The sequence below is a fragment of the Pantoea sp. USHLN298 genome, from assembly GCF_037149395.1.
Lineage (GTDB): Bacteria > Pseudomonadota > Gammaproteobacteria > Enterobacterales > Enterobacteriaceae > Pantoea > Pantoea astica.
Window position 1 is genome coordinate 115344 of sequence record NZ_JBBCRO010000006.1, and the last position, 57671, is coordinate 173014.

Below are 57671 nucleotides of genomic sequence, written 5' to 3' on the forward strand. Positions count from 1 at the left end.
GGCATTAAGGCCGACCACACCATTACCACTGACATCCTGCTCATTTTTTCCCACATCCGAGGTGCGGCTGTTCCTGGCGTTAACACTGTAATCCAGTATGCCGCCTGGGATGCCTTCATCCCAGCGTGACGGGGGATCCCAGTTGTCAGCGATATATTCGATATAGGCTTGCGGGATCGAAATATCGAGCGCATTGTCCGCCAGATTACCCGTTGCCTGGGCACCCGGCAGCGAAGAAATATCTAAGCAGGTATTGTTATTCAGCCAGACGAGCTGCCCTTTCATTTTATCTTTGAGGCCAATCTGGTTAGCAATCTCTGGCGTAATACAGGGTTCACTGCCTTTAGGATCGTTGGCCGGAACCTGAAAAACCACATCAATTTCATTAAATTCGTGGCGATTGACCCGCAGCATCATATGGTACTTACCCGGCATCACATATCCGGCACGGGCAAAATGGCTCAGGTCAATGTGTTCGCGATCTTTTACATCCAGTACGTCTGTATTGAACTGTATATCCTGATTACCTGCGGCTCTTGCGTAAGAACTCGTTCCCAGAGCCAATATTATACTGATAACCAGTGGCCGTATTTTACTTGTTATTATTGGCAGGGGTAAATTTTTATGAGATCCCTTCATCAGTAATAATCCATTCTGAAGCGTATAGTGCTCTGGAAGTTGCCAGCCCGAACTGTATTCTGGTCTGCCATTAAACGTAAGTTATAATTTATTGTCATACTGCCAGGTGTAATACTATTCTCAGGCATAGCCTGTCCTGGCACGGCAATATTTCCGGCTTTATCAGAAATCTGCAGACCTACGCCATTGGCCTCACCACTCGTACTGAACAGGTCTCCATTAGTCGTATTTCCATCGAATGCAATGGAAAACTTTGACCAGTCATTTTTGTTTTTAAGTGAGGATTCCAGTGAGCAATTACTGAGTTTGATGGTAAAGGGTTGCGCAGGTCCGACACCTTCATTGACTATGGTGCTCACAGGTAAAACATCCAGATCGATACTTTGGTCCAGACTTTCAGCCGAAATGGCACAGGGCGTATCTATTATCATTCCCTGCATTTGTACTTTACCATGTCCCTGCCCGGCGGCATTCGCTACCGAAAACTGGCTCAGTACCGCAAGGGAAAATAGAGAGATTAAAAAAATTCTCATATTAATCGTCACCCGGTGCTTATTAAATTCATAATGCGTGAAGCATTGAATAAATAAACAGGCGGCGAACCGCCTGTTTATTAAATACAGACTATTATTCGTAAGCTAAAGTGAAGTTAGCTACGCTGGTGAATTCACCAGGAACAATTGGGGTAGCGGTGTTATCAGCTGCACCCTGCAGGTAAGCAGAGTAACGCAGTTCAGCTTCAGTCGTGCCGGTAGTTAAGTTGTAAGGGGTGCTCGCAGTACCCAGCTTAATGACGCTGCTGTTGTCATCAGTAATAGCGATACCTGCGCCTGCAGCTGAACCAGCCAGAGCCAGCAGTGAAGAAGTGGTATCAAAAGTAGCGCCTTTACCGGTGAAGGTAGCGGTTACAGTTTTCTGGGTAGTGATCGTACAATCTTCCAGTTTGATGTTGAAAGCTTTAGGTGAAGATTTGCCGCCTTTAGCCAGCACTGAACTTGAAACCTGACCCAGGTCAACAGTCTGCTCAACAGTATCAGCAGTGATTGAGCAAGGTGCGTCAATGATTTCGCCTTTGAATTGCACAGTACCGTGACCCTGATCCGCTGCAAATACGCTGCCGCTTGCCAGAACCATACCCATAATCATTGCCAGTTGAATCTTTTTCATTTATATCATCCTTAAATTAAATTTATTTACTTATGCGTACACTTCGCGTTGTTACATAAAAAAACCGACCCATTTTTTATGAGCCATGTTTGTTTATATTCGGTGCAGGAGTAAGGCTTCGTATATGTATCTATACATTTCTTTACCCGCTTGCTGACGGAGGCATTTATACCTTTACAAAAAAGAGAATGAAATAACAATCTTAGTGAGAATCATCCAAATCAATGCTATTCAGGCTAACCACTCCATTGTCAAATGAGACTTGAAAGGCCTAAAAACCCGTATTTTCATTGAGGTAAGTTGTTAATTAAAATTTAAATGATGATTAGTTTCTTTTAGGAGGTTTCGCGCGATGAAGAACGCTTTATTCAGGGAGAAAGCGGCGTTAATGAGAGGAGTATTCCCGAAACGCAGGTTACAGGGGGAAATTAACGGCCGACCGATGCACCATTAATGTTCAGCATAACAAGGAAAGTGGCATAGCGAGATCGCTTCCGTGCTCTTTTATACATAAAAAGAGGTAGAAGATAAAACCTCAAAGACAGGAGTTTGTGTCAATCAGCTAAAAGTCAGAGACAGACTCCCTCTGGTCAGACCGAGGGTTCAGCACCAGTCATCCGTCTCTGCTATCCGGAAAAGGACGCTCGGGTTTCTGAACGAAGTGTAAGGCCGCACCAAAGAGATCAGGAAGCTGAGCGCCAGCCTATGCGCTGACGAAACGGTCGTTAATAATCAGACGAGGTTTCCGTACGGTTGAGGTGACGCAGTTTCAGCCGGGCTGATAACGCATTCAGAGATAGCAGTTCAGGATGAAAAGGTAATCACCGCGTTTCATTGCACTTTATTGGCAGCTGAGTGCGAGCTATTTCAGGAATAACAGGATGCGCGCTACAGCCAGACGTGCAGGTCAGCTCGTCTTAACAGGGCGAAGTCCGTTGATTAGCGGCGTAGCAACATAGCATGCGGCAATCTGAGTTGAGGCCAGGCAACATCGCCTTTTACGCTCAGAGACGGAAAGGATTCTGCCTTCAGTGCGCATCAGGGGTTAACGGCCAGAGAGGATGTTCAGCAGTAAGAGAGAATCAGGCTGGCCATGATGTCATGCGGCCAGGCCTGTAATGATGAGGTTGATGGCGCCTGGGTTATGCTCGCGCTCTACGCTTCCATTGTTTTTTACAGTTCATGCTTCCTATAACCCACATTCAGGCTCGCAAGCGATCGTGCTATCCGGCGCTGTTTAAGCCAAAAATCGTGTCATTATCACCGTAAAAATAATTTATCGTCTTGTAAAAATCGAGGCTATTTTTGCAATGCCACTTCGACATTATCTTTCTTTTCAGATAGCTGACGTTTTTCTCTGTGCACTGGAAATAGCAGGCGATTTTTTTATTCGAAATGCCATTGTAGACCAGGTAACAATAGCGTCTCTCCTTCGCCGTCAGGAAAAGTGCATCGTTTGATCCTGGCCGATTTGCGCCTGCATCAGAAAACACGACTTCGCTAAGCAGCGACGAGAATGCAAACAAACTGATATTGCTGGGGACCAGCCTGATATGCTCCATACCGGCAAAGATATGAATAACGTCCTTGAGATGTGCAGGAACGATAGCAATACTGTGTTTTTTTTTGGTTTTATAGCTGGCATCTATATGCATAAGCTCAATCAGACTGACACGTCGGACTGAGAATAGTCCCTTTTTACCTGTAAAATTCCTTGTAAGTTCATTTAATCCAAGCATTAACATCTCGTTATTACCGAGAATAAAGATCTCATTCTTCATCTAATTCATCCTATGAATTGTTTATTATTATTTGATGTGACACGACTTCAAGGAAATTATTCCTGAGTTTTCACTCGCAATTTATCCTATGTTTTTTGCCATTTTTTATCATGATCTAAAAGTGCTGTCCCATTATTAACATTAATTACCAATCTGGAGTATTTATTATTTAATTTCGAATATCTTATTTTTTCATGATGATATTATTCGCTTTAATTTCTTTCTGTATTAATGAATTAGGTTAACCGGCCCTCTAAAGCAGCACCATTTCAGATAAGCCTTTTTTATAACACTCAATCTAAAATCAGGATAAAATCATCAGACCATTCATTAACGCTAAAGCAATTATCTCTTTTTCTGATTCGCATAGAATTAAATTGTAATTATTTTTGTATAGGTTTCATTTAGCGCATAAAGTCAGCGATTGATCGCGCGTCATTACCATTAAGCGCGGTGTATAAGCGAACGCAAAAAGTGCAGGGTCCAGTTTAACTGCCTGTTAAAAAAGCATAACTTTGCGGATTTTAATTGGAGCTAATGAGAAAAAGACTAGTGCTGTAAAATAGTGTATCGGAGTGTGTCAGGATAATGAATTCGAACGGGTGAGATAAAAGCAGTGGCTGGAAGAGTGACAGCTGTCAGACTTTTGGCGCAGGATAAAAAAACTGCACCCTACTCAGCGGAGTTCCGCCTTTGGGGTGCAGTCTGTCAGGTATTATGCGTGATGGTTATTTGCTGCCCGGACGCAGCGCCGGGAACAGAATCACGTCACGGATGGTGTGGCTGTTGGTAAACAGCATTACCATACGGTCGATACCGATACCGAGACCGGCGGTAGGTGGCAGACCATGTTCCAGCGCGGTGACATAATCTTCGTCGTAGAACATCGCTTCGTCATCACCGGCATCTTTGGCATTGACCTGCTGCAGGAAACGCTCCGCCTGATCTTCCGCATCATTCAGCTCCGAGAAGCCGTTACCGATTTCACGGCCGCCGATGAAGAACTCAAAGCGATCGGTGATCTCCGGGTTCTGGTCGTTGCGGCGCGCCAGCGGCGACACTTCAGCCGGATATTCGGTAATGAAGGTCGGCTGAATCAGATGGGCTTCGGCGGTCTCTTCAAAGATCTCTGTGACCACACGGCCCAGGCCCCAGCTCTTCTCGACTTTAATGTGCAGCGATTCAGCAATCGCTACCGCTTTATCAAAGTCTTCCAGATCGGCCAGATCGGTTTCCGGACGGTATTTTTTGATCGCTTCGCGCATCGTCAGTTTTTCAAATGGCTTGCCGAAATCGAACTGATGCTCGCCATACGGCACCACGGTGGTGCCCAGCACATCCTGCGCCAGGGTACGGAACAGGCTCTCGGTCAGCTCAATCAGATCTTTGTAATCCGCGTACGCCATATAGAGTTCCATCATAGTGAACTCTGGGTTATGACGTGGCGAGATGCCTTCGTTACGGAAGTTACGGTTGATCTCGAATACCCGATCAAAGCCACCGACCACCAGACGCTTCAGATAGAGCTCAGGCGCAATACGCAGGTACATATCGATGTCCAGCGCATTGTGATGGGTGATGAACGGACGCGCAGAGGCACCGCCCGGGATCACCTGCATCATCGGGGTTTCCACTTCCATAAAGTCGCGGCTGACCATGAACTGACGGATACCGGCCATGATTTGCGAGCGAATTTTGAAGGTCTTACGTGATTCGTCGTTGGCGATCAGATCAAGGTAGCGCTGGCGATAACGGGTTTCCTGATCGGCCAGGCCGTGGAATTTATCCGGCAACGGGCGCAGGGCTTTGGTCAGCAGACGCAGCTCAGAACAGTGAATCGACAGTTCGCCGGTTTTGGTCCTGAACAGCTTGCCGCGCGCGCCGAGGATATCGCCGAGGTCCCATTTTTTGAACTGCTCGTTGTAGATCCCTTCAGCCAGATCGTCACGCGAAACATAGAGCTGAATGCGTCCGCCGACATCCTGCAGGGTCACGAATGATGCTTTACCCATGATACGGCGCGTCATCATGCGTCCGGCCACGCTCACTTCGATGCCCAGCTCTTCCAGTTCTTCGTTGCTCTTCTCGCCATAGCTTTCCAGCAGCTGGTTCGAGAGCGTATCGCGACGGAAATCGTTAGGAAACGCCACGCCATTGGCACGCAGCGCGCTCAGCTTTTCGCGACGCGTTTTCAGTTCGTTGTTTAACTCAAGTGCGGCGTCAGCGCTCTGCGGTTGTTGTTCAGACATGTCGGTTCCTTATAACCCTGCTTTTAAACTAGCTTCAATGAATCGATCCAGATCGCCGTCCAGCACCGCCTGGGTGTTGCGCGTTTCCACACCGGTACGCAGATCTTTGATGCGCGAATCGTCGAGCACGTAAGAACGGATCTGGCTGCCCCAGCCGATGTCAGACTTGTTGTCTTCCAGCGCCTGTTTCTCAGCATTTTTCTTTTGCATCTCAAGCTCGTACAGCTTCGCCTTCATCTGCTTCATCGCCTGATCTTTGTTCTTGTGCTGAGAACGGTCGTTCTGACACTGAGTCACGGTGCCGGTTGGAATGTGGGTAATACGTACCGCGGATTCCGTCCGGTTAACGTGCTGACCACCTGCACCGGAGGCGCGATAGACGTCGATGCGCAGATCGGCGGGGTTGATGTCGATATCAATATCGTCATCCACTTCCGGATAGATAAAGGCTGAGCTGAATGAGGTGTGACGACGACCGCCTGAGTCGAACGGGCTCTTACGCACCAGGCGATGCACGCCAGTTTCGGTACGTAACCAGCCAAAGGCGTAGTCGCCCGATACGCGAATGGTCACAGATTTAATGCCCGCCACTTCGCCTTCAGACTCTTCAATAATTTCAGTTTTGAAACCGCGGGATTCAGCCCAGCGCAGATACATACGCATCAGCATGCTGGCCCAGTCCTGCGCTTCGGTGCCGCCAGAGCCCGCCTGCAGATCGATATAGCAGTCAGCGCTGTCGTATTCACCGGAGAACATACGGCGAAATTCAAGTTCTCCCAGCTTGCTTTCAAGGCCATCCAGCTCAGCCACCGCTTCGTTGAACGTCTCTTCGTCGTCGGCCTCGACGGCCAGCTCCAGCAGACCCTGGACATCTTCCAGCCCTTGCGTCATCTGGTCGAGCGTGTCAACAATCGCTTCAAGCGAGGAGCGCTCTTTGCCCAGTGCCTGGGCGCGTTCCGGCTCATTCCACACGTCTGGCTGTTCCAGCTCGGCGTTTACTTCTTCGAGGCGTTCTTTCTTGGCATCGTAGTCAAAGATACCCCCGAAGAACGTCGCTGCGCTCACTGAGGTCCTGAATACGGTTTTTGACCGGGTTGATTTCAAACATGGCTTTAGCGTCTTTTTTGCGTTCGATGGAGAGGAAAATTAACGGATAAGTTTACCCGAAACTGACGACAGTTTGTAGCGCTGATGCGGTGGCGGCGCGGCGGGGATTAACGGTATGGCGTACCGTGCATCGGTGGAGGGAAAGCAGGAACGGCGACACGATGCCAGGCAGGTGTCGCGCCTCTTCACCCGCAGACGAGGCGCGACTGTCGGTTAAGGTCAGTTAACCGGCCAGAGATGATCGATGATCAGCTGCACCGAGCGGTTGCCGCGATATTCGTTGATATCCAGCTTGTAGGCCAGTTCAACCTGACGCACGCTGGTGTCGGGCCAGAGAGTGGTATCCACATTAAAGGCGATGCCATCGATCAGCGGGCCGCCGCCCAGCGGCTCCACCATCACTTTCAGATGGCGTTCACCCACCAGCCGCTGCTGCAATAGCTTAAATTTGCCATCGAAAGCGGGCTCCGGGAACGCCTGGCCCCAGGGACCTGCTTCACGCAGCATCTCGGCGGTCTGCAGGGAAAATTCCTGCGGCTGCAGCGCGCCATCGGACCAGATAATGCCCTGCAGGGATTCGCCATCCAGCCATTCGCCGACCAGTTCGGCAAAGCGCTGGCGGAACTCCTCATAGCGTTCCGTTTCCAGCGACAAGCCCGCCGCCATCGCATGACCGCCAAACTTCAGCATCAGGCCCGGATTGAGGGTATCAAGCCGTTCCAGCGCATCGCGCAGATGCAGACCGGCAATCGAGCGGCCGGACCCTTTCAGCGTCCCGTCACCGGCGGGCGCAAAAGCGATGACCGGACGGTGAAAGCGCTCTTTCAGGCGTGAAGCCAGAATCCCGACCACGCCCTGATGCCACTCCGGATGATAAAACGCCAGCCCCAGCGGCAGGTCGCTCTGCTCACGCTCCAGCGCCTGACACAGTGCCAGCGCTTCGCTCTGCATCCCCTGCTCGATCTCTTTGCGCGTCTGATTCAGCGCATCCAGTTCGCTGGCTAACATCCGCGCCTGGCTGAGATCGTCAGTCATCAGTAACGCCACCCCGACCGACATGTCATCCAGTCGCCCGGCGGCATTAAGCCGTGGGCCAAGCGCAAAGCCCAGATCGCTGGCCGCCAGCTGACGCGCATCGCGGTTGGCGATCTCCAGCAGCGCACGAATGCCGGGACGGCATTTACCGGCGCGAATCCGGCTCAGTCCCTGCCACACCAGAATGCGGTTATTGACGTCGAGCGGCACCACATCAGCCACCGTGCCCAGCGCCACCAGATCCAGCAGCTCCGCCAGATTAGGTTCGCTGCGGGTTGCGCCGAACCAGCCCAGGGTGCGCAGATGCGCACGCAGCGCCAGCATCAGATAAAACGCGACGCCGACGCCTGCCAGTGCGCGCGAGGGGAAGTTGCAGTCGGCGAGGTTGGGATTAACGATCGCTTCGGCGGCCGGCAAGGTTTCTCCCGGCAGGTGGTGATCGGTGATCAGCACCGGAATACCGTGCTGGTGCGCGCATTCAACCCCGGCATGGGACGAAATCCCGTTATCCACCGTCAGGATCATCGCCGCACCGCGCGCGCGCGCCTGCTCAACCACTTCCGGGCTAAGCCCATACCCATCTTCGAAGCGGTTCGGCACCAGATACTGCACGTTGCTGCCGCCCATGCTGCGCAGCGCCATCACCGTCAGCGCGGTGCTGGTCGCGCCATCGGCATCAAAATCGCCAACCACCATAATGCGGCGACCATCGAGCAGCGCCTGATGCAGCAACGTCACTGCGCTATCAATGCCGCTCAGCGCCTGGAACGGCAGCAGATTTTTCGCGCCGCGCTCCAGCTCCGCCGCGTCCCGTACCCCGCGTTGCAGATAAAGACGTTTCAGCAACGGCGGCAGGGTCGCCGGCAGCGCATCCTCAACCGTCACTTCACGACGACGCAGTTCCACTTCGTTTTTTACCACCGATTAACCACCACGCTTTTGATTATCCAGTACCTGCTTCAGCTCCTGCGGACCCTGATAGCCCGGGATCATCATGCCGCTGTCGGTCAGGATGGCTGGCGTGCCCTGAATGCCAAACAGCACTCCGAGCTTGTAGTGCTGTTCAATATTGATTTTGCAGCTGTCTGGCGCGGCCATCTTCGGCGCATCGCCCTTCATCGCCTCATCAAAGGCTTTGTTACGATCGGCGCTGCACCAGATCGCTTTCATCGCAGTTTCAATCTGGCCATGCAGCCCTTCACGCGGGAACGCCAGATAGCGTACGGTGATCCCCAGCGCATTGTAGTCTGCCATCTGCTCATGCAGCTTGCGGCAGTAGCCACAGGTAATGTCGGTAAACACCGTCACCACATGCTGCTCTTTTGGTGCTTTGTAGACGATCATCTCCGGCACCAGCGCCTCGACTTTTTTGTCGAGCAGCTGATTGGTCACGTTGACCGGCTGTGCGCCGCTGACGTCATACAGCGGTCCCTGAATCATATGTTTGCCATCATCGGTTACGTAGAGCACGCCGCTCTCCGACAGCACGGTTTTGAAGCCCGGCAGCGGTGACGGGGAAATCTCAGTCTGATTTAAGCCGAGCTTTTTTAATGATTGCTGAATGGCGCTGTCATCGGCCTGTGCCAGACCGGAAAAGGCGCTGGCTAACAGCGCCAGCATGGCAAAATGCTTGTTCATCTCTTTCCTTATTTCCGCAGATCAGGCCCGCGGATGATGTTGTTGATGCAACTGACGCAGGCGCTCGGTGGCGACATGCGTATAAATTTGGGTGGTGGAGAGATCGCTGTGTCCCAGCAACATCTGTACGACACGCAGATCGGCACCGTGGTTCAGCAGATGGGTAGCAAACGCATGGCGCATCACATGCGGCGACAATTTTTCACTGTCGATACCGGCCAGCGTGGCGTAATGCTTGATGCGGTGCCAGAAGGTCTGCCGCGTCATCTGCTGCGCCCGATTGCTTGGAAACATCACATCCAGCGTCTGTCCGTTGAGTAACCACGGCCGTCCATGCTCCAGATAGTGCTCCAGCCAGTAAACCGCTTCTTCACCTAACGGCACCAGTCGCTCTTTATCGCCTTTACCGATGACCCGCACCACGCCCTGCCGCAGGCTGATATCACTCAGCGTCAGGCCCACCAGCTCAGAAACGCGCAAACCGGTGGCGTAGAGTAACTCCAGCATCGCTTTGTCGCGCAGCTCAAGCGGGATGTCGATGTTCGGTGCCTGCAGCAGCCGCTCCACCTGCGCCTCGCTGAGATCCTTCGGCAGTCGCTGCGGCAGTTTCGGTGCCGATAACAGCGCGCTGGGATCGTCAGACCGGAGCTTCTCGCGGTAAAGATATTGAAACAGGCGGCGCATAGCGCTGAGCAGCCGGGCGGAACTGGTCGCCTTGTAGCCACCTTCCAGCCGCTCGGCCAGAAACTGCTGCAGATCCAGCGGCATCACGCTGAGCAGCGTCAGATTATGATGCGCCAGCCAGCTGGTCAGCGTCTGGAGATCCTGGCGATAAGAGGAGAGCGTATTCTGCGCCAGATTGCGCTCAATCCAGAGCGCATCGAGAAACTGTTCAGTCAGTTCGCTGTCTTGCACGTTATCCCCGCCGTTCGCTGTAAAATCATGCTCATTATGCCTGATTCAGCGGCGCTTCTGGTACAATTGCGCCAAAGTCAGTCTTTACAGAGTGTTATCTGCATGAAAATCGGTCTTTTTTACGGTTCCAGTACCTGTTACACCGAAATCGTAGCGGAGAAAATTCGCGATTTTATTGGCGAAGAGCTCGTCACCCTGCACAACGTGAAAGATGACGATCCGCGCCTGATGGAGCAGTACGATCTGCTGATCCTGGGGATTCCGACCTGGGATTTCGGCGAGTTACAGGAAGACTGGGAGGCGATCTGGTCGCAACTGTCGACCCTGAATCTGCGCAACAAGATTGTGGCGCTGTACGGCATGGGCGACCAGATTGGCTACGGTGAATGGTTCCTGGATGCGCTGGGTATGCTGCATGAGCTGTTGCAGCCGATGGGCGTGCGCTTTGTCGGTTACTGGCCGCTGGCAGGATATGAGTTCACCAGCCCGAAACCGCTCACTGCCGACGGCCAGCAGTTTGTCGGTCTGGCGCTCGACGATGTGAACCAGTTTGAGGTCACCGACGAACGCGTCGAACAGTGGTGTGAGCAGATATTAACCGAGACCGCCGAACTGCTGTAATCGCTAAACGGCCCTATCCGGTGAGCGGCTTTAGCGGGTAAAGCCGCTTCAGCGCTCATTCGCTCTGCGCCTCGCTGAAACAGCGGGCGCGCAACGCCCGCCATTCACCCGGCGGCATCATGTCCTGCATCAGCCATAAGCGCAGGGTTCTGCCCCGCTCGCTTTTCGCCACCCATAACACGCCAAACGGCAGCCAGCGCAGCGGCTGAGTCGGCCGCCAGCGTTCGCCCTGCCAGCACCAGATTTGCGCACTCTCGCGCTGAAGCGAACCGCGCCGCTGACGGAGCCGTTGATGATGGCATCCGCCTTCAGCCAGCACTAATCCCGCTATCGTCAGCTTAATCAACCCTCCGCTGACGGGCAGCAGCAGCACGCCGGAGAGCGCCACCACCAGCCACACGCCCAGCAGGATAGGCGCCAGGCGGGACGGCTGCAGATTACATTGCCACCGGGCCGCGTTCACGGTTGCGCTGCTGAATCAGGTTAACCATCCGCTTCAGCTCAGGATCGCTGGGCTCGCCGTGGTTCATCAGCCAGTTAAACAGGTCGGGATCGTCGCTCCTGAGCAGCGCGATAAACACCTGCTTATCGGTGTCGTTCAGGCTGTCATATTCATATTTAAAGAACGGCATAATAGCCACATCCAGCTCCAGCATGCCGCGGCGGCAGGCCCACTGAATCCGTGATTTATCATTGATATCCATGCGTCAGTTTCCACAGTTCACAACATGGCGGCTAGTGTAACCTGGATTGTCGCAGGCTGCAGGCGAAGCGCAGCCTGCTGTGCGATCTGCCGCACATCAGGCCGCCTATTTTCAGGGTTATCACGCGATTTGTGCGCCGTGTTCAGTAAACAGGTTGCATTGCCAGTCGGCTCTTTTAACATTGAGGATATTGTTTCGGATGAACCTTCTTAATCAGGATATCTCCATGCCAACCTTTACTTTACCGCCGCGCCAGCCTGTTGCCTCGTCCCGTCTGCCGTTAACGCTGATGTCACTGGATGCCTGGGCGCTGGTTTCCGTCTTCGGCCCCGACAGCACCGCCTACCTGCAGGGTCAGCTGACGCTGGACGTGGCCGCGCTGGATGCCGCTCACCATCTGCCCGCCGCTCACTGTGATGCCAAAGGCAAGATGTGGAGCAACCTGCGCCTGTTCCATCGCGGCGAAGGTTATGCCTATCTGGTGCGTCGTGAACTGCGCGACACTCAGCTGAGCGAATTAAAGAAATATGCGGTGTTCTCGAAAGTGACGCTGGCGGCCGATGATGAGGCCGTGTTGCTGGGCGTGGCCGGTTTCCAGGCGCGCGCCGCGCTGGCCAACCTGTTTGAACAGTTGCCCGACAGCGAAACCCCGGTGGTGCAGCAGGGAGAAACCACGCTGCTGTGGTTTGCGCATCCGGCAGAGCGTTTCCTGATCGTGACCTCGCTGGCCCAGGCGGAATCGCTGCAGCAGAAACTGGCGGATGATGCCGAGTTCAATGACAGCCAGCAGTGGCTGGCGCTGGAGATTGAAGCCGGCATTCCGGTGATTGATCCCGCCACCAGCGTGCAGTTTATTCCCCAGGCTACCAACCTGCAGGCGCTGGACGCCATCAGCTTTAAAAAAGGCTGCTACACCGGTCAGGAGATGGTGGCGCGGGCCAAATACCGTGGCGCGAACAAACGCGCACTCTACTGGCTGGCGGGACAGGCCAGCCATCTGCCGGCAGCCAATGCGGCGCTGGAACTCCGGATGGGTGAGCGCTGGCGACGTACCGGCAGCGTGCTGACGGCGGTGCAGCTGGATGACGGTGTCAGCTGGGTACAGGTGGTGATGAATAACGATCTGGAGCCGGAGAGCGTGCTGCGGGTTGAGGGTGATGAAGGCGGTCATCTGACCATTCAGACGCTGCCCTACTCGCTGCAGGAAGAGTAACGGCTCAGGCACGTCGCCGCAGAGGCTGCGTGCCTGCGCGGCGGCTATTCCGCTTTCTGCGTCATGTTCAGCAGGGTGCGGATGTTCTGCGCCGTGGTGGCAATGATGTCGATAGCGCCGGTGCGTAACGCGCCCAGAATCGCCATCGCTTTGGTGTTCTCCGAGGCGATGGCAATCACGCACGGGATCTTGCGCAGTTCATCAATGCTCAGACCAATCACCCGATCGTTCATCACGGTATCAACGTGCTGCCCCTGCGAATTAAAAAAGTCGTAGCCCGCGATATCACCGATGACGCCCTGATTCAGGCTGGCGTCGATGATTTCGTGCGGCGTAAACCAGCCTAACTTAACCATGTAGCTGTTTTCATTCATGTCGCCGATGCCGACCAGCGCGAAGTCAGCTTTGCGCGCCCGATCCAGCGTCTCTTTAATGGTGCCGTTCTGCATAAACGCCGCTTTCAGCGAGCGATCTTCGACATAGGCCGGAGCGTAGAGTGTTTCGCTGATGCCACCAAACTTCTTCGCCAGCCGACGGCTGATGTGATCAGCGTTAATCGCATCACCGGGACGGTGAGTGCCGCCGATACCGCTGATGAAGTGACAATTACGCGTCGGCACCTGGCCCGGATGATCGGCCACCGCCGCCACGTTGCGCCCTTGCCCGACGGCCACCACCGAGTTTTCTTTTAGCGATTGCTCCAGCCAGGAGGAGACCAGCGCCGCCACCTGACGCCGCTGCTCATCATTGTCCTGCAGATCGAGCGCGATCAGCGCACGCTGTAAGCGGGGAAAGCGGTCAAGCAATTGCTGCTCAAGCCGGGTACTGAATACCGGATGGTAACGCACGTTGATTTCAACAATGCCCTCTTCCCTGGCACGCTTCAGCAGCCGTCCGACTTTGATGCGTGAAATGCCAAACTTACGCGCAATCTCTTCCTGGGTAATTTCGTCCTGATAATAGGCGACTGCGATTTCGGTCAGCAGTTCAGCGTCCTGAGAAGGCGTGTGTTTTTCCATGCGTTATCTGTCTCGCAGTGAGTTACCTGACTAAGCACAGGCGTTTCAGGAGGGAATTTATACCATTGAACCGGCTCACCTCGCCAGGCATTGAGGCGGCGAGCCGGTAGTGGTGTCACAGATTAGCGATGAATGGCGTCGATTTTCAGCATCCGGGCAATCACGATATCCAGCTCTTTCTGATCGAAAATCTGCTTCCAGTCAGGCTTCACAATCTTCTCGCGTCCATATTCCATGGCGATCATGCAGGCATCAGAGAACGGGTTAGTGGCGCGGAACGCTACCGCCAGCGCAATCTGAATATGCCCGTAGAGCATCGCTTTTGCGGCCTCTTCCGGAACGCCACTGTGCTTCACCGTTTCATCGAGCGCTTCTTTCATAAAGGCACCCACCATGCAGGCGACGGTCTCAACCAGCGTCGGCTCAAGATAGGCCAGCTGGGTCACCGTCACCCAGTGTACCTGCTCCACCGGGCCATACATCACGCTGATCACCTTGCTGAGTTCGGCGCGCTGCGCCTCGCTGCCCGCTTCATAAGCCGCGGCAACGTGCTGAATCGCGGCAATGCCGCCAAAGGCGTCGGCGTGCTCCTCTTTGGTGTAACGCTCAAGGAACACCGATGGATGACAGGGATGCGCCACCGCATACTCAATATCGTCACGCTGGAAGATCAGATTGGCATAGGCGGCGGCCGGATCGAGCGTTAACAGCACCGCGCCAGCCTTCATCTGCGGCACCACCGCTTCAGAGACCTTACCCAGCACAATATCCGGCACCGCCAGGATCACCACGTCGCTTAACGGCACCACCGAGGCGGCATCCGACAGTTCACGGCCCTGTTGAGTGACCTGCTGCTGCGCCGCGGGTGAATTTTCACAGTAAAAGACCTGGTAATCACTTTTCTGGAAGTTGGCTGAAATGCGCATGCCCATCTTGCCGCCGGCGCCAATCACAGTAAGGGTTTTCAGTTGATTCATTATTATTACTCCCGATTTTGTTTACTACGTAAAAATTCCACGCTGCGCGCCGTCCACTCAGCTTCACGCTGACAGGTGGTGGCAGCGTCTTCCTGCCACGGCAGCCAGTGTTCAATAATCTGGTTAATGCCGCGTTCGGCCGGACGCACGCTGGCGATCATCTGGTCATAATCGAGCAAGCCTTCACCCATCGGGCAGCCGGCATAGGTAAAGCCGACCCAGCCATCACGCCGGGTAAAGGCGAAATCTTTGATATGCAGATTGCCGACCCGCGTCGCGGTCTGCGCAATGACCTGCTCAGGTAACTCCAGCCCGGCGACGCAGTTGGCCGGATCGAGACAGACACCCAGCCACGGCGACGGAAAGCGGTTAATCACGGACATCAGATCCGCCGTTTTGACCTGCTCGTAGGTCTCAAGACAGAGCCGGACCTGCTGCTCCGCATAGTCCGGCAGCACGTCGGCGATCAGCTGCGCCGCCTGGTCCAGTGAGGGGCGATGGCTGGCGGTGTAAAACATCGAGCGCACGACATGCGCATCGAGCTGTTGCGCCATCTGCAGATAGCGTTGCAGATGAGCCGTCTCCAGCCCACGAGTGCCGAGTTCCAGCGTAATGCCCAGCGCATCTGCCTGCTGCCGCAACCGTTGCAGGTCGGCATCTGACCAGCTCTCAATTGCCGGATAATCGCAAATCTGGAACAGCGACAGATCGAGTGCGGCGGTCTGCTCCAGCATCTGTTCCAGCGTCAGCGGCTGCGGAACCCGCTCTGACATGCGCCAGAAAAAGGCGTAGGTGCTGAGTCCGATCTGGCTCATGAGTGACACTCCTCCGCCAGCGCGCTGGCCTCGTCAATAATCTGCTCCAGCGCGGCAGGATCGTGGGCAAAGCGGCCGAGGAACAGACCATCCACGGTTCCGCCAAGCCGCTGAATCAATCCCGGACCGGCGCTGCCGCCGTAGATCACCTGCAGAGAAATGCCTGCTGGCGTCGGTAACTGACGCACACCTTCACACACCGCGCGGATATAGCTTTCGGGTGCCGGTTGCGGTGCGCCAATCGCCCACTGCGGTTCCCAGGCAAAAAAGAGCGTGCCGGTCAGACCCTGCTGCTGTGCCAGCGACAGCGCCTCGCCCAGTTGCTGCTGGCACAGGGCGATCGCCTGTGACGGTTCCCCCTGCTGCGCTTCCCCGATGCATAACACCGGCGTCAGGCCGTGGCTGAGCGACATCGCTACTTTGGCGGCAATCTGCGCGGAATCTTCATGGAAATGGCGGCGGCGTTCGGCGTGACCGATCTCCGCCAGCGAACAGCCCAGCTCCTGCAACATGCTGGCGCTGACTTCACCGGTCCAGGCACCGTTTTCAGCCTGGCAGACATCCTGCCCCCCAACGCGTACCGGCGTATCGGCAAAAATAGCGGCAGCCGCCGGTATCGCCGGATAGGCGGGCAGCACAAACAGCCCGATATCGCCGCGCTGAATCGCCGGATGACGCCGCGCCAGTGCGGCAACGTCGTGGCACCAGTCGAGGGTTTGCTGGTAGCCAAAATACATTTTCAGGCTGACGCCCAGCCACAGAACAGGTTGTGACATGCTCAGGCTCCCTGATCCGCGGTGGCGTGATCTTTCAGCAAATCGGCCACGGTATTGACGATCATCGCCAGCGAAATCGCGCCTGCATCGGGCGTGCCGAGGCTTTTTTCAGCCAGCGGCCGGGCGCGCCCCATTTTCGGCAGCAGTTGCGCCGTGGCCTGCGCGGCGTCATCAGCCACCCGTGCCGCTTCGCACCAGGCCTCGGTCAGTGAGCTACCGCGCGCAACGGCGGCGTTCAGGCTGTCGCTGAACGGGACCAGCACATCCACCATAGTCTTATCGCCGACCCGCGCTTTGCCGAAATGCTGAATCCCTTCCTGCGCCTGCCGCACGCCACGGGCAATGCGTGCAGCGTCCGGCGTCTGGCTGTCACCGATGGCGGTTCCGATGGCGGTCAGCGCCACGCCCCACAGTGCGCCGGAGGTGCCACCCGCTTTATCAGCCCAGGCATCAGCCGCACGACATAACAGCGTACCGGCTCCCGCGCCTCGCGCCGCCACCTCACGCGCCTTTTCAACCGCGCCCAGCACGCCGCGTTCCATCCCGATGCCGTGATCGCCATCGCCTGCCACCGCATCAATATCACCCAGTTTTTCGGCGTTGCGTTGCAGCATGGTGGCTACCGCCTCCAGCAGTTGCAGCAGCTGTTGTGCGCTCTGCTGTGAGTCAGCGCTGGCGACAGGCAGGCTCTCTTCCGCCTGCTCCAGCATCGCATCCGGCCCCAGCGCTTCGGCAACGATGACGCTGCCTTTGCGGTAGGCTGGAGCATTGGCCGGGGCGCGCCAGAAGGTTTCCAGCTCATCATCCAGCCACATCAACGTCAGTGAAGCGCCAGCCATATTGAAGCTGGTAACAAATTCGCCGACGTCCGGCTCAATGACCTGCAACTGCGCCGCCTCAAGCAGCTGCGCCACCCGGCGATAGACCACGAACAGCTCTTCATATTTCACCGTGCCGAGGCCATTAAGGATCACCGCAACCCGCTCTCCCGCCGTCTGGCTGATGCCCGGCGGCAGCTCGCTGAGCAGTCGGTTAACGAAAATTTCGGCCAGCTCATCGGCGGTCGGCACGGCCGATTCGTTGATACCCGGTTCGCCATGAATGCCCAGCCCCAGCGCCATGCGCCCTTTTTCCACTTCGAACAGCGGGTGCGACGCGCCCGGTAAGGTACAGCCAGAAAACGCCACGCCAAACGAACGGGTGCGATTATTGGCATGCTGCGCCAGCCTGAGTACCTGCTTCAGTGGATGGCCCGCTTCGGCAGCGGCGCAGGCAACTTTGAACACCGTCAGATCACCGGCGACGCCGCGCCGTTTCTCAATCTCGTCGATGCCGGCGCTGGAAATATCGTCGGTGACCGCCAGGATCTCGCACGGGATCCCATCGCCGCGCAGACGCTCACAGGCCTGACCGAAATGCAGCACGTCACCGGCATAGTTGCCGAACATCAGTAACACGCCACCGCCATTACTGGCAGCGCGCGCCACATTATAAATTTGCTGCGCCGACGGCGAGGCAAACAGGTTGCCCATCGCCGCGCCGTGCGCCAGACCTTGTCCAACCAACCCGGCGAACGCCGGATAGTGACCTGAGCCACCACCCACCACGACCGCCACGCTGCCCGGCTGGCTGCGGGTGTTGCGCACCACCCCGCCCGGCACCTGACGTACTTTATCGGCATTAGCGGCCACGAAGCCTTCGATCAGTTCAGCCGCGAAAGCGGAAGGCTGGTTAAACAGGTAAGTCATGGTAATTGCTCCTGTGCGAGAGAGGTCGGTTCCAGCTGGCGGCTACGGTTCAGCAACAGCATCAGCACTGCTGACAACAACATGAAGCCGCCAACCACAAACATCGGTACGGTGTAGCTGCTGGTGGCATCGTGCAGCGCGCCGGTGATATAGCCCGCCGAGAAGCCCGCCACATTGCCCAGCGTGTTAATCAGGGCGATGGCGGCCGCAGCCGAAGCGCCGGTCAGAAACTGCGTCGGCAACGTCCAGAAATTGGGTAAGGCGGCAAAGATAGAGCTGGCGGTAATCGCAATCACCATGATGGTGGTGAAAGGCGAGTCCATGAACAGCGCCAGCGGCACGCTGATGCCACCGGTCACCGCCGGAATCGCGATGTGCCAGGTTTTGCAGCCACGACGAGAGGCGTCACGGGACCAGAAGAACATCACCACCGCGGCAATCAGGTAAGGCACGCCGGTGATCAATCCTTTCTGCATCACATTGAAGGTGGTGCCGAACTGCTGCTGGAAGCCGCCGATGATGGTCGGCAGGAAAAAGGCCAGCGCGTAGAGGCCGTAGATAAAACCGAAGTAGATCAGACACAGCATCCAGACGCGGCGATTGCCAAGAATGCTGCGCACGCCCTGGTGTCCGGTCTGGGTTTTCGTCTTATGTTCTGCATCCAGCTCGCGGGTCAGCCAGTTTTTCTCGTCAGCCGTCAGCCATTTCGCCTGACGCGGTGTATCCACCAGCCAGAACAGCGCCACGATGCCGATCAGAATGGCCGGGATGGAGACACCGAGGAACATCACGCGCCAGCCCGCCAGGCCAAACAGGCCATGCTGTTCAATAAAGGATGCCGCCAGCGGTGCGCCGAACACTACGGTCAGTGGCTGCGCCAGATAAAACAGCGACAGGATTTTGCTGCGGTGGCGTGCGGGCACCCACATGCTGAGATAGAGGATCGCGCCGGGAAAAAAGCCCGCTTCCGCAATGCCCAGCAGCAGGCGCAGGGTATAGAGCCCGTTAATGCTGCTGACCCAGGTAAAGAGCAGCGACACGATGCCCCAGCTGATCATGATGCGCGCCAGCCATTTACGGGCGCCAAAGCGATGCAGCGCCAGATTGCTCGGCACTTCCAGCAGGATATAACCGATGAAAAAGATGCCGGAGGCGAGACCGAACTGCACGGCGGTCAGGCCGAGATCCTGCGTCATGCCATTGGGTCCGGCGAATGAAATCGCCGTACGGTCGAGGAAGTTGATAAAAAACATCAGGGCGACAAACGGCACCAGTCGCCAGGAGATCTTACGAATCGCGGATTGCTCCTCGTCAGTCATTGTGGTCCGGGTCATGACGCACCTCCGGTCTGGGCGCGATAAAAAGTGGTGTCAGGTGTTGGCAACGCACGCGGTGCATTGTCGAAGCAGGTGCAAAAAACAGGGCCTGGGTAATCCATGTGCGAGTCCTCAATGGGTCTTCTTGTACATTGGTATCACTATTCGAACAAATGAACAGTACACGTATAATTGAGCAGCTCTCAACAGCAACGGTGAGATTTGTGATCCTCTTCAAATGAATTAAATTCAGCGCAATTTTCAGATAACCTGCCGGTATGCCGCGCCGGGCGGGGAATAATCACGCTTACAGCGCAGCCAGTCGCCGCGACGCCGCGTAAAACAAATGAAATACTATTGAACATATGAACAGAAATGTGTCAGGCTAAAGCTGAACATTTTTACGCCTGTCATTGTGTGGCGGGCTGAGCGGGTAACTGGCTGGAGAAGACGATGAAAACGATCGCGATTGGCGCCGATGATGCGGCGATTGAACTGAAAAACTTGATTAAACGTCATCTGGAAGAGAAGCAGTACGAAGTGGTGGATTACAGCAATGACGCCCGCAATGACCGCCCGATGTATCCGGACGTGGCCTTTGCGCTGGCGACGGCAATCCAGCAGGGAAAATATCAGCGCGGCATTCTGCTGTGCGGTACCGGCATTGGCGTGGCGATCGTGGCCAACAAAGTCCCCGGCGTCCGGGCGGCCCAGTGCCATGACACCTTCTCGGCCGAGCGCGCCCGCAAAAGTAATAATGCGCAGGTGATGACGATGGGCGCACGCGTGGTGGGACCGGAGCTGGCGAAAAGCATCGTCAATGCCTGGCTGGCGTCGGAGTTTGAGGCCGGTGGGTCGAGCGCAAAAGTCGATAAAATTGATTATTACGAGCAGGCGAGCCTGAATAAGTAAGCCGCGCTTTTTCATCAGGCGAAGCCGCCCATTACCGGACTCCGCCTGACTTTCCTTTTCCACACCACCAGAGAGGCGACGCGGCTTTCGCAGGGAAAAGTGTGCCTGGCGTGGCGCTGCGGGTCTGACTATGGAGCAGAAAATGAACCCTTTAGAGGCGTTGAAACAGTTCACCACCGTGGTGGCCGACAGCGGCGATATCGAGGCGATACGTCGCTATCACCCGCAGGATGCCACCACTAATCCGTCACTGATCCTGAAAGCGGCAACGCTGCCCCGCTACCAGCCGCTGATTGAGCAGGCGATTGAGGACGCCCGCACGCAGGGCGGCAGCAAACAGACGCAGATCATCAATGCCAGCGATCGGGTCGCGGTTAACCTTGGGGTGGAGATCCTGAAAAGCGTGCCGGGCCGGGTTTCGACCGAGGTGGATGCGCGTCTCTCCTTTGATCGCGGCATGTGCGTCACCAAAGCCGAAAAGCTGGTGCGGATGTATGAAGAGCAAGGGATTGATCGCTCACGCATTCTGATCAAGCTGGCGGCCACCTGGGAAGGGATCCGCGCGGCTGAAACCCTGGAGCGCAACGGCATCCAGTGCAACCTGACGCTGCTGTTTTCCTTTGCTCAGGCGCAGGCCTGTGCCGAAGCGGGAGTGTTTCTGATTTCGCCATTTGTCGGACGTATCTATGACTGGCATCAGAGCCGCAATCCAGAGACGGAGTACGATGCGCAGCGCGATCCCGGCGTGGTGTCAGTACGCAACATTTATCACTACTACAAATCTCACCGCTATCAGACGGTGATTATGGGCGCCAGCTTTCGTAAAACCGAACAGGTGCTGGCGCTGGCGGGCTGCGATCGACTGACCATCTCCCCCGATCTGCTGCAGAGCCTGGAAAGCAGCACGCTACCGGTGACGCGCCAGTTAACACCTTCGACGGCGGTGTCGAATCCGCCCTCTCCGCTGACGGAAGCGCAATTCCGCTGGCTGCATAATCAGGACCCAATGGCGGTCGATAAACTGGCGGAAGGCATCCGCCAGTTCGCCGTGGATCAGCAAAAGCTGGAAGATATGCTCGCTTCACGGCTCTGATGGTCGCCAGGCGGAAGCCCGTTCCGCCTGGCTAACTGACATAAAAATAGATCGCACAGAAATGGCAGACAGAGCCGCCCAGTACAAACGCGTGCCAGATCGCATGATTATAAGGAATGCGGCGCGCCACATAGAAAATCACCCCCAGCGAATAGATGATACCGCCGATGGCCAGCAGCCAGATGCCGCCCGGTGCCAGCGTCATCGCCAGCTGATAGACCACAATCAGCGACAGCCAGCCCATGCAGAGATAGGTCACCAGCGACAGCACTTTGAAACGATGGGCAATGGTCAGCTTAAAGATGATACCGGCCAGCGCCAGGCCCCAGATCACCACCATCAGGCCGTATGCCAGCGGCGACTTCAGGCCCACCAGCAGGAAAGGCGTATAGGTGCCAGCGATCAGCAGATAGATGGCGCAGTGATCCAGTTTTTTCAGCCAGGGCCTGGCCCGGCCGTTGGGAATGGCGTGATAAAGCGTTGAGGCGAGAAACAGCAGGATCATGCTGCCGCCATACAGGCTGTAGCTGGTGATGGCGGTGGCATCTGCACCGGTCTCAAACGCCTTGTTGAGCATCAGAACCAGGGCAACAATGCCAAACAGGCAGCCCAGCCCATGACTGATGCTATTAGCAATTTCCTCGGAGAGTGAATAGCCTGGCGAGGGGATACGCGTGGTGGTCATAAGGTGTCCTGAAAGTGAAGCCATAACGAAAACAGGACCATCAGAGTAGCCAACTCCGCTTTCGGTGTACACATGTACGCTGAAAATAATCTGTGAAACGTTGTAACGGTCAAACCCGCCGATGAATCTGGTAAACTGTCGGCTGGTCAACTGTACAATGAGCCATCCATGTTTTCGCACCGCGATCTCGCCCGCCTTAATGACCTGGAAATGCAGGTCTATCAGTTCATCATCAAACATCGTGAACGTGTTGGTTATATGACCATTCGCGAGCTGGCCGAGCAGGCCGCGGTTTCCACCACCACCGTGCTACGCTTTTGCCGCAAGATGCACTGCGAAGGCTGGTCAGAATTTCGTATCCGGCTGCGGTTAACCGAGCAGCAGAGTGCACCGCAGGTGAATACCGCCAGCGTCCATGAGATGTTGAGTTTTTTTAAAAGTATTAATAACGACGAGTTCGGCCAGTTGATTGCCCAGGCGGCGCAAAAGATTAATCAGGCTGAGCGGGTGTTTTTTATTGGCGTCGGAACGTCGGGCAGCCTGGCGAAATATGGCGCGCGTTTCTTCTCTAACCTCGGTAAATTCAGCCACGCGATTGACGATCCCTATTATCCCGTCAGCCCCGATCTGTATGAAAATGCAATTGCGATTATCCTGTCGGTTTCCGGCGAGACCGAAGAGATTCTGCGTATTGCCAGCCAGTTCAGTGCAAATAAGTGCAAACTTATCGCTATAACCAATACTGAGAGCTGCTCGCTGGCGAAAATGAGTGATTTCAGCCTCTGTTACCACGTCCCGATCATCCGCATGGCCGATAATTATGACATCACCACTCAGGTGCCGGTCACCTATATTATCGAGGCGATTGGGCGCCAGCTGGGAAAATAAAACAGGCTGTTTTCTGGCTGTAACAGATCACATTACTGGCGCGTTGTTATATCGTGACTTTCATTATTGCCTTGCTACACTCACTGCAATTTCAATATCCGTAATGGAGTGAGCATGAGTGCAGAATTGCAGTTACCAAAAGGGTTTCTTTGGGGCGGTGCGGTTGCGGCGCATCAGGTTGAAGGCGGCTGGGATCAGGGCGGCAAAGGCGTCAGCATCGCTGATGTGCTGACCGGCGGCTCACACGGCGTCGATCGGGTGATCACTGACGGCGTTCAGCCCGGCAACTTTTATCCGAACCATCAGGCGGTGGAGTTCTACTCTCACTATAAGCAGGATGTGGCGCTGTTTGCCGAGATGGGCTTCAAATGCTTCCGCACCTCGATTGCCTGGACCCGCATCTTCCCGAATGGTGACGAGCAACAGCCCAATGAAGCTGGCCTGCAATTCTACGACGATCTGTTTGATGAACTGCTGAAGTACGGCATTGAACCCGTCATCACCCTTTCTCACTTCGAAATGCCTTATCACCTGGTGAAACAGTATGGCGGCTGGCACAACCGCAAGGTAGTCGATTTCTTTGTGCGCTTCAGCGAAGTGGTGCTGAATCGCTATAAAAACAAAGTGAAATACTGGATGACCTTTAACGAGATCAATAACCAGCGCAACTGGCAATATCCGCTGTTTGGTTACTGCTGCTCTGGCGTGATCTTTACCGAGCATGAGAAACCGGAACAGGCGATGTATCAGGTGATGCACCACCAGTTTGTTGCCAGCGCGAAGGTGGTGAAACTCGGTCATGCCATTAATCCTGACTTTCAGATTGGCTGCATGATCGCCATGGTGCCGGTCTATCCTTTCTCCTGTCATCCTGATGATGTGGTGCTGGCGCAGGAAGCGATGCATCAGCGTTACGTGTTCAGCGATGTGCAGATGCGCGGCTACTATCCGGCTTACACTCTGAAAGAGTGGGCGCGTAAAGGCTATGAGATCCAGATGGAAGCGGGTGACGCCGATACGCTGCGTCAGGGCTGTGCAGACTACGTCGGCTTCAGTTACTACATGAGTAACGCAGTGAAAACCGATGCCAGCGGCGTGGATGACCCGATCACCGGCTTTGAAGGCGTGGTAAAAAATCCCCACGTTAAAGCCTCTGACTGGGGCTGGCAGATTGACCCGGTCGGCCTGCGTTACGCGCTTAACGAACTCTATGAACGCTATCAGAAGCCGCTGTTTATCGTCGAGAACGGCTTTGGTGCTATCGACAAGCCAAACGATGCAGGCGTGATTGAAGATGATTACCGCATCGACTATCTGCGCGCCCACATCGAAGAGATGAAAAAAGCAGTCACTTACGACGGGGTAGAGCTAATGGGCTATACGCCGTGGGGCTGCCTGGATTGCGTCTCCTTCACCACCGGCCAGTACGATAAGCGTTACGGCTTTATTCACGTCAATAAAAACGACGACGGCAGCGGCGATTTCTCCCGTTCGAAGAAGAAGAGCTTTAACTGGTATCAGCAGGTTATCGCCAGCAACGGCGAAAACCTGTAACGGGTGACGCCGCGGCTGAAAAGCAGCGGCGTGCTGCGTTAGCGCCCACCGGCAGCATCGATGATGCTGCCGGTGACGTAAGAGGCGGCCTCGCTGGCCAGCCAGACAATCGCTTCCGCGACCTCCTCCGCCTGCCCGCCGCGCCCCATCGGGATCGCACTGGCGAGGCGATCAACCCGACCCGGCTCACCGCCATCGGCATGCATTTCCGTGTAGATGAATCCCGGACGAACCCCGTTAACCCGAATCCCCTGCTGCGCCACTTCCAGCGATAATCCTTTGGTCAGCGTATCCATCGCGCCTTTCGACGCGGCATAATCGACATACTCACCCGGTGCGCCAATCCGGGCCGCGGCTGATGAGACATTCACTATCGCGCCGCCCTGACCGCCGTGATGGGTTCCCATTCGTTTGACGGCTTCGCGGCAGCAGAGAAAGGTGCCGATGACGTTGGTCGCAAAAACTTTGTGCAGGCGGGCCGCATCGAGCTGCTCGACCCGGCACTGCTGAAACAGAATCCCGGCGTTATTAACCAGCAGGGTCAGCGGCGCGGACTGGTGATCGAGCTGCGCAAACATTGCCATCACCTGCGCTTCATCGGCAATATCCGCCTGCAGCGCAAAGGCCTCGCCGCCCTGCTGCTGGATCGCGCTCACCACCTGCTGTGCTTCCGCCTCGCGCTGGCGATAATTGACCGCCACCCGATAGCCTCTGGCGGCCAGTAATAGGGCGGTGGCGCGTCCGATACCGCGACTGCCGCCGGTAACCAGTGCTAATTTCATCTTGTCTCCCATAAAAAAAGGGCCGACGAATCGGCCCTGTTCAGGTTGGTTTAGCGGTTTCGCGTATACGCGCGTTACTGATAATCGCTCATCGGTACGCAGGAGCAGAACAGATTGCGATCGCCAAACACATCATCCAGACGTTTTACCGTCGGCCAGTATTTGTTATGGCTGCCTGCCGGGAAAACCGCCAGCTCACGGCTGTAGGGATGCGTCCACTCGCTGACGATTTCCAGCTGAGTATGCGGCGCATTGACCAGCGGATTATCCTCCAGCGGCCATTCGCCCGCCGTTACCCGGTCGATCTCCATACGGATAGAGAGCATCGCGTCGATAAAACGATCCAATTCGATTTTGCTTTCCGATTCGGTCGGTTCAACCATCAATGTTCCCGCCACCGGGAACGACATGGTCGGTGCATGGAAACCATAGTCAATCAGACGCTTGGCAATATCCAGTTCGCTGATACCGGTCTGCTCTTTCAGCGGGCGGATATCGAGAATGCATTCATGCGCGACCCGACCATCACGACCGGTATAGAGCACCGGATAGGCTGACTGCAAACGACTGGCGATATAGTTGGCATTCAGGATCGCCACTGAACTGGCCTGCTTCAGCCCTTCCGCGCCCATCATGCGAATGTACATCCAGCTGATCGGCAGAATAGAGGCGCTGCCAAACGGTGCCGCTGACACCGCACCCTGCTGCGTTAATACGCCATCGATCTGCACCACGCTGTGACCCGGAACAAACGGGGCCAGATGCGCTTTCACGCCAATCGGTCCCATGCCTGGTCCGCCGCCGCCGTGCGGAATACAGAACGTTTTATGCAGGTTAAGGTGCGACACATCCGCACCAATGTAACCCGGCGTGGTGATGCCGACCTGCGCATTCATGTTGGCGCCGTCGAGGTAAACCTGACCACCATACTGATGCACAATCTGGCAGACTTCGCGGATGGTCTCTTCATATACGCCGTGGGTCGACGGATAGGTCACCATGATGCAGGAGAGTTTGTCGCCTGCCTGTGCCGCTTTCTCGCGCAGATCGCCGAGGTCAATGTTGCCCTGTTTATCACAGGCCACAACCACCACATCCATGCCGGCCATCTGTGCGGATGCCGGATTGGTGCCGTGGGCCGAGCTCGGGATCAGGCAGAGGTGACGATCGCCCTGGTTGCGGCTTTCGTGATAGCGACGAATCGCCAGCAGACCGGCATATTCGCCCTGCGCGCCAGAGTTCGGCTGCATACAAAGCGCATCGTAGCCGGTGAGCTGTACCAGCCACTGCGACAGCTGACCGATCATTTGCAGATAACCGCTCGCCTGTTCTGCCGGGCAGAACGGATGCAGTTCAGCAAATTCTGGCCAGGTGATCGGGATCATTTCCGCCGCGGCATTGAGTTTCATGGTGCAGGAGCCAAGAGGGATCATCGCCTGATTCAGCGCCAGATCCTTTTTCTCCAGGCTGTGCATGTAGCGCATCATCTCGGTTTCACTGTGATGACGGTTAAACACCGGATGCGTCAGGATCTCACTGTGGCGCAGTAAACCGGCCGGAATTGACTGGCTCTCCAGCGCAACGTCGTGGTCGAGCTTATCCAGATCCAGCCCGTGCGCGTCACCCAGCAGAATGGCGAACAGCGTCAGAATATCTTCACGCTGGGTGGTTTCGTCCAGCGTGATGCCAACTGCCTGATGAATATCGCTACGCAGGTTAACGCCAAAGCTCAGGGCGCGGTTCAGCACCGCCGCTTTGTCTGAGACCTCCACCGTCAGGGTATCGAACCAGTGCTGATGGCGCAGCATCAGACCGCCCTGTTGCAGGCCCGCCGCCAGAATGTTGGTAAAACGATGGATGCGCGAGGCGATGCGTTTGAGGCCCGCCGGACCGTGGAATACCGCATAAAGTCCGGCGATATTCGCCAGCAGCACCTGAGAAGTACAGATGTTGGAGTTGGCCTTTTCGCGACGGATATGCTGTTCACGGGTCTGCATCGCCATGCGCAGCGCGGTATGACCGGCAGCATCACGGGAGACGCCGATGATGCGGCCCGGCATCGAGCGTTTATGCTCATCGCGGCTGGCGAAGAAGGCCGCGTGCGGACCGCCGTAACCCATCGGCACGCCGAAGCGCTGCGCAGAGCCAAACACAATATCCGCACCCTGCTTGCCTGGCGCTTCCAGCAGCACCAGCGACATGAAATCGGCAGCCATGCTGACCACCACTTTGCGGGCTTTCAGCGCGGCAATCAGCGCGCTGTAATCGTGCGCTTCGCCGGTGGTGCCAACCTGTTGCAGCAGCACGCCAAACAGATCGTCATGATCCAGGGCTTTTTCGGCCTCATCGATAATCAGTTCAAAACCAAAGGTTTCGGCACGGGTCCGCACCACATCAAGGGTTTGCGGATGAATATCCCCGGCAATAAAAAATTTAGTGGCGTTTTTCAGCTTGCTGACGCGTTTTGCCATCGCCATCGCTTCTGCAGCGGCGGTGGCTTCGTCCAGCAGCGAGGCGGAGGCAATATCCATGCCGGTCAGATCCAGGGTCAGCTGCTGGAAGTTTAACAACGCCTCCAGTCGTCCCTGTGAGACCTCCGGCTGATACGGCGTATAGGCGGTGTACCAGCCTGGATTCTCCAGCATATTCCGCAGGATCACCGGTGGCGTGATCACCGCGCTGTATCCCATGCCGATCCAGGATTTGTAACGCAGATTCTGACTGGCTATTGCTTTCAGTTCAGCCAGCGCCTGCTGTTCCGTGGCGGCTTCACCGACCGCTGGCGGGCCAGGCAACTGAATATCTGCCGGAACAATCGCGCCGATTAATGCCTCCAGCGACGGAGCGCCAATAGCGTCAAGCATCATCGCTTGTTGCTCAGGTGAAGGACCGATATGGCGCTCGATGAATGCACCGTTGTGTTCAAGCTGGCTGAGAGTCTGAGTCATTAGCAGTAAATCCTGAATCGGGCTGGGGAACAGAGAGAGCAAACAGAAATCTGCGGCCCCGACGAGAGGCCGCCTGACGATTACTCGTCGATAGACGCTTTATACGCATCTGCATCCAGCAGCGCGTCAATTTCTGACTCGTCACTGGCTTTGATTTTGAATAACCAGCCGCCGTCATACGGCTCGCTGTTGACCTGCTCTGGTGCGTCGGACAGCGCATCATTGACCGCCACAATCTCACCGCTGATCGGCGCATAGATATCTGATGCGGCTTTGACCGACTCGGCGACGGCACACTCTTCACCGGCCGCAAAGGTTGTCCCTACTTCAGGCAGATCGACAAACACCATGTCACCCAGCAGTTCCTGTGCGTGTTCGGTGATCCCCACGGTGTAAGAACCATCTTCTTCTTTGCGCACCCACTCGTGGCTGTCGCGGTACTTCAACGTATTCGGCACATTGCTCATTGGCCATTTCTCCTGAATAAAATTTACTGGGCGACCGGTTTACCGGCGCGGACAAAAATCGGTCGGGTAACCTTTACCGGCATCTGACGGTTACGAATCTCAACGATGGCGGTGTCGCCAATCGAGGCCGGCACCCGCGCCAGGGCAATGCTGTAACCCAGCGTGGGCGAAAAAGAGCCGCTGGTGATGATCCCTTCCTGCGGCTCGCCCTGGTCGTCGGTGAAGCGCACCGGCAGCCCGTTACGCAGCACGCCTTTTTCGGTCAGGATCAGCCCAACCAGTTTTTCTGTGCCGCGTTCACGCTGGAGTTCCAGTGCTTCACGGCCGATAAAAGCCCGGTCAGCAGGCTCCCAGCTCACCGTCCAGCCCATATTGGCGGCCAGCGGAGAAACGCCTTCATCCATCTCCTGACCGTAGAGGTTCATGCCCGCTTCCAGCCGCAGCGTGTCGCGCGCGCCCAGCCCGGCCGGCCTGACGCCGGCGGCCAGCAGTCGCTGCCAGAAATCGGCTGCCTGCTCTGCCGGTAACGCAATTTCATATCCCGCTTCACCGGTATAGCCGGTAGTGGCGATAAACAGCCCCTCCGCCTCAACGCCAAAGAACGGCTTCATACCGGCCACCGCCTGCCGCTGTGCGTCGCTGAACAGCGTCTGCGCTTTCTGCTGCGCCTGCGGACCCTGAACGGCAATCAGCGCCAGGTCGTCACGTTCGGTCAGCGTAATGCCGTAGCCCTCGGCATGCCGGGCGATCCAGGCGAGGTCGTTCTCACGGGTAGCGGAGTTCACCACCAGCCGGAAAAAATCTTCGCTCATAAAGTAAACAATTAAATCGTCAATGACGCCACCCGACGCATTCAGCATGCCGGTGTAGAGCGCTTTGCCGGGCTGGGTCAGTTTTGCCACATCATTTGCCAGCAGGTAGCGCAGAAACTCGCGGGTACGCGGGCCTTTCAGGTCAACAATCGTCATGTGGGAGACATCAAACATCCCGGCGTCATTACGCACCGCATGATGCTCGTCCATCTGGGAGCCATAATGCAGCGGCATCATCCAGCCATGAAAATCGACCATGCGAGCGCCGCAGGCCTGATGCTGTTCAAACAGAGGTGTTTGCTGAGTCATAACCATCCTGTGCAGAAGCGAGTGAGTAGCAAAGCGCGCCGGAAACGGTGCCGACGCAAACGTTCTCTTTAGCCTGACGTTACCACCGAATCTGACGATTAACCATAAGCAAACCGGGGTCGAAAGCTGATGCACAGCCTAACCAGGATTCCACATCGACAGGATAAAAAACTGCGATTTTGTGATTAATCACGCAATAAATGCAGGGAGGTTGAATATACCCAGCAAATTTATGCGAGAAGCCGTTCAGGATGTTAAAAAAACACCGTGACGGTTTAGCAACCGAATAAGAAAAAGTAATGCGAATTGCGCGGCAAAATTAGAATAAATCAAACGAAGGGCAATGGTGGTGCGGCGCTGCATTGTGATGGTGCAGCGCGGATTTCAGCGATAAAAAAGGCCAGCAAATGCTGGCCTGGTAGTGAGCGCTGACGCTGCGTTTATCGCAGCCACGCCGGCAGATCATTCAGGCCCATCGCCTGCTTCAGCATCAGCGGTTTGACACCCGGCAGGCTGTCCGCCAGCTTGAGGCCAACGTCGCGCAGCAGCTTTTTGGCCGGATGAGTACCGGAGAACATCTCGCGGAAGCCCTGCATCCCAGCCAGCATCATCGCAGCGCTGTGCTTACGGCTGCGCTCGTAGCGGCGCAGGTAGAGGTGCTGTCCGATATCTTTACCCTGCTGGTGCAGACGGCGAATCTCGCCAATCAGTTCAGCCGCGTCCATAAAGCCCAGGTTGACGCCCTGCCCTGCCAGCGGATGAATGGTGTGGGCCGCATCGCCCACCAGCGCCAGACGATGCGCGGCAAAGTTGCGGGCATAGCGCGCCATCAGAGGGAAGGTTTTGCGCTCGCTCTCCAGCTGGCACAGGCCGAGCCGCATATCAAACGCCACCGACAGCTGCTGGTTGAACAGCGCTTCCGGCATCGTCTCCAGCCGGCTTGCTTCCTGCGGCGACAGCGACCAGACAATCGAACTCAGATGCGGGTCCTGCATCGGCAGGAAAGCCAGGATACCGTCACCATGAAACACCTGACGCGCCACTGCGTCGTGCGGCAGCGCAGTACGGACGTTGGCGACCAGGGCGTGATGATCGTAATCCCAGAAGGTCAGCGGAATATCTGCTTTGTTACGCAGCCAGGAGTTGGCCCCGTCAGCGGCAATCATCAGACGCGCCGTTAACATGCTGCCATCCTGCAGGGTAATAAAGGCTTCATTGTCGCCAAACGCCACCTGCTGCAGCTGTGAGGGCGCCATCAGCGTGACGTCGCTGCAGACGCTGGCACGTTGCCACAGGGCGCGATGAATCACCGGATTTTCGATGATATGACCCAGATGAGAAAGCCCCTGCTGCTGGTCGTCAAAAGCGATAGCTCCGAAGCTATCTTTGTCCCACACTTCCATGCCGTGATAGGCGCTGGCGCGCAGCGAGAGAATGGTCGACCAGACATCCAGCTTCTGCAGCAGCCGTTCGCTGGCGGCATTAATGGCCGAAACGCGAATCGAGGGTGCATCACTCAGGCTGAGTGGTGGCTCGGGCGATTTTTCCAGTACCGCGATGCGCAGTCCGCTGCCCTGCAGGCCGCAGGCGACCGCCAGTCCGACCATACCGCCACCGGCGATCACCACATCAAAAGTTTGCATCAAAGCCTCTTTATTAACGCTTAACCCAGCCAAGCGTACGCTCAGCCAGTTGATTTCGTAGCCACGGCAGATGATCCATCGCCATCAGGCCCAGATTGCGCCCGATCACCAGCGGCGTATGCCGGTTCGCGAAGATGCGGACTAAGCCGTCGGTAATGCCGATGGTCGCGTCGCGATCCTGTTCACGGCGCTGCTGATACTGATTCAGCACCGCATAGCTGCCGGGGTCCTGCTGCTGTCGATGGGCTGAGGCCAGCGTCTCGGCCAGGGACATCACATCGCGCAGGCCAAGGTTAAAGCCCTGTCCGGCTATCGGGTGCAGCGTCTGCGCCGCGTTACCGACTACCGCTACCCGATGCGTGACCGGCTGCACCGCCCGGTGCAGCGCCAGCGGGTAACATTCACGCTGACCGGCATGCGTAAATTTGCCCAGCCGCCAGCCAAACGCCCGTTGCAGTTCACGAAGAAAGTCAGCATCACTCCAGCGCATAACCGCATCACGCTGTGACAGCGGATGGCACCACACCAGCGACAGGCGATTGCCGGACATCGGTAGCAACGCCAGCGGGCCGTGCTCGGTAAAGCGTTCAAACGCACGTCCCTGATGCGGCAACGCCGTGGTGACATTGGCAATCAATGCCAGTTGCTGGTAGTCGCTGGTTTGCCACTGGATACCGCAGGAGGCCGCCAGCGCCGAACGTGAGCCATCGGCTGCCACCAGCAGGTCGCCACTGAGCTGCTCGCCGTTATCCAGCGTTATCCTGACCTGCTGCGCGCTGCGACTGGCCTGCGTAACGCGAGCCGGACAGCGCAGCGTGACGCCCGGCGCTTTTTTCAGCTCAGCAAACAGACGCTGTCCGACATCGAACAGCTCCACCACCTGCCCCAGCGCCGGAATGTCGTAATCCTCCGCCGCCAGCGAGACGAATCCCGCATGACCGCGATCGGAGACGTGAATGTGGGTAATCGGTGTGGCACAGCTGGCAATGCGCTGCCACAGGTTGATATCCGCCAGTTGCTGACAGGTACCGGCTGCCAGTGCTATAGCGCGGCCGTCATAGCCTGGGTGCGACCGGCTGGCGGGCTCGCTGCTTTCGATCAGCGTCACCGGCAGCTGGCCCTGCGTCAGATGGGATATCGCCAGCGCCAGCGTTGCGCCGGTCATGCCGCCACCGGCAATCAGAATAGTCATGCTGTTTTTGCCGCCGCCATTAATGCTTCGATCGCTTCGGCATCCTTCACCACGCTGTCGGTCAGATTTTCATTGCCGGTTTCGGTGATCAGAATGTCATCTTCGATACGAATGCCAATGCCGCGATACTCTGCCGGGACATCAGCATCCGGGGCGATGTAGATCCCCGGCTCCACGGTCAGTACCATGCCTGGCTCCAGCACCCGATCGCGGCTTGGGGTACCGTAGTGCCCGACATCGTGCACGTCCAGACCCAGCCAGTGGCTGAGGCCATGCATGTAGAACTGGCGATGCGCCTCTTCAGCAATCAGGGTTTCGACTTCCCCCTCCAGCACGCCCAGCTCTACCAGGCCGCTGACCATAATCCGCACCACTTCGTCATTCACTTCACGGATGCTGATGCCCGGCCGGAACAGCGTGAGAGAGGTGTAGAGAGAGGCCAGGACGATGTCATAGATGGCGCGTTGCGGGGCGCTGAATTTCCCGTTAACCGGGAAGGTGCGGGTAATATCGCCGGCATAGCCGTGAAACTCACAGCCTGCATCGATCAGCACCAGGTCGCCGTCGCGCAGTTCACTCTCATTTTCGGTGTAGTGCAGAATGCAGCCGTTTTCACCGGCGCCAACAATGGTGTTGTAAGCCGGAAAGCGGGCGCCGTGACGGGAAAATTCGTGATGAATTTCGCCTTCGAGCTGATATTCATACATCCCGGGGCGGCAGGCTTCCATCGCCCGGGTATGCGCCAGGGCGCTGATTTTGCCGGCGCGGCGCAACAAAGCAATCTCATCCTCATCCTTGAACAGGCGCATCTCATGCACCCACGGACGCCAGTCGGTCACCGTCGCCGGTGCGCTGAGATTCTGGCGGAAACCGCGGCGCAGCTTATCCAGTGCGTTAAACACCAGCGTGTCGGCTTCCGCATGTTCGCCCTGCGCATGGTAAACCACATCCAGACCGTTCAGCAGCAGGTGCAGCTGTTCGCCAATATCGTTCCACGGCAAAGCGCGATCGACACCCAGCTTTGCCGGTGCCGCCTCCTGCCCCAGTCGACGTCCGAACCAGACTTCCGCGGTCAGATCCCGTACCCGGTTAAACAGAACGCTGTGGTTATGCGTTTCGTCACTTTTAATCAGCACCAGCAGCGCCTGCGGCTCGTTGAAGCCGGTGAAATACCAGAAGTCGCTGTTCTGACGGAACGGATATTCAGTGTCGTTGCTGCGCGTCACTTCAGGCGCGGCAAACAGCAACGCGGCGCTGCCGGGTACCATTTTCGCTAACAGCGCCTGTCGACGCTGCTGGAATCTGTCCAGTGAAATCATCTCTGCACTCCCTGTAATCTGATCGGATTGAACTGACCGGTTGACCCGTTAACGTAAGTTTAGTGTAGCGTCGGTTTCCGGACTTCTGGCGCGGTCGGCTGCGGACGGGTAAAGGTGTCGTGACACAGCAACGCCGCCACACGCACATACTCAATCACCTCCTCCAGCGACTGTTCCAGCTCTTCCTCATCTTCGTCTTCCTCATAGCCCAGCTGGGCGATGGTGCGCAGATCATCGATCGCCTCACCGGTCTCGCCGGTGACTTTATCCAGTTTAGGCTGTGTCACGCCGAGGCCGAGCAGAAAATGGTTTACCCAGCCGGCCAGCGCATCGGCGCGATCGAATACCGTGATGTCATCATCGCTCGGCAGCAGCAGCTGAAACAGAAAACCTTCATCTTCCAGCGTGGTGGCGATATTTTCGTGCAGCGCCTGTAACGGCATCGACAGGCTTTGTGAAAACGCCATGCCCTCATTGGCCAGATCGTGCACCAGGGTCTTCCAGCTCGGGTCCTGATTGCCGCCGCACAGGATGCCGCTCAGCAAGCCATGCATTTCCGCTGGGGTCATTCCTACGCCCTGCTGTGAGAGCGCCGCCGCCAGCGCGTTGTAATCGGGGGTTGCGTTCTGTAAGGACATAAGTTTTCATCGTCGTTGGCAGAATAAGTTCGTGTTATGCTACCACTAGCTGCCTCAAGGTTTCCAGAAAAGGGGTTGTAACTTATTTCGCGGGTCTATATAGTTGCCCGCCTCTCAAACCATTGATGGTTAAGGGAGTTGCGGGCGAAGTAATCAGTCAGGAAGGTGGCATGTCTGCACAACCGGTAGATTTACAAATTTTTGGTCGTTCGTTGAGAGTGAATTGTCCGCCTGAACAGCAAGATGCGCTGAATGCAGCGGCTGAAGATCTCAATCAACGGTTGCAAGATCTAAAAGTTCGCACTAGAGTCACCAATACAGAACAACTGGTGTTCATCGCCGCGTTAAACGTCTGCCACGAGCTGGCGCAAGAGAAAGTGAAAACGCGCGATTATGCTGCTAATATGGAACAGCGTATCCGTATGTTGCAGCAGACGATTGAACAGGCGCTGGTTGAGCAAGGTCGCATCACTGAGCGTGAGGATGCGAAGTTCGAATAAAACTTCATGGTTGCTATACTCTGGTAACGGTGAGGTAAATTTTCTCTGAGATGTTTGCATGTGGGCCAGTCCCCTGAGCCGATATTTCAAAAAAACAGAATGTGACGCTCCGTAACCTGTGAGCATGCTCGGTCCGTCCGAGAAGCCTGATGGTTGCGACGGCATATTCACCTTGAACCAAGGGTTCAAGGGTTACAGCCTACGGCGGCATCTCGGAGATCTCTCTTCTGTAGTCCCTGTGTACTACCCTGTTCGTCCCGGTATTTTTCCCCGACTGTCATGTTATAGTTGCTGCTACAGCGACTTATCCGGCGGGGAAACCATGTCTGAACCTTCTCAGCGACCCAATGAAATCCAGCCTCAACGCCAGGCGATTCGCCAGCACGTCCGCCATTTACGGCGCGCACTAACCGATGAGCAGCAAACCCAGGCCGCTGAGCAGCTCGCTGAACACGCCCTGAATTACGCTCCACTGACTGAAGCGCTCAATATCGCCCTGTTCCTGTCGGTGGATGGCGAACTCAATACCCGTCCGCTGATTGCCCGTCTCTGGCATCTGAAGAAAGCGGTTTATCTGCCAGTATTACACCCCTTTTCCCCCGGTAATTTGTTATTCCTGCGCTACTCGCCCGATACCCTGCTGCGCAAAAATAAACTCCATATTCCCGAGCCGCCGCTGGATATCCGGCAGTTGATCACCCTCGATCAGCTGGATGTGATGATGGTGCCGCTGGTGGCTTTTGATCAATATGGACAACGTCTGGGGATGGGCGGCGGTTTTTACGATCGCACGCTGCAGAACTGGCGACAGCATGGTTTCCTGCCGGTCGGGCTGGCGCATGACTGTCAGTGTGTCGATAGCCTGCCGGTTGCGGAGTGGGATGTGCCGTTACCGGCGGTGCTGACGCCGTCAAAGCTGTGGCAGTGGGAGTAAGATAGCTGAGCAAAAAAAGAGGCGCACAGCGCGCCTCTTGCTGTTTCTGACGCTTAGTAAAGCAGACGAGCGCGAATGGTGCCGGGAATCGCCTTCATCAGCTGTAACGCTTTATCAGCCAGCTCTGGCTCAGCATCGATATCGATGACCACATAGCCCATAAACGGCGACGTCTGCAGATACTGAGCGGCAATGTTGATGCCCTGCTCGGCAAAAATCTGGTTGATAGCGGTCAGGACGCCTGGGCGGTTTTCATGGATGTGCAGCAGACGGCTGGCGCTGGCGCCGTGCATCGGCAGTGACACTTCCGGGAAGTTAACCGCTGACAGCGTGGAGCCGTTATCGGAATATTTCGCCAGCTTACCAGCGACTTCGATGCCGATATTCTCCTGCGCTTCTTCGGTCGATCCGCCAATGTGCGGAGTCAGGATGACGTTATCAAATTCACTGAGCGGCGAGATGAAGGGATCGCTGTTAGTGGCAGGCTCGACCGGGAACACGTCGATGGCTGCGCCGCCAACCTGTTTGCTGGCCAGTGCGTCACACAGCGCCGGGATATCCACTACCGTGCCGCGCGAGGCGTTAATCAGCAGCGCGCCAGGCTTCATCTGTGCCAGCTGTTCAGCACCAATCATATCCTGGGTGGAGACCGTCTCCGGCACGTGCAGGCTGACCACATCGCTCATATTGAGCAGATCCGCCATATGGCGTACCTGGGTCGCGTTGCCCAGCGGCAGCTTGTTTTCGATATCGTAGAAGAAAACGTGCATTCCCAGGCTTTCGGCCAGTACGCCGAGCTGCATACCGATATGACCATAACCGATGATGCCCAGCTTCTTGCCGCGCGCCTCAAACGAACCTTTGGCATTTTTGTTCCAGATACCACGATGGGCTTTGGCATTGGCTTCCGGGATACCGCGCAGCATCAGCAGCATCTCACCAATTACCAGTTCCGCTACCGAGCGGGTATTGGAGAACGGCGCGTTAAACACCGGGATCCCGCGGCTGGCTGCGGCCTGCAGGTCAACCTGGTTGGTGCCAATGCAGAAGCAGCCGACTGCGACCAGCTTTTCAGCGGCGGCAAAAATCTCTTCAGTCAGTTGGGAGCGGGAACGGATACCAATAAAGTGCGCATCACGGATCGATGCTTTTAACGCGTCAGCGTCCAGCGCGCCCTTGTGGAATTCGATGTTGGTATAGCCTGCAGCCCGCAGGTTTTCCAGCGCGCTCTGATGGACACCTTCCACCAGCAGGAACTTAATCTTGTCTTTTTCCAGTGATACCTTTGCCATTTCCCGACCCTATTCAGAATTCAATGAGGACTGCCATAAGCCAGCCTTCTGTCAAAATATCAAAAAATACGCCTGCGGCAATACAAACGATTGCCTGTGCGACAGCACGGCAAGGCTTTGCAGCAGCACATTGCCGTACAAAATCGTGATGTCTGCGATGAAGGGAGAACGAACCCGCTGTGGATGACGTTAATGTGACATAAGTCACCAAATTTCACCCTGGCGAGAAAAGCTGTTTTTCAGACAGAAACCCCCGGCGCCGCTTCGACGCCGGACAGATCATTTTTTGATGGTTTTCACCCCGTCAGGTCCGCCAATCAGCGCGATATCCGCGCCGCGTGCGGCGAACAGGCCAACGGTAACAACGCCTGGCAAAGCGTTGATCGCTTTTTCCAGTTCAATCGGGTCGAGAATACGCAGATTATGCACGTCGAGAATAATATTGCCGTTATCGGTGACCACGTTCTGCCGATATTCCGGTAAACCGCCGAGCCTGACCAGCTGACGCGCCACATAGCTGCGCGCCATCGGGATCACTTCGACCGGCAGCGGGAAACGACCCAGCACGTCCACCTCTTTTGAGGCGTCAGCGATACAGATAAAGGTTTCAGCCACCGCAGCGACGATTTTCTCACGCGTCAGCGCAGCCCCACCGCCTTTGATCATCTGCATCTGCGGATTGATCTCATCAGCACCATCAACGTAAACCGACAGAACATCGATCTCGTTCAGATCGAACACCTGAATACCGAGGCTTTTCAGCTTTTGGGTTGAGGCGTCGGAGCTGGAGACCGCGCCCTCAATCTGATGCCTGACCGTCGCGAGCGCATCAATAAAATGGGAGGCGGTCGAGCCGGTGCCAACGCCGACAACGGTACCGGGCTTAACGTAATCGAGTGCAGCCCAACCTACGGCTTTTTTCAGTTCATCCTGGGTCATGGTATGTTTAAAACCTGTGCGACAACGAAGTGCGCGTAGTATAAAACAAGGCTTACTGAAAATGCTCGGGTGACAGGCGCGGATTTATCGCTTTGGAAGCCAGACCACAAAAACACGCGGTCACTTACCGGTGACACTTTTGTGGCATAGTAACGTCCACCCTGAAGGAGAGAGAATAACAATGAAACGCCCCGATTATCGTACGCTTCAGGCGCTGGATTCAGTGATTCGTGAACGCGGTTTTGAACGCGCCGCACAAAAATTATGCATCACGCAGTCGGCGGTTTCGCAGCGCATCAAGCAGCTGGAGAACCTGTTTGGTCAGCCGCTGCTGGTGCGTACCGTGCCGCCTCGCCCCACCGAGCAGGGTCAGAAGCTGCTGGCGCTGCTGCATCAGGTTGAGCTGCTGGAAGAGGAGTGGCTGGGCGATGAGAACAGCGGTACCACGCCGCTGCTGCTGTCACTGGCGGTCAACGCCGACAGTCTGGCGACCTGGCTGCTGCCCGCGCTGAAAGATGTGCTGGCCGACTCGCCGGTACGGCTCAATTTACAGGTAGAAGATGAAACCCGGACCCAGGAGCGTTTACGCCGCGGCGAAGTGGTGGGTGCAGTGAGTATTCAGCCGCAACCGCTGCCGAGTTGCCTGGTCGATCAGCTGGGTGCGCTCGACTATCTGTTTGTCGCCTCACGCGATTTTGCTGACCGCTTCTTCCCCAACGGCGTCACCCGTTCTGCCCTGCTGAAAGCGCCTGCCGTAGCCTTTGACCACCTGGATGATATGCACCAGGCGTTTCTGCAACAGAACTTCGATCTCTCGCCGGGCAGCGTGCCCTGCCACATCGTTAATTCATCGGAAGCCTTTGTGCAGATGGCTCGACAGGGTTCGACCTGCTGTATGATTCCGCATCTGCAGATTGAGCGTGAGCTGGCGAGCGGTGAGCTGATTGATTTGACGCCGGGCCTCTATCAGCGCCGGATGCTTTACTGGCATCGCTTTGCGCCGGAAAGCCGTCTGATGCGGCGGGTGACCGATGCGCTGATTGCGCATGGACATCGCGTGCTGCGTCAGGATGACGTTGCCGCGTAACCAGAGAAAACGGGGCTGAGGCCCCGTTTTGCATTATGGCGTATTCGGTTTGAGCTCAAACACCACATCGACCTGATCGTCAAAGTTGATGCTTTGCTGATCGTAGGTTTCCTGCGCCGAGGTATCGGCTGCCGCAGCGGCCTTATACATACGGTTCATCGGCATCGGCTGATAGTTAGCGACCTGATAGCGAATGCTGTAGATCGAGCCCAGCTGCGCATTAAAGCCGGCTGCCAGCTCTGACGCCTGCTGAGTGGCATTTTTGATTGCTGCTTTGCGGGCCTGTTGTTTATAACTTTCCGGGTTTGCCACGCCTAACTCAACGCTGCGTACTTCGTTCAGGCCGGATTTCAGCGCGCCATCCAGCAGATCGTTGAGTTTATCCAGCTGACGCAGGGTGACCTGCACCTGACGCACCGCACGATAACCTTTCAGTACCGATTTACCCTCTTTGGTGTAATCGTATTCCGGCTGAGTGCTCAGGTTGGCCGCATCAATATCTTTCTTCTCGATGCCATTCTTTTGCAGGAAATCGAAATATTGTGCCACCCGGCTATCGGCCTGCTTTTTCGCATCAGCAGCATCTTTTGACGATACGTTTACCACGATAGATAAGGTGGCGATATCCGGACGGGCATCAACCGTTGCCTTGCCAGAGGTCACGACATGCGGCCCATTCGGCAACTCATCAGCTTGTACGCTGGGCAGTGCCCCGGCGCTCATTATTGCGGCCAGAGCCAATGCTTTCAGTTTCATGAAAGTCCTCCTTGAAAAGGTCAATATGACGGCTTCCAACAGGCGAAGCCCAAAAGCGCATCGGTATGCGCCATGCTTTGAGTGGTCATTATGGCAAAAGTTCGGCCTCAGCGCGGCAATAACCGTTGCCTGTTCGCGCTGAGTTTAAAAACCGGCCATGCCCTGACGCGCCAGCTGCAGGGCGATAAACCACATCACCGCGCCCACCAGCAGGTTAATAATGCGCTGTGCTCTGGCGGTTCGCAGCCGTGGCGACAGCCAGGCGGCCAGCAGTGCCAGGCCAAAAAACCACAGCACCGAGGCGCTGATGGTGCCCAGCGCAAACCATTGTCGGGCGGTATTGGTCGGCAACTGGCCGCCCAGGCTGCCGAGCACTACAAAGGTATCAAGATAGACGTGCGGGTTAAGCCAGGTCACCGCCAGCAGCGTCGCGATAATGCGTCCCCTGCTCTGCTTCAGCGGCTGGCTGTCGTCTGAATCGACGCTGTGGCTGAAGGCGCTACGCAGCGCGCCCCAGCCATACCAGAGCAAAAAGGCTACGCCCGCCCAGGTGATTATCATCAGCAGCAGTGGCGACTGGCTCAGTAAGGCGCTGCCGCCAAAGATCCCGCCACTGATCAGCAGAATATCGCTCAGGGCGCACAGCGAGGCGGTCATCAGATGATACTGCCGTTTTACGCCCTGATTCATCACGAACGCATTCTGCGGACCCAGCGGCAGGATCAGCGCAGCGCCAAGAGCAAGCCCTTGAAAGTAGAGAGATAACATCAGATAACTTTCCGAATAACTGAAGATGGGAAGGAGTATAAAGAGGCGATGAGATTAGCGGAAATGGAAAAAATTAATCAGCGATTAGCAAAATGAATGGGCGGCGAACGCCGCCCACTGACGGGTTACTGCGGCTGCGTCGGGCTTTGCAGCTGCGGCACCGTGGCGTCGGGCGACCGGACGCGATGCAGATGCACGTCCATCTGCGGATAAGGAATACCGATGCCTTTGCCATCCAGCGCCCGCTTGAAGTTCTTCAGCAGGTCCCAGTAGACGTTCTGCAGGTCACCGCTGTTGCTCCAGCAGCGCACCACAAAGTTCATTGATGACGCGGCCAGCTCGTTCAGACCGACCTGTACACCCAGGTCCTGCAGGACGCGGCTGTCTGCATCGACCACTTCACGTAACAGGGTCAGCACCTCGTCCACATCAGCTTCATACGAGACGCCAATAATGAACTCATTACGTCGAACCGGTTCACGGGAAAAGTTAACGATATTGCCGGTAATAATCTTGCCGTTGGGTACCACAACACGTTTGCCGTCAGCGGACTTGAGTGTGGTTGAGAAGATCTGGACATTCATCACCGTTCCCATAATGCCGCCAAGATCGACAAATTCGCCAGCACGGAAATGGCGGAATATCACCAGCAGCACGCCCGCCGCCAGGTTAGAAAGAGAATCTTTTAACGCCAGGCCCACGGCCAGACCTGCCGCACCCAGAATGGCAATCACTGACGTTGTCTGTACGCCAATGCGTCCTAACGCCGCAATGAGTGTGAAGGCGATGATGCCGTAACGAACCAGCGCAGAAAGGAAGTCAGCCACCGTGGTATCGATGTGTCGCGCCTGCAACACCCGATTTGCCGTATTGGAGATAATGCGTGCAATCATCATCCCGACGATAATGATCGCAATGGCTGCGACGATATTGACCGCGTAGCTGATCAACAATTCCTGATTGCGAATTATCCAGTTGCCTGCATTGTTGAGTTCATCAATCATGCCCGTGTCTTGCATGTAACCACCCTGTAATAGTATCCCCAAGGGAAACGACAAAACATTGCCAGACTTTGTCTGACAATCCCTGACAAAAGGGTAAACAATAAATGGGCCAGTGCCAAACCTGGCGGCGGTTTGCTTCGCTTTTGCCAAAAAAAAGAGAAAAAAAAGGCCCTTTCGGGCCTTTTTTGTACGCTAACTCACCGGCTATTACAGCACGTCGACCGCGTTGAGCTCTTTAAACGCCTGCTCCAGACGGACCACCATAGAGGCCTGGGCTGAACGCAGCCAGACGCGTGGGTCATAGTATTTTTTGTTTGGCTTGTCAGCGCCTTCCGGGTTACCCAGCTGCGACTGCAGATAGCCTTCGTTCTTTTTGTAGTACTGCAGGATGCCGTCCCAGGTCGCCCATTGGGTATCGGTATCGATGTTCATCTTGATCACGCCGTAGCTGATAGACTCTTCGATTTCTGCAGCAGAAGAACCTGAACCACCGTGGAAAACGAAGTCCAGCGCGTTGTGCGGCAGACCGTGTTTTTCACACACATATTTCTGCGAATCGCGCAGAATGGTTGGGGTCAGTTTAACGTTACCTGGTTTGTAAACGCCGTGGACGTTACCGAATGACGCCGCAATGGTGAAGCGCGGGCTGATGGCATTCAGTTTTTCGTACGCGTAGTTCACATCTTCTGGCTGGGTGTAGAGAGCAGACGCGTCCATGTGGCTGTTGTCGACGCCATCTTCTTCACCACCGGTGCAGCCCAGTTCGATTTCCAGCGTCATGTCGATTTTCGCCATGCGCGCCAGGTACTTGCTGCTGATTTCGATGTTTTCTTCCAGTGACTCTTCAGACAGGTCAATCATGTGAGAAGAGAACAGTGGCTTACCGGTTTTCTTGAAATGCTCTTCGCCTGCGTCCAGCAGACCGTCGATCCACGGCAGCAGTTTCTTCGCGCAGTGGTCAGTGTGCAGGATAACCGGCACGCCATACTGCTCAGCCATCAGATGCACATGGTGTGCGCCAGCGATAGCACCGAAAATGGCAGCGCCCTGTGGTTTTTCAGTCTTGAAGCCTTTGCCGGCGATAAATGCGGCACCGCCGTTAGAGAACTGGATGATGATCGGCGCTTTAACTTTCGCCGCTGCTTCCAGTGCCGCATTGATAGAGTCGGAACCGACGCAGTTTACAGCTGGCAGTGCGAATTTGTTCTCTTTCGCAACTTTGAAGATCTTCTGTACGTCATCACCAGTGACAACGCCGGGTTTTACGAAATCAAAAATTTTAGACATGATTGTGTCCTGTTTCGTGACCGTTGATCCCCATTGGGGACCTCGATTTAAACGCCCTGACGGGCAAGACTTCAGGCGATGCCACCCGGCATCGCCCCCAAAGGATTACTGCTTCGCACGCTCTTCCAGCATGGCAACGGCTGGCAGTTTTTTGCCTTCCACGAACTCCAGGAATGCGCCGCCACCGGTCGAGATGTAGGAAATTTTATCTTCGATACCGAACAGATCGATGGCCGCTAAGGTGTCACCGCCGCCGGCAACAGAGAACGCTTCGCTGTCAGCAATGGCGTTTGCCACGATTTCGGTACCTTTACGGAAGTTCGGGAACTCAAAGACGCCAACCGGACCGTTCCACAGGATGGTTTTCGCATCCTTCAGAATGGCCGCCATCGCCTGAGCGGTTTCGTCACCGAAGTCCATAATCTCTTCGTTATCCGCTACTTCCGAAACCTTTTTCACGGTTGCCGGGGCAGTTTCAGAGAATTCCGTGCCAACGCGGGAATCGGTTGGAACCGGAATGCCATACTGGTCACGCAGGCCTTTCGCCGCTTCAACGAAGTCTGGCTCATACAGTGATTTGCCGACGTTGTTGTCGATCGCCACGAAGGTGTTGGCGATGCCGCCACCGACGATAACGGTGTCAGCAATTTTCACCAGCGACTGCAGTACGTCAAATTTGGTAGAGACTTTAGAACCGCCCACGACTGCGACCAGCGGACGCTCCGGGTTGCTCATCACTTTACCCAGCGCTTCCAGCTCTGCTGACAGCAGCGGACCGGCACAGGCGATAGGGGCAAATTTGCCGACGCCGTGGGTAGAAGCCTGCGCGCGGTGCGCGGTGCCGAATGCATCCATCACGAACACGTCGCACAGGGCAGCGTATTTTTTAGACAGCGCTTCGTCATCTTTCTTTTCGCCTTTGTTAAAGCGAACGTTTTCCAGCACCACCAGTTCGCCAGCGCCCACTTCAACGCCGTCGAGGTAATCTTTTGCCAGGGTCACATTGGTGCCGCTCAGCTTCTCTTTCAGGTAGTTAACTACCGGCAGCAGCGAGAACTCTTCGGTGTATTCACCTTCGGTCGGACGACCCAGGTGAGAGGTAACCATCACTTTCGCGCCCTGTTTCAACGCCGCTTCGATGGTAGGCAGTGAAGCACGGATACGTGCATCAGACGTCACTTTCCCTTCTTTCACTGGTACGTTGAGATCGGCGCGGATCAGAACGCGTTTGCCAGCAAGATCCAGATCGGTCATCTTAATTACAGACATGGTGAACCCTCTCGTTGATTCTCATAAGTTTTGCCGGGCGCAAACCGCGCCCTACCTGAAACCGCTTGCGGCCATCGCTAACGTCGTGTCGAGCATTCGGTTAGCAAAGCCCCATTCGTTGTCACACCAGACCAGCGTCTTGATCAGGTGTTGACCGCTGACCCGCGTCTGGGTGCCGTCCACAATGGCACTGTGCGGATCATGGTTAAAATCGACTGAGACTAACGGTAATTCTGTATAGTCAACTATACCACGAAATGCCCCTTCTGCCGCGCTTTGCAACAAGGCGTTAACTTCACACGCCTTCACTGGCTGACGTACAGAAACGCTGAGATCAATCGCCGTCACGTTAATCGTCGGCACGCGCACAGCAATCGCTTCAAAGCGATCGTTGAATTTCGGAAAAATACGGGTAATGCCGGCCGCCAGACGGGTATCCACCGGAATGATCGATTGGCTGGCCGCGCGGGTACGGCGCAGATCGCTGTGATAAGCGTCGATCACCTGCTGATCGTGCATCGCCGAGTGGATCGTAGTGACGGTGCCGGATTCAATGCCAAAGGCGTCATCCAGCAGTTTGATGACCGGAATAATGCAGTTGGTGGTACAGGAAGCGTTTGAAACGAGGCAATCGGTGGCTTTCAGCAACTGCTGGTTAACGCCATAGACGACGGTGGCGTCGAGATCGTTGCCACCAGGATGCGAGAACAGCACTTTCTTCGCGCCCGCCTGCAGATGCGCTTCGCCATCGGCGCGTGAGCCATAGACGCCCGTGCAATCCAGCACCACGTCGACATCGAGTTCGCGCCACGGCAGATCGGCAATCTCAGCCCGATGTAAAATGCGCAGCGTATCGCCCCCGACCCACATCACATCGCGCTCCTGACGTACGTCAAAGGCAAAACGGCCATGGCTGGTGTCATATTTCAGCAGATGCGCCATGCCGGTGGCTTCAGCCAGCTCATTAATGGCGACCACGCTGATCTCAGCCCGACGGCCGGTTTCATACAGCGCGCGCAATACGTTGCGTCCAATACGGCCAAACCCGTTTATTGCTACCCGTATGGTCATCTCTCTCCTGCCACGTCAGACGGAAAAAACGTGCCGTTAGCCTGAGCGCTTCGCTGTAGTTTGTACAGGAGAATCTTACCCGGCATTGTCTGAAACCGGGGTGATTTGCCCGGTAACTGAAACGGTTCAGCCACAATAATGGATGGAAGGAATAACAGGAATGATTGTGATCAATCGGACTGCTTATATTTGGATCTGCGTCACAAAACAGAGCAAAAGTGCATTATTACTACAGGAATAAAACAGCAAAAGGGACGCCTGACGCGTCCCTTTATTTAATCAGGCGGCTATCACCCCGCCTGACGGCGATTACGCCAGCAGCGCTTTCGCTTTGGCGACCACGTTGTCGACGGTGAAGCCGAACATTTCAAACAGCTGATCGGCCGGAGCAGATTCGCCGAAGCTGGTCATGCCGACGATAGCGCCGTTCAGACCGGTATATTTGAACCAGTAATCGGCGATACCCGCTTCGATAGCCACGCGTGCGCTAACGGCTTTCGGCAGAACGGATTCACGGTAAGCGTCACTCTGCTTGTCGAATGCATCAGTCGACGGCATAGAGACGACGCGAACTTTACGGCCTTCGCTGGTGAGTTTATCCCACGCGCCTACTGCCAGTTCAACTTCTGAACCGGTAGCGATCAGGATCACTTCAGGCGTACCGTCGCAATCTTTCAGCACGTAACCCCCGCGCGCCACGTCAGCCAGTTGCTCAGTGCTGCGTTCCTGCTGCGCCAGGTTCTGACGAGAGAAGATCAGCGCTGTCGGGCCATCTTTGCGCTCGATGGCATATTTCCACGCCACCGCCGATTCCACCTGGTCACACGGACGCCACAGGCTCATGTTCGGCGTGGTACGCAGGCTGGCCATCTGCTCGACCGGCTGATGCGTCGGGCCATCTTCACCCAGACCGATTGAGTCGTGGGTATAAACCATGATTTGACGGATCTTCATCAGTGCTGCCATACGCGCTGCGTTACGCGCATATTCAACAAACATCAGGAAGGTCGCGGTGTATGGCAGGAAACCACCGTGCAGTGCCAGACCGTTCGCAATCGCGGTCATACCAAATTCACGCACGCCGTAATGGATGTAGTTACCGGCGGCATCTTCATTGATTGGCTTAGAGCCAGACCAGATGGTCAGGTTGCTGGGAGCCAGATCGGCTGAGCCACCCAGATATTCCGGCAGAATTTTACCAAAGGCTTCGATGGCATTCTGTGACGCTTTACGGCTGGCGATTTTGGCCGGGTTAGCCTGCAGCTGCTCGATGAACTTCTGCGACTCCTGCTGCCAGTTAGCCGGCAGTTCGTTGCTGACGCGACGTTTGAACTCGGCTGCCAGCTCTGGATGCGCCTGCGCATAGGCTGCGAACTTCTTATCCCAGGCCGCTTCTTTCGCCTGGCCCGCTTCTTTCGCGTCCCACTCAGCGTAGATATCAGAAGGGATAACGAACGGTGCGTGTTCCCAGCCCAGCTGTTTGCGGGTCAGGGCCACTTCATCATCGCCCAGCGGTGCGCCGTGTGAATCATGGGTGCCCGCTTTGTTTGGTGAACCGAAACCGATAACGGTTTTGCACATCAGCAGCGACGGCTTATCGCTGACGCTTTTCGCTTCGTCGATCGCTTTGGCAATCGCATCAGCATCGTGACCATCAACGCCACGCACTACGTGCCAGCCGTAGGCTTCAAAGCGTTTTGCGGTGTCATCCGTAAACCAGCCATCAATGTGACCGTCGATGGAGATGCCGTTGTCATCATAAAACGCCACCAGTTTGCCCAGCTTGAGGGTACCGGCCAGCGAGCAGACTTCGTGTGAAATCCCTTCCATCATGCAACCGTCACCCATGAAGACATAGGTATTGTGGTCTACGATGTCATGGCCCGGACGGTTGAACTGCGCCGCCAGCGTACGCTCAGCAATGGCGAAACCGACCGCGTTCGCGATGCCCTGGCCCAGCGGGCCGGTGGTGGTTTCAACGCCTGCGGTGTAGCCATATTCCGGGTGACCTGGAGTTTTTGAGTGCAGCTGGCGGAAGTTTTCCAGTTCGCTCATCGGCAGATCGTAGCCGGTGAGGTGCAGCAGGCTGTAAATCAGCATTGAGCCGTGACCATTGGAGAGCACGAAGCGGTCGCGGTCAGCCCACAGCGGGTTAGTTGGGTTGTGATTCAGGTAGCCGCGCCACAGTACTTCAGCGATGTCCGCCATGCCCATCGGGGCACCCGGATGTCCCGATTTAGCTTTCTGTACTGCATCCATACTTAACGCGCGAATGGCGTTGGCAAGCTCTTTACGAGAGGGCATTTTCTACTCCAGGTCGGATTAATGCTTCGCGCCTTAACTTATTGTTATTAATCAGTTATCGGGCAAAACAAGGAAAAAGTTGCAGATCAATGTACATGAAAATCATGGCAAAAGTACATGCCGTAAAACGCTAAATGTGCCCGCTTCGTCTGGCTTTTCCGGCGATGTCTGCTAGCAAAGTGCCGGATGGCGCGCTATAACCGAATCGTTTAAACATCTGGCGGTGTTTCAGGTGTTTGTTTTTCTTACCTTGTTATGAATGGGATATGGAATGAAAATCCAACAAACTGTGTTAGCTCTTGGGCTGGCAACGCTGCTGAGCGGCTGTCAGGGTTTAGACAATAATGCGTTGATGCAGTCGGGCGCGCAGGCCTATCAGGCCTATACCCTGAGCGATGATCAGGTGAAGCAGCTCAGCGATCAATCCTGTGAGCAGATGGATAAAGAGAACCAGATTGCACCTGCCAGCAGCGAATACCAGCAGCGTCTGAACAAGATCGCCGCCGCGCTGGGCGACAACATCAATGGCGTACCGGCCAATTACAAGGTGTACCAGACCAAAGATGTCAACGCCTGGGCGATGGCAAACGGCTGTATCCGTGTCTACAGCGGCCTGATGGATATGATGACGGACAATGAAGTGGAAGGCGTGCTGGGCCATGAGATGGGCCACGTCGCGTTAGGTCATACGCGTAAAGCGATGCAGCTGGCTTATGCCACCACCGCCGCCCGGACCGCAGCGGCGTCAGTGGGCGGCGTGATTGGATCGCTGTCGCAGTCGCAGCTGGGGGAAATGGGCGAAAAACTGGTCAACGCCCAGTTCTCGCAAACCCAGGAGACGCAGGCGGATGATTACTCCTACGATCTGATGAAGAAGCGCAACATCGACCCAATGGGGCTGGCGACCAGTTTTGAGAAGCTGGCAAAATTAGAACAGGGACGTCAGAGTTCGATGTTCGATTCGCATCCGGCTTCTGAGGCGCGCGCCCAGCATATCCGTGAGCGTATTGCGGCAGACGGCAAGTAAATCCGCCTCTGAGCGCGCATGCATCTGGCGTGCGCGCTCAGCCATACGACGTTCGCTAGCGCTTAAATATCTGATCCACCATCGAGCCTAAATCCAGCTTATTGTCATGCAGCGCCTGTTCATCCATTTGGCCCTGCGGCGACATTTTATCGATCAGCTGCGGCAACAGCGCCGCCAGCGTACCCGACGCCCCTTTCACATCGGTGCCGAGTTTGTCCGCCAGTGACTGCAGTTCATCCTGGCCAAAGGCAGACTGAATCTCACTGTGGCCTACCGGATGGTTATCGCCGGTGCCGATCCACGAACTGAAGATCTCGCCTAATCCGCCCTGCTGGAATTTATGCAGCAGCACCTCAATACCGCCCTGCTCCTGCACCCAGTGCCAGACTGCCTGCAACTGCCCCGGCGGATGCCCTTCACTCTGGTGGCCATCCAGCGCACCAGCCAGTTCATCAAGAAAGCCCATGATTATCTCCACTACGCCATTTTTACGCTGTAAGTTTAGTTGCAGATAGGGGTTCGCGCCTGACGGTTGCCCGTCGGGGCCAGAAGGGAATCAATCGGATCACGACAAAGAGAGGAACATCACTGCAGCGGCGTCTGCCCAACGGACAGGACGCCGTGTTCAGCACCTGCCGGATCAGCGCCGGCAGGCATCAGGCATCAGCCTTTGTTTACCGCCTGCACATGCAGCATATCCAGCGCCAGCGTCGCGGCGGCCAGCGCAGTCAGATCGGCGTGGTCGTAGCCTGGCGCCACTTCCACCAGATCCATACCGACGATATTCATGCCCTGCAGACCGCGAATCAGCTTGGTGGCTTTATCGGTGGTCAGTCCGCCAATCACCGGCGTGCCGGTACCCGGCGCATGAGCCGGATCGAGACAGTCGATATCAAAGGTCAGATAGACTGGCAGATCGCCGACGGTGCGTTTCACTTCGGCCAGGATGTCATCAACGCTGCGGTCGTTAACCTGCGCCGCATCCAGCACGTTGAAGCCCAGGCTCTTATCAAACTCGGTACGGATACCGATCTGGACCGAGTGTTGTGGATCGATCAGGCCTTCTTTCGGCGCGGTGAAGAACATGGTGCCGTGGTCGAAGGTCGGGCCGTTAGAGTAGGTATCGGTATGGGCATCGAAATGGACCAGCGCCATCTTACCGAAGTGCTTCGCATGCGCGCGCAGCAGCGGCAGCGTCACGTAGTGATCGCCACCAAAGGTCATCATGCGTTTGCCGTTCGCCAGCAGTTTTTCAGCATGGGCCTGCAGTTTGTCAGAGAGATCCTGCGAGTCGCCAAAGGCATAGACCAGATCGCCGCAGTCCACCACGTTCAGACGCTGACGCAGATCAAAATCCCACGGCCAGCGGCAGCCTTCCCACGCCAGGTTAGTTGAGATCTGGCGGATAGCGCCTGGGCCCAGACGGCTGCCCGGACGGCCCGAGGTAGCGGCGTCAAACGGCACACCGGTAATTACCCATTCAGCGTCGCTGTCGTAGGGCTGGAAGTTGAGCGGGAAGCGCATGAAACCAAAGGCGTTTGACACCAGGGAGTTGTCGTACTGGTTGCCGAGGGTATTGTACATAGTTCGTCCTCTCTGTGGGCATCCGTCGGGCCAGGCCCGCGAGCCATTGAGCGATAGATGAAAAAAATCCCCTCCGCGTCGTTAGGCCCGACGAGGAAGGGATGGTATGCGTCAGATTATCGACATTTCACCGGCAACTGCAATATCCGTTGCCCGGCAATCTGAACCGATTACTCGTCTTCTAAGTAGGTGTAACCGTACAGGCCGCTCTCGAACTCTTCGAGGAACTGAGCACGCAGCTCCTCATCCAGATCGGAGGCCTGCACCTGGTGACGGAACAGCGCCATCAGTTCGTTCGGATCGAGCTGCACGTAGCGCAGCATATCTGCCACGGTGTCGCCTTCATCCGACAACTGGACTTCAACATCACCATTTTCACGGGCATAAACATCCACCGCTTCGGTATCACCGAACAGGTTGTGCATGTTGCCGAGAATTTCCTGATAAGCCCCGACCATAAAGAAGCCCAGCATCGGCGGATTATCCACGTCATATTCTGGCATCGGCATGGTGGTGGCGATGCCGTCGCCATCAACGTAGTGATCGATGGTGCCATCGGAGTCACAGGTGATGTCGAGCAGCACGGCGCGGCGCTCTGGCTTCTTGTTCAGCCCTTCCAGCGGCAGTACCGGGAACAGCTGATCGATACCCCACGCATCCGGCATTGACTGGAACAGCGAGAAGTTGACGTAGATCTTGTCCGCCATCCGCTCCTGCAGTTCGTCAATAATCGGACGGTGCGCACGGTTGCTTGGATCGAGATGCTGCTGAATGTAGTGGCAGATGCTCAGATAGAGCTGCTCAGCCCAGGCGCGCTGTTTCAGATCGTAAGTGCCGGAGGAGTAGCCGGTATGGATGTCAAACAGATCCATCTGGCTGTCGTGCAGCCATTCACGCAGCGAACGACGGGTATTCGGCTCGTGCATCTCCTGCCAGGTTTCCCACATGCTGACAATCGGGCGTGGTGCATCAGCATCCGGCGTTTCCGGCTTGCTGAACTCATTGCGCTCAACGCCGATGATGTTCGAAACCAGTACCGTGTGGTGTGCCGTTACCGCACGGCCCGACTCGGTGATCACCGTCGGATGCTCAAGGCCATGCTCATCACAGGCATCGCCAATCGCCCAGATGACGTTGTTGGCATATTCGTTCAGGCCGTAGTTCACCGAGCAGTCAGACTGCGAGCGCGTTCCTTCGTAATCCACGCCCAGACCGCCGCCGACGTCGAAACATTTAATGTTAACGCCCAGCTTCGCCAGTTCAACGTAGAAGCGCGCCGACTCACGCACGCCGGTGGCGATGTCGCGAATGTTGGCCATCTGTGAACCGAGGTGGAAGTGCAGCAACTGCAGGCTATCCATACGGCCCGCTTCACGCATGATCTCGACCAACCTGAGCACCTGGGTCGCCGACAGACCGAACTTCGACTTTTCGCCACCGCTCGACTGCCATTTACCCGAGCCCTGAGAGGCCAGACGGGCGCGAATGCCAAGACGCGGCACCACGTTCAGGCGCTCCGCCTCTTCCAGCACCAGACGGACTTCGGTCATCTTCTCCAGCACCAGGTAGACCTTGTGGCCCATCTTCTCGCCAATCAGCGCCAGACGAATATATTCGCGATCTTTATAGCCGTTACAGACGATCACGGTACGGGTCTGACCGGCGTGCGCCAGCACCGCCATCAGCTCAGCTTTCGATCCCGCTTCCAGTCCCAGCGGTTCGCCGGAGTGGATCAGCGATTCAATCACGCGTTTGTGCTGGTTCACCTTGATTGGATAAACCAGGAAGTAGTCGCCTTTGTAACCATAGGATTCACGCGCACGTTTAAACGCGGCGTTAATTGAGCGCAGGCGGTGTTGCAGGATCTGCGGGAAGCAGAACAGCGCCGGCAGACGCTGGCCCTGCGCTTCGCGCTCTTTGACCAGTCGGGCTAAATCGACGCGCACATCCGGGCGATCCGGATCGGGACAGACACTGATGTGGCCCAGTTCGTTGACGTCGTAATAGTTGTTGCCCCACCAGGCAATGTTGTAGGTACGCAACATTTTGCTCGCATCCTGATCGTTCATTGCTACCTCCTGCATTGAGCGGAGTGCACCCTGTTCGCCAGCTGACGAACCCTTGATATTCTTTATGTCGTCAGACATCGCGAACCTCAATTTTCCGTTGAAAGATAAAACTGTTAACCGGCTTACTGGCCGCTAATCTGGAAATTCGTTGCCACATTAAACGCAATGTCCTGTTCACCTGACGTTACCGTCAGCGCGATTCACGCATGAGAGTTAAGTGTAAAACACCCTGGCCATCTCCGTTGAAACCGAAAGCATTTAACAGATTTGTATAAGAGGACCACGGATAACGTGCGTCGTTCAGCTGCGCGGCGGCAGAGAAGAGACTAAACCGTAAGGATAGTGGTACAGATTAACCGGCGCTCGTGTCGGTAAAATTACCGCATCGAACATATTGTCGGCAGGACAGAGAAAGAGATGGGAAACAGGAGACAGCCAGCGCAGCGCCGCAGCACAGGGAACCGGGAGAAGAGAAAACGTGGTTCATTACTCGTATCACCTCCGCACATGCCAGCGGCATATGGAACACAACCTGGGTGAAAGCCAGACCCTTGTCTGACGGGCGCGACGCAAACTGAGGCGTCATCCTTGCTACTGCTCTCGAAGCAGCGGCGTTTTATACAGTTTACCGCCGCAAAATGCAAAAAGATTATCGGGGAAACGCGTGCAGTGTCAGGAAATTATGCCGATAACCTTTCCAGGTAAAATGCTGAAACAGAAAAAGGGCTGGCAATTGGCTCATTCTGTAACCTAAAATAGCCGTCCAGATGGTTTTCCATCTAAACAGGTTAATATCCAGGCGGTGTTGGCCTGCTGTGCTGACACAACCTCACTGCTCGTGGCTTTGCCTGAAGGGGCGTTAAGTCAGATGATACTCACTTGCGCTATGCAGTCGAATTCAAACCATTTGTAAGGTAAAGAACAGAATGGCTAAACACCTTTTTACGTCCGAGTCCGTATCAGAAGGACATCCTGATAAAATCGCCGACCAGATCTCCGATGCCGTGCTGGATGCCATCCTTGAACAGGACCCTAAAGCACGCGTGGCCTGCGAAACTTACGTTAAAACCGGTATGGTTCTGGTTGGCGGTGAAATCACCACCAGCGCCTGGGTCGATATCGAAGAGATCACCCGTAACACCGTACGTGAAATCGGCTATGTTCATTCCGATATGGGCTTTGATGCCAATTCCTGTGCGGTTTTAAGCGCGATTGGTAAACAGTCTCAGGATATCAACCAGGGCGTTGACCGCAGCGATCCGCTGGAACAGGGCGCGGGCGACCAGGGCCTGATGTTCGGCTATGCCACCAACGAAACCGACGTGCTGATGCCTGCGCCGGTGACCTATGCGCACCGTCTGGTGCAGCGTCAGGCTGAAGTGCGTAAAAACGGCACCCTGCCGTGGCTGCGTCCGGATGCCAAAAGCCAGGTCACTTTCCAGTATGACGACGGCAAAATCGTCGGCATCGATGCGGTAGTGCTTTCTACTCAGCACGCCGAATCTGTCAGCCAGAAAGATCTGCAGGAAGCGGTGATGGAAGAGATCATCAAGCCGGTTCTGCCAGCAGAATGGCTGAGCGCCTCGACCAAATACCACATCAACCCGACCGGCCGTTTTGTGATCGGCGGCCCGATGGGCGATTGCGGTCTGACCGGTCGTAAAATCATCGTGGACACCTACGGCGGTATGGCGCGTCACGGTGGTGGTGCGTTCTCCGGTAAAGACCCGTCAAAAGTGGACCGTTCAGCGGCCTACGCAGCCCGTTATGTGGCGAAGAACATCGTGGCAGCCGGTCTGGCGGATCGCTGTGAAATTCAGGTCTCTTACGCCATCGGCGTGGCAGAGCCGACTTCGATCATGGTTGAAACCTTCGGGACTGAGAAAGTCTCTACCGAGCAGCTGACGCTGCTGGTGCGTGAGTTCTTCGATCTGCGCCCGTATGGCCTGATTCAGATGCTCGACCTGCTGCACCCGATCTACAAAGAGACCGCTGCTTACGGTCACTTTGGTCGCGAACATTTCCCATGGGAAAAAACCGACAAAGCCGCACAGCTGCGTGAAGCCGCTGGCCTCTGATAACGGCGCTTTGCTGAAAACCCTGCCGCTCAGGCAGGGTTTTTTTATGCCTGAGAGGCCGCAATTCGTCGTTCCGCGCTCTGCCCGCAGCAAAATTTCTGATCTCGTCTACACTTCTTTTCGCCTTTTCTGACAACAAAATGTTAACGATTACAATTTGAAACGCTTTGTTTATCTGCTATTTAGGATTTACTCTACGTAGTTATTCTGCTGAAAATGCGTTATTTTCAGCGTCGTCTGATAGCCAATAAATAGAGCCTTGTCAGAAACTTAATGAGTGCTATACCTCACTGGTTAATTAACCTTTCCGGGCAAAAAATGCTGAATTTCAGGGTTTCAGCGTGTGTAAACGATTACACTGATGTGATCGGACTCACTTTTTTCGCGCAAAGAGTTTTTTAACATTGATAAAAACAATGATGGATAAACCTGGAGGCTAAAATGCCTGGCAATACACACAAAAGCAGAACATCAAATAAGGCGATGACCTTATTTGTCTGCTTTCTGGCGGCCCTCGCGGGACTGCTGTTCGGTCTGGATATCGGCGTTATTGCCGGTGCTCTGCCGTTTATCGCAAAAGACTTTAACGTAACCGCCCATCAACAGGAGTGGATCGTCAGTTCCATGATGTTTGGTGCCGCGGTGGGTGCTATCGGTAGCGGCTGGATGTCCTCCCGCCTCGGCCGTAAAAAGAGCCTGATGGCCGGCGCGATTCTGTTCGTGATTGGTTCACTCTGGTCTGCCATGTCACCTAACCCTGAAATGCTGATCAGCGCCCGCGTCCTGCTGGGTCTGGCTGTCGGTATCGCCTCTTACACCGCCCCGCTTTATCTTTCTGAAATTGCACCCGAAAAAATTCGCGGCAGTATGATTTCGCTTTATCAGCTGATGATCACCATCGGTATTCTGGGCGCTTACCTCTCCGATACCGCGTTCAGCTTTACCGGCAACTGGCGCTGGATGCTGGGCATCATCACCATTCCGGCACTGCTGCTGCTGGTGGGCGTCTTCTTCCTGCCAAACAGCCCGCGCTGGCTGGCGGCACGAGGCAACTTCCGCGATGCACAACGGGTACTGGATCGTCTGCGTGACACCAGCGAACAGGCAAAACGTGAGCTGGATGAGATTCGTGAAAGCCTGAAGATCAAGCAGTCTGGCTGGGGTCTGTTTACCAGCAGCAGCCACTTCCGTCGTGCGGTCTACCTCGGCATTCTGTTGCAGGTGATGCAGCAGTTTACCGGCATGAACGTCATCATGTATTACGCACCGAAGATCTTTGAAATCGCAGGCTTCACCAATACCACTGAGCAGATGTGGGGCACGGTGATTGTCGGTCTGATCAACGTACTGGCAACCTTTATCGCTATCGGTCTGGTCGATCGCTGGGGCCGTAAACCGACGCTGATTCTTGGCTTTATGGTGATGGCTGCCGGTATGGGCGTGCTGGGTACCATGCTGCATTTCGGCATTCACTCGCAGGGCGCACAGTACTTCGCCGTGGCTATGCTGCTGATGTTTATCATCGGTTTTGCGATGTCAGCCGGTCCGCTGATCTGGGTTCTGTGTTCCGAAATTCAGCCGCTGAAAGGCCGCGACTTCGGTATCACCGTTTCCACCACCACCAACTGGATCGCTAACATGATCGTGGGTGCGACCTTCCTGACGATGCTGAACACGCTGGGCAACGCTAATACCTTCTGGGTCTATGCGCTGCTGAACCTGTTCTTCATTCTGCTGACGGTGATGCTGATCCCTGAGACTAAAAACGTCTCGCTGGAGCACATCGAACGTAACCTGATGGCCGGTAAAAAACTGCGCGACATCGGTTCACAGAATTAATTATCAGGCGTAAAAAAAACGGCGGGGTTTCTCTGGAAACCCCGCCGTTTTTATTTGTTCATCTGCTCAACTCAGACCTGTCGTTGCGGCACCGGTAGCCGTATACAGCAGAGTGCCAGCACCATAATGAAAACAGTCGCGGTCTGGTTATAGGGCAGCACCGAATCGGTCAGCCCGGCGACAAATAGCGCCACCAGCGGCAGCGCAACGCCGCGCAGATCGCAGCGCTTCACTCCCCCCGCCAGAGCCACCAGATAGAGCAACGCCAGTGACAAAGCCCCCAGCCAGCCCTGTAACGTGGTGACCTCAAGGAACTCGTTGTGCATGTTGTATTTAACGTTGGTATAGCCTTCCACATTATTCGGGTAGTGCGCGCTGATAAACTGGCGAGCCTGAGTTGTGCGCTCATCCGGCGTCGAAAAACCGCCATGATGCTGAATAAAGTTGACCGCCCCGCCCCAGATTGCTACCCGCGCGCCCAGCGAGGTCGAGCTGTTGGAACCGAAGTTCTCAATATCCTGCACCCCTTCCACCCAGCGGTTGCTGGTCATCAGCACCAGCACTGCCAGCAATCCCACCACCAGCGCGCTGATGCGCCAGTTGGTTAGCATCGACAGGCGATAGGTCTGCAGCAGGAACAGCAATCCGACCGCCACCAGAGCGATAAGCGTCACGCGGGTGCCGCAGAGATAGAGCAACGCGAAGGTGACGATTAACACCGCCACATCAGCCATCTTCCAGTAAGCATGGGTCTCAAAACGACTCAGCCAGAGCCAGGCGCAGTAGATAAACAGAATCATATAAGAGGACATGGAGGCTGCTTCGGTGGTGAGCTTGATCCGCACGTTGGCGGTATAGAGATGCTCATAGATGCCGAAGCCCAGCGTGATCAGCAGGCCAA

The 57671-nt window shown here is 55.8% G+C and carries 51 protein-coding genes and 1 other RNA gene (2 of these 52 cut by a window edge); 13 read left to right on the forward strand and 39 right to left on the reverse strand.

The window, feature by feature from the left end; genetic code table 11:
* The 9 genes from WFK59_RS16255 to xerD form a co-directional block, all read right to left on the reverse strand.
* Window positions 1–639: the start of an outer membrane usher protein gene (locus tag WFK59_RS16255; RefSeq protein WP_233987220.1), read on the reverse strand. Its footprint begins 1881 nt before the window's first position; only the first 639 of its 2520 coding nucleotides appear in the window; it begins with the start codon at window positions 637–639; the stop codon falls past the left edge of the window.
* Complete coding sequence (locus tag WFK59_RS16260; RefSeq protein ID WP_233987219.1) at window positions 639–1172, reverse strand: fimbrial protein; 534 nt, start codon at window positions 1170–1172, stop codon at window positions 639–641. Before WFK59_RS16260 ends, WFK59_RS16255 begins: the two co-directional genes overlap by 1 nt.
* Window positions 1173–1266: 94 nt before the next feature.
* A complete protein-coding gene (locus tag WFK59_RS16265; protein WP_233987218.1) occupies window positions 1267–1806 on the reverse strand; it encodes a fimbrial protein in 540 nt (179 codons plus the stop codon).
* Between the two features lie 1223 nt (window positions 1807–3029).
* Complete coding sequence (locus WFK59_RS16270; protein WP_336756445.1) at window positions 3030–3587, reverse strand: helix-turn-helix transcriptional regulator; 558 nt, start codon at window positions 3585–3587, stop codon at window positions 3030–3032.
* 728 nt (window positions 3588–4315) lie between these two features.
* Window positions 4316–5836 (reverse strand): lysine--tRNA ligase, encoded by a 1521-nt coding sequence (gene lysS / locus WFK59_RS16275; protein WP_233987216.1) that lies wholly within the window; start codon window positions 5834–5836, stop codon window positions 4316–4318.
* Window positions 5837–5845: 9 nt separating this feature from the next.
* Window positions 5846–6944, reverse strand: a protein-coding gene (prfB, locus tag WFK59_RS16280) for a peptide chain release factor 2 (protein WP_233987215.1) whose coding sequence is annotated in 2 segments (ribosomal slippage) — window positions 5846–6868 and window positions 6870–6944 — 1098 coding nt in all. Because the reading frame shifts where the segments join, the coding sequence is not laid out codon by codon here.
* Window positions 6945–7162: 218 nt separating this feature from the next.
* The gene (recJ, locus tag WFK59_RS16285) at window positions 7163–8899 is read right to left on the reverse strand and encodes a single-stranded-DNA-specific exonuclease RecJ (protein WP_233987214.1); all 1737 of its coding nucleotides are present in this window, start codon (window positions 8897–8899) and stop codon (window positions 7163–7165) included.
* A 3-nt stretch (window positions 8900–8902) separates the two neighbouring features.
* Entirely contained in the window at window positions 8903–9616 is a 714-nt protein-coding gene (gene dsbC / locus WFK59_RS16290; RefSeq protein ID WP_094120918.1) for a bifunctional protein-disulfide isomerase/oxidoreductase DsbC, read from the reverse strand.
* Window positions 9617–9637: 21 nt separating this feature from the next.
* On the reverse strand, window positions 9638–10531 hold the full coding sequence (gene xerD, locus WFK59_RS16295) for a site-specific tyrosine recombinase XerD (protein WP_336756449.1): 894 nt from the start codon (window positions 10529–10531) through the stop codon (window positions 9638–9640).
* Window positions 10532–10633: 102 nt separating this feature from the next.
* Between xerD and fldB the strand changes: the two genes are divergently transcribed.
* Entirely contained in the window at window positions 10634–11152 is a 519-nt protein-coding gene (fldB, locus tag WFK59_RS16300; RefSeq protein ID WP_233987212.1) for a flavodoxin FldB, read from the forward strand.
* Window positions 11153–11207: 55 nt separating this feature from the next.
* On the opposite strand, the gene WFK59_RS16305 is transcribed toward fldB, so the two are convergent.
* Window positions 11208–11615, reverse strand: coding sequence for a protein YgfX (locus WFK59_RS16305; RefSeq protein ID WP_336756451.1), 408 nt, complete (start codon window positions 11613–11615; stop codon window positions 11208–11210).
* Complete coding sequence (gene sdhE / locus WFK59_RS16310) at window positions 11590–11856, reverse strand: FAD assembly factor SdhE (protein WP_233987210.1); 267 nt, start codon at window positions 11854–11856, stop codon at window positions 11590–11592. Before sdhE ends, WFK59_RS16305 begins: the two co-directional genes overlap by 26 nt.
* 226 nt (window positions 11857–12082) lie before the next feature.
* Here sdhE and ygfZ point away from each other — a divergent pair, with 226 nt between their 5' ends.
* Window positions 12083–13069 carry a tRNA-modifying protein YgfZ gene (gene ygfZ, locus WFK59_RS16315; protein WP_336756454.1) on the forward strand — a complete coding sequence of 329 codons (987 nt, stop codon included), beginning with the start codon at window positions 12083–12085 and terminating at the stop codon, window positions 13067–13069.
* Between the two features lie 44 nt (window positions 13070–13113).
* On the opposite strand, the gene WFK59_RS16320 is transcribed toward ygfZ, so the two are convergent.
* From WFK59_RS16320 to WFK59_RS16345, 6 genes are all read right to left on the reverse strand, one after another.
* On the reverse strand, window positions 13114–14088 hold the full coding sequence (locus WFK59_RS16320) for a sugar-binding transcriptional regulator (RefSeq protein ID WP_064703544.1): 975 nt from the start codon (window positions 14086–14088) through the stop codon (window positions 13114–13116).
* A 122-nt stretch (window positions 14089–14210) separates the two neighbouring features.
* Window positions 14211–15068, reverse strand: a complete 858-nt coding sequence (locus tag WFK59_RS16325) for a phosphogluconate dehydrogenase C-terminal domain-containing protein (RefSeq protein ID WP_233988127.1) — start codon at window positions 15066–15068, stop codon at window positions 14211–14213.
* Window positions 15069–15070: 2 nt separating this feature from the next.
* On the reverse strand, window positions 15071–15880 hold the full coding sequence (locus WFK59_RS16330; protein WP_336756458.1) for a sugar phosphate isomerase/epimerase family protein: 810 nt from the start codon (window positions 15878–15880) through the stop codon (window positions 15071–15073).
* Entirely contained in the window at window positions 15877–16656 is a 780-nt protein-coding gene (locus WFK59_RS16335; protein ID WP_336756460.1) for a triose-phosphate isomerase family protein, read from the reverse strand. The genes WFK59_RS16330 and WFK59_RS16335 overlap by 4 nt, the downstream gene beginning before the upstream one ends.
* A gap of 2 nt (window positions 16657–16658) precedes the next feature.
* Complete coding sequence (locus tag WFK59_RS16340; protein ID WP_233987206.1) at window positions 16659–18404, reverse strand: dihydroxyacetone kinase family protein; 1746 nt, start codon at window positions 18402–18404, stop codon at window positions 16659–16661.
* Window positions 18401–19738: an MFS transporter gene (locus tag WFK59_RS16345; protein ID WP_336756462.1), complete on the reverse strand. Its 1338-nt coding sequence runs from the start codon at window positions 19736–19738 to the stop codon at window positions 18401–18403. The genes WFK59_RS16340 and WFK59_RS16345 overlap by 4 nt, the downstream gene beginning before the upstream one ends.
* A 435-nt stretch (window positions 19739–20173) precedes the next feature.
* On the opposite strand from WFK59_RS16345, the gene rpiB reads away from it, so the two are divergent.
* Window positions 20174–20632, forward strand: a complete 459-nt coding sequence (gene rpiB, locus WFK59_RS16350; protein ID WP_064703550.1) for a ribose 5-phosphate isomerase B — start codon at window positions 20174–20176, stop codon at window positions 20630–20632.
* Window positions 20633–20774: 142 nt separating this feature from the next.
* Window positions 20775–21725: a transaldolase gene (gene tal / locus WFK59_RS16355; protein WP_233987203.1), complete on the forward strand. Its 951-nt coding sequence runs from the start codon at window positions 20775–20777 to the stop codon at window positions 21723–21725.
* A 31-nt stretch (window positions 21726–21756) separates the two neighbouring features.
* On the opposite strand, the gene trhA is transcribed toward tal, so the two are convergent.
* Entirely contained in the window at window positions 21757–22410 is a 654-nt protein-coding gene (gene trhA, locus WFK59_RS16360; protein ID WP_336756466.1) for a PAQR family membrane homeostasis protein TrhA, read from the reverse strand.
* A 168-nt stretch (window positions 22411–22578) separates the two neighbouring features.
* Between trhA and WFK59_RS16365 the strand changes: the two genes are divergently transcribed.
* Entirely contained in the window at window positions 22579–23298 is a 720-nt protein-coding gene (locus WFK59_RS16365) for a MurR/RpiR family transcriptional regulator (protein WP_336756468.1), read from the forward strand.
* Window positions 23299–23412: 114 nt separating this feature from the next.
* On the forward strand, window positions 23413–24852 hold the full coding sequence (locus tag WFK59_RS16370) for a 6-phospho-beta-glucosidase (RefSeq protein WP_336756470.1): 1440 nt from the start codon (window positions 23413–23415) through the stop codon (window positions 24850–24852).
* A gap of 38 nt (window positions 24853–24890) precedes the next feature.
* Here the strand turns inward: WFK59_RS16370 and WFK59_RS16375 are convergent, their stop codons facing one another.
* From WFK59_RS16375 to WFK59_RS16410, 8 genes are all read right to left on the reverse strand, one after another.
* Window positions 24891–25634, reverse strand: a complete 744-nt coding sequence (locus WFK59_RS16375) for an SDR family oxidoreductase (RefSeq protein WP_336756471.1) — start codon at window positions 25632–25634, stop codon at window positions 24891–24893.
* Window positions 25635–25708: 74 nt separating this feature from the next.
* Entirely contained in the window at window positions 25709–28582 is a 2874-nt protein-coding gene (gcvP, locus tag WFK59_RS16380) for an aminomethyl-transferring glycine dehydrogenase (RefSeq protein ID WP_336756472.1), read from the reverse strand.
* 80 nt (window positions 28583–28662) lie between these two features.
* The gene (gcvH, locus tag WFK59_RS16385) at window positions 28663–29049 is read right to left on the reverse strand and encodes a glycine cleavage system protein GcvH (RefSeq protein ID WP_233987195.1); all 387 of its coding nucleotides are present in this window, start codon (window positions 29047–29049) and stop codon (window positions 28663–28665) included.
* Window positions 29050–29072: 23 nt separating this feature from the next.
* The gene (gene gcvT, locus WFK59_RS16390) at window positions 29073–30170 is read right to left on the reverse strand and encodes a glycine cleavage system aminomethyltransferase GcvT (RefSeq protein WP_336756473.1); all 1098 of its coding nucleotides are present in this window, start codon (window positions 30168–30170) and stop codon (window positions 29073–29075) included.
* A 440-nt stretch (window positions 30171–30610) separates the two neighbouring features.
* Window positions 30611–31813, reverse strand: a complete 1203-nt coding sequence (ubiI, locus tag WFK59_RS16395; protein WP_233987193.1) for an FAD-dependent 2-octaprenylphenol hydroxylase — start codon at window positions 31811–31813, stop codon at window positions 30611–30613.
* Between the two features lie 13 nt (window positions 31814–31826).
* Entirely contained in the window at window positions 31827–33005 is a 1179-nt protein-coding gene (ubiH, locus tag WFK59_RS16400) for a 2-octaprenyl-6-methoxyphenyl hydroxylase (protein ID WP_336756474.1), read from the reverse strand.
* The gene (pepP, locus tag WFK59_RS16405; RefSeq protein WP_233987191.1) at window positions 33002–34324 is read right to left on the reverse strand and encodes a Xaa-Pro aminopeptidase; all 1323 of its coding nucleotides are present in this window, start codon (window positions 34322–34324) and stop codon (window positions 33002–33004) included. Before pepP ends, ubiH begins: the two co-directional genes overlap by 4 nt.
* Before the next feature lie 59 nt (window positions 34325–34383).
* Window positions 34384–34962, reverse strand: a complete 579-nt coding sequence (locus WFK59_RS16410; protein ID WP_094120674.1) for a YecA/YgfB family protein — start codon at window positions 34960–34962, stop codon at window positions 34384–34386.
* Between the two features lie 170 nt (window positions 34963–35132).
* On the opposite strand from WFK59_RS16410, the gene zapA reads away from it, so the two are divergent.
* From zapA to WFK59_RS16425, 3 genes are all read left to right on the forward strand, one after another.
* Window positions 35133–35462 carry a cell division protein ZapA gene (zapA, locus tag WFK59_RS16415; protein ID WP_094120675.1) on the forward strand — a complete coding sequence of 110 codons (330 nt, stop codon included), beginning with the start codon at window positions 35133–35135 and terminating at the stop codon, window positions 35460–35462.
* Window positions 35463–35501: 39 nt separating this feature from the next.
* Window positions 35502–35685, forward strand: a non-coding RNA gene (gene ssrS, locus WFK59_RS16420) — 6S RNA.
* Between the two features lie 99 nt (window positions 35686–35784).
* The gene (locus WFK59_RS16425) at window positions 35785–36396 is read left to right on the forward strand and encodes a 5-formyltetrahydrofolate cyclo-ligase (protein ID WP_336756476.1); all 612 of its coding nucleotides are present in this window, start codon (window positions 35785–35787) and stop codon (window positions 36394–36396) included.
* 53 nt (window positions 36397–36449) lie between these two features.
* Here WFK59_RS16425 and serA read toward each other — a convergent pair whose 3' ends face one another.
* On the reverse strand, window positions 36450–37688 hold the full coding sequence (serA, locus tag WFK59_RS16430; protein ID WP_233987189.1) for a phosphoglycerate dehydrogenase: 1239 nt from the start codon (window positions 37686–37688) through the stop codon (window positions 36450–36452).
* A 279-nt stretch (window positions 37689–37967) separates the two neighbouring features.
* A complete protein-coding gene (gene rpiA, locus WFK59_RS16435) occupies window positions 37968–38627 on the reverse strand; it encodes a ribose-5-phosphate isomerase RpiA (RefSeq protein WP_233987188.1) in 660 nt (219 codons plus the stop codon).
* A 181-nt stretch (window positions 38628–38808) separates the two neighbouring features.
* Between rpiA and WFK59_RS16440 the strand changes: the two genes are divergently transcribed.
* A complete protein-coding gene (locus WFK59_RS16440; protein WP_009087111.1) occupies window positions 38809–39714 on the forward strand; it encodes a LysR family transcriptional regulator ArgP in 906 nt (301 codons plus the stop codon).
* Window positions 39715–39747: 33 nt separating this feature from the next.
* Here the strand turns inward: WFK59_RS16440 and WFK59_RS16445 are convergent, their stop codons facing one another.
* The 7 genes from WFK59_RS16445 to tkt all read right to left on the reverse strand — a co-directional run bounded on the left by WFK59_RS16445 (window position 39748) and on the right by tkt (window position 48173).
* Complete coding sequence (locus WFK59_RS16445) at window positions 39748–40470, reverse strand: oxidative stress defense protein (protein ID WP_233987187.1); 723 nt, start codon at window positions 40468–40470, stop codon at window positions 39748–39750.
* Between the two features lie 144 nt (window positions 40471–40614).
* The gene (gene argO / locus WFK59_RS16450; protein WP_336756479.1) at window positions 40615–41238 is read right to left on the reverse strand and encodes an arginine exporter ArgO; all 624 of its coding nucleotides are present in this window, start codon (window positions 41236–41238) and stop codon (window positions 40615–40617) included.
* Window positions 41239–41363: 125 nt separating this feature from the next.
* Complete coding sequence (mscS, locus tag WFK59_RS16455; protein ID WP_233987185.1) at window positions 41364–42257, reverse strand: small-conductance mechanosensitive channel MscS; 894 nt, start codon at window positions 42255–42257, stop codon at window positions 41364–41366.
* 192 nt (window positions 42258–42449) lie between these two features.
* Window positions 42450–43529: a class II fructose-bisphosphate aldolase gene (gene fbaA, locus WFK59_RS16460; RefSeq protein WP_233987184.1), complete on the reverse strand. Its 1080-nt coding sequence runs from the start codon at window positions 43527–43529 to the stop codon at window positions 42450–42452.
* A 105-nt stretch (window positions 43530–43634) separates the two neighbouring features.
* Complete coding sequence (pgk, locus tag WFK59_RS16465; protein ID WP_233987183.1) at window positions 43635–44798, reverse strand: phosphoglycerate kinase; 1164 nt, start codon at window positions 44796–44798, stop codon at window positions 43635–43637.
* Between the two features lie 51 nt (window positions 44799–44849).
* Window positions 44850–45869 carry an erythrose-4-phosphate dehydrogenase gene (gene epd / locus WFK59_RS16470; RefSeq protein ID WP_094120683.1) on the reverse strand — a complete coding sequence of 340 codons (1020 nt, stop codon included), beginning with the start codon at window positions 45867–45869 and terminating at the stop codon, window positions 44850–44852.
* Window positions 45870–46178: 309 nt separating this feature from the next.
* A complete protein-coding gene (tkt, locus tag WFK59_RS16475) occupies window positions 46179–48173 on the reverse strand; it encodes a transketolase (RefSeq protein WP_336756481.1) in 1995 nt (664 codons plus the stop codon).
* A 271-nt stretch (window positions 48174–48444) separates the two neighbouring features.
* Here tkt and WFK59_RS16480 point away from each other — a divergent pair, with 271 nt between their 5' ends.
* A complete protein-coding gene (locus WFK59_RS16480) occupies window positions 48445–49200 on the forward strand; it encodes a M48 family metallopeptidase (RefSeq protein ID WP_233987181.1) in 756 nt (251 codons plus the stop codon).
* A gap of 55 nt (window positions 49201–49255) precedes the next feature.
* Here WFK59_RS16480 and WFK59_RS16485 read toward each other — a convergent pair whose 3' ends face one another.
* From WFK59_RS16485 to speA, 3 genes are all read right to left on the reverse strand, one after another.
* Window positions 49256–49678 carry a YidB family protein gene (locus WFK59_RS16485; protein ID WP_409520459.1) on the reverse strand — a complete coding sequence of 141 codons (423 nt, stop codon included), beginning with the start codon at window positions 49676–49678 and terminating at the stop codon, window positions 49256–49258.
* 185 nt (window positions 49679–49863) lie between these two features.
* Complete coding sequence (gene speB, locus WFK59_RS16490; RefSeq protein ID WP_010248847.1) at window positions 49864–50784, reverse strand: agmatinase; 921 nt, start codon at window positions 50782–50784, stop codon at window positions 49864–49866.
* Between the two features lie 170 nt (window positions 50785–50954).
* A complete protein-coding gene (speA, locus tag WFK59_RS16495; protein ID WP_233987179.1) occupies window positions 50955–52931 on the reverse strand; it encodes a biosynthetic arginine decarboxylase in 1977 nt (658 codons plus the stop codon).
* 848 nt (window positions 52932–53779) lie between these two features.
* Here speA and metK point away from each other — a divergent pair.
* Together metK and WFK59_RS16505 are read left to right on the forward strand one after the other, a co-directional pair.
* Window positions 53780–54931 (forward strand): methionine adenosyltransferase, encoded by a 1152-nt coding sequence (gene metK, locus WFK59_RS16500; RefSeq protein ID WP_233987178.1) that lies wholly within the window; start codon window positions 53780–53782, stop codon window positions 54929–54931.
* Between the two features lie 441 nt (window positions 54932–55372).
* Window positions 55373–56770, forward strand: a complete 1398-nt coding sequence (locus WFK59_RS16505; protein WP_336756484.1) for a sugar porter family MFS transporter — start codon at window positions 55373–55375, stop codon at window positions 56768–56770.
* Window positions 56771–56841: 71 nt separating this feature from the next.
* Here the strand turns inward: WFK59_RS16505 and WFK59_RS16510 are convergent, their stop codons facing one another.
* On the reverse strand, window positions 56842–57671 hold the 3' portion of the coding sequence (locus WFK59_RS16510) for an O-antigen ligase family protein (protein ID WP_336756486.1). 430 nt of this gene lie beyond the right edge of the window; only the last 830 of its 1260 coding nucleotides appear in the window; its start codon lies beyond the right edge, outside the window — the gene reads right to left on this strand; the stop codon is at window positions 56842–56844.

Excerpts from the sequence above, each read along its gene's own strand:
- WFK59_RS16425 (WP_336756476.1), top strand. The coding sequence starts at position 35,785 with ATGTCTGAACCTTCTCAGCGACCCAATGAAATCCAGCCTCAACGCCAG.
- tal (WP_233987203.1), top strand. The coding sequence starts at position 20,775 with ATGAACCCTTTAGAGGCGTTGAAACAGTTCACCACCGTGGTGGCCGAC.
- WFK59_RS16505 (WP_336756484.1), top strand. The coding sequence starts at position 55,373 with ATGCCTGGCAATACACACAAAAGCAGAACATCAAATAAGGCGATGACC.
- WFK59_RS16270 (WP_336756445.1), bottom strand. The coding sequence starts at position 3,587 with ATGAAGAATGAGATCTTTATTCTCGGTAATAACGAGATGTTAATGCTT.
- rpiA (WP_233987188.1), bottom strand. The coding sequence starts at position 38,627 with ATGACCCAGGATGAACTGAAAAAAGCCGTAGGTTGGGCTGCACTCGAT.
- rpiB (WP_064703550.1), top strand. The coding sequence starts at position 20,174 with ATGAAAACGATCGCGATTGGCGCCGATGATGCGGCGATTGAACTGAAA.
- speB (WP_010248847.1), bottom strand. The coding sequence starts at position 50,784 with ATGTACAATACCCTCGGCAACCAGTACGACAACTCCCTGGTGTCAAAC.
- WFK59_RS16335 (WP_336756460.1), bottom strand. The coding sequence starts at position 16,656 with ATGTCACAACCTGTTCTGTGGCTGGGCGTCAGCCTGAAAATGTATTTT.
- gcvH (WP_233987195.1), bottom strand. The coding sequence starts at position 29,049 with ATGAGCAATGTGCCGAATACGTTGAAGTACCGCGACAGCCACGAGTGG.
- dsbC (WP_094120918.1), bottom strand. The coding sequence starts at position 9,616 with ATGAACAAGCATTTTGCCATGCTGGCGCTGTTAGCCAGCGCCTTTTCC.
- WFK59_RS16345 (WP_336756462.1), bottom strand. The coding sequence starts at position 19,738 with ATGACCCGGACCACAATGACTGACGAGGAGCAATCCGCGATTCGTAAG.
- WFK59_RS16445 (WP_233987187.1), bottom strand. The coding sequence starts at position 40,470 with ATGAAACTGAAAGCATTGGCTCTGGCCGCAATAATGAGCGCCGGGGCA.
- WFK59_RS16260 (WP_233987219.1), bottom strand. The coding sequence starts at position 1,172 with ATGAGAATTTTTTTAATCTCTCTATTTTCCCTTGCGGTACTGAGCCAG.
- trhA (WP_336756466.1), bottom strand. The coding sequence starts at position 22,410 with ATGACCACCACGCGTATCCCCTCGCCAGGCTATTCACTCTCCGAGGAA.
- WFK59_RS16330 (WP_336756458.1), bottom strand. The coding sequence starts at position 15,880 with ATGAGCCAGATCGGACTCAGCACCTACGCCTTTTTCTGGCGCATGTCA.
- WFK59_RS16440 (WP_009087111.1), top strand. The coding sequence starts at position 38,809 with ATGAAACGCCCCGATTATCGTACGCTTCAGGCGCTGGATTCAGTGATT.
- WFK59_RS16410 (WP_094120674.1), bottom strand. The coding sequence starts at position 34,962 with ATGTCCTTACAGAACGCAACCCCCGATTACAACGCGCTGGCGGCGGCG.
- tkt (WP_336756481.1), bottom strand. The coding sequence starts at position 48,173 with ATGCCCTCTCGTAAAGAGCTTGCCAACGCCATTCGCGCGTTAAGTATG.
- serA (WP_233987189.1), bottom strand. The coding sequence starts at position 37,688 with ATGGCAAAGGTATCACTGGAAAAAGACAAGATTAAGTTCCTGCTGGTG.
- ubiH (WP_336756474.1), bottom strand. The coding sequence starts at position 33,005 with ATGACTATTCTGATTGCCGGTGGCGGCATGACCGGCGCAACGCTGGCG.
- speA (WP_233987179.1), bottom strand. The coding sequence starts at position 52,931 with ATGTCTGACGACATAAAGAATATCAAGGGTTCGTCAGCTGGCGAACAG.
- pgk (WP_233987183.1), bottom strand. The coding sequence starts at position 44,798 with ATGTCTGTAATTAAGATGACCGATCTGGATCTTGCTGGCAAACGCGTT.
- WFK59_RS16340 (WP_233987206.1), bottom strand. The coding sequence starts at position 18,404 with ATGACTTACCTGTTTAACCAGCCTTCCGCTTTCGCGGCTGAACTGATC.
- WFK59_RS16375 (WP_336756471.1), bottom strand. The coding sequence starts at position 25,634 with ATGAAATTAGCACTGGTTACCGGCGGCAGTCGCGGTATCGGACGCGCC.
- pepP (WP_233987191.1), bottom strand. The coding sequence starts at position 34,324 with ATGATTTCACTGGACAGATTCCAGCAGCGTCGACAGGCGCTGTTAGCG.
- fbaA (WP_233987184.1), bottom strand. The coding sequence starts at position 43,529 with ATGTCTAAAATTTTTGATTTCGTAAAACCCGGCGTTGTCACTGGTGAT.
- WFK59_RS16480 (WP_233987181.1), top strand. The coding sequence starts at position 48,445 with ATGAAAATCCAACAAACTGTGTTAGCTCTTGGGCTGGCAACGCTGCTG.
- gcvT (WP_336756473.1), bottom strand. The coding sequence starts at position 30,170 with ATGACTCAGCAAACACCTCTGTTTGAACAGCATCAGGCCTGCGGCGCT.
- epd (WP_094120683.1), bottom strand. The coding sequence starts at position 45,869 with ATGACCATACGGGTAGCAATAAACGGGTTTGGCCGTATTGGACGCAAC.
- gcvP (WP_336756472.1), bottom strand. The coding sequence starts at position 28,582 with ATGACTCAGACTCTCAGCCAGCTTGAACACAACGGTGCATTCATCGAG.
- WFK59_RS16365 (WP_336756468.1), top strand. The coding sequence starts at position 22,579 with ATGTTTTCGCACCGCGATCTCGCCCGCCTTAATGACCTGGAAATGCAG.
- ygfZ (WP_336756454.1), top strand. The coding sequence starts at position 12,083 with ATGCCAACCTTTACTTTACCGCCGCGCCAGCCTGTTGCCTCGTCCCGT.
- WFK59_RS16320 (WP_064703544.1), bottom strand. The coding sequence starts at position 14,088 with ATGGAAAAACACACGCCTTCTCAGGACGCTGAACTGCTGACCGAAATC.
- ubiI (WP_233987193.1), bottom strand. The coding sequence starts at position 31,813 with ATGCAAACTTTTGATGTGGTGATCGCCGGTGGCGGTATGGTCGGACTG.
- WFK59_RS16265 (WP_233987218.1), bottom strand. The coding sequence starts at position 1,806 with ATGAAAAAGATTCAACTGGCAATGATTATGGGTATGGTTCTGGCAAGC.
- zapA (WP_094120675.1), top strand. The coding sequence starts at position 35,133 with ATGTCTGCACAACCGGTAGATTTACAAATTTTTGGTCGTTCGTTGAGA.
- mscS (WP_233987185.1), bottom strand. The coding sequence starts at position 42,257 with ATGCAAGACACGGGCATGATTGATGAACTCAACAATGCAGGCAACTGG.
- WFK59_RS16370 (WP_336756470.1), top strand. The coding sequence starts at position 23,413 with ATGAGTGCAGAATTGCAGTTACCAAAAGGGTTTCTTTGGGGCGGTGCG.
- lysS (WP_233987216.1), bottom strand. The coding sequence starts at position 5,836 with ATGTCTGAACAACAACCGCAGAGCGCTGACGCCGCACTTGAGTTAAAC.
- fldB (WP_233987212.1), top strand. The coding sequence starts at position 10,634 with ATGAAAATCGGTCTTTTTTACGGTTCCAGTACCTGTTACACCGAAATC.
- metK (WP_233987178.1), top strand. The coding sequence starts at position 53,780 with ATGGCTAAACACCTTTTTACGTCCGAGTCCGTATCAGAAGGACATCCT.
- sdhE (WP_233987210.1), bottom strand. The coding sequence starts at position 11,856 with ATGGATATCAATGATAAATCACGGATTCAGTGGGCCTGCCGCCGCGGC.
- argO (WP_336756479.1), bottom strand. The coding sequence starts at position 41,238 with ATGTTATCTCTCTACTTTCAAGGGCTTGCTCTTGGCGCTGCGCTGATC.